The 43,879-nt window shown below is 68.6% G+C and carries 57 protein-coding genes and 1 pseudogene; 27 read left to right on the top strand and 31 right to left on the bottom strand.

Translation table 11 applies throughout. The annotated features are described in order from the left end of the window. From ABT336_RS13365 to ABT336_RS13245, 25 genes are all read left to right on the top strand, one after another. Positions 1–687, top strand: a 687-nt coding sequence (locus ABT336_RS13365) for a hypothetical protein (protein ID WP_350896823.1), incomplete at its 5' end; no start/stop codon positions are given. Positions 688–744: 57 nt separating this feature from the next. Continuing rightward, complete coding sequence (locus ABT336_RS13360; protein WP_350896822.1) at positions 745–1,467, top strand: hypothetical protein; 723 nt, start codon at positions 745–747, stop codon at positions 1,465–1,467. Positions 1,468–1,481: 14 nt separating this feature from the next. Further along, positions 1,482–2,513, top strand: coding sequence for a major capsid protein (locus tag ABT336_RS13355; RefSeq protein WP_350896820.1), 1,032 nt, complete (start codon positions 1,482–1,484; stop codon positions 2,511–2,513). A gap of 10 nt (positions 2,514–2,523) precedes the next feature. After that, positions 2,524–3,066 (top strand): hypothetical protein, encoded by a 543-nt coding sequence (locus ABT336_RS13350; protein ID WP_350896819.1) that lies wholly within the window; start codon positions 2,524–2,526, stop codon positions 3,064–3,066. 69 nt (positions 3,067–3,135) lie between these two features. Further along, positions 3,136–3,486, top strand: a complete 351-nt coding sequence (locus tag ABT336_RS13345) for a phage tail fiber protein (protein ID WP_350896818.1) — start codon at positions 3,136–3,138, stop codon at positions 3,484–3,486. A 22-nt stretch (positions 3,487–3,508) separates the two neighbouring features. After that, entirely contained in the window at positions 3,509–5,809 is a 2,301-nt protein-coding gene (locus ABT336_RS13340) for an alkaline phosphatase D family protein (RefSeq protein ID WP_350896817.1), read from the top strand. Then, positions 5,806–6,498 (top strand): hypothetical protein, encoded by a 693-nt coding sequence (locus ABT336_RS13335; RefSeq protein WP_350896816.1) that lies wholly within the window; start codon positions 5,806–5,808, stop codon positions 6,496–6,498. Before ABT336_RS13340 ends, ABT336_RS13335 begins: the two co-directional genes overlap by 4 nt. A gap of 13 nt (positions 6,499–6,511) precedes the next feature. Beyond that, on the top strand, positions 6,512–6,793 hold the full coding sequence (locus ABT336_RS13330; RefSeq protein WP_350896815.1) for a hypothetical protein: 282 nt from the start codon (positions 6,512–6,514) through the stop codon (positions 6,791–6,793). A 15-nt stretch (positions 6,794–6,808) separates the two neighbouring features. Beyond that, a complete protein-coding gene (locus ABT336_RS13325; protein ID WP_350896814.1) occupies positions 6,809–7,207 on the top strand; it encodes a hypothetical protein in 399 nt (132 codons plus the stop codon). 104 nt (positions 7,208–7,311) lie between these two features. Then, positions 7,312–7,608: a hypothetical protein gene (locus ABT336_RS13320; protein ID WP_350896813.1), complete on the top strand. Its 297-nt coding sequence runs from the start codon at positions 7,312–7,314 to the stop codon at positions 7,606–7,608. A gap of 68 nt (positions 7,609–7,676) precedes the next feature. Continuing rightward, on the top strand, positions 7,677–8,336 hold the full coding sequence (locus ABT336_RS13315; protein WP_350896812.1) for a phage tail tube protein: 660 nt from the start codon (positions 7,677–7,679) through the stop codon (positions 8,334–8,336). A gap of 93 nt (positions 8,337–8,429) precedes the next feature. After that, positions 8,430–8,657, top strand: coding sequence for a hypothetical protein (locus ABT336_RS13310; protein ID WP_350896811.1), 228 nt, complete (start codon positions 8,430–8,432; stop codon positions 8,655–8,657). A 20-nt stretch (positions 8,658–8,677) separates the two neighbouring features. Further along, a complete protein-coding gene (locus ABT336_RS13305; RefSeq protein ID WP_350896810.1) occupies positions 8,678–9,064 on the top strand; it encodes a hypothetical protein in 387 nt (128 codons plus the stop codon). A gap of 41 nt (positions 9,065–9,105) precedes the next feature. After that, the gene (locus ABT336_RS13300; protein WP_350896809.1) at positions 9,106–9,513 is read left to right on the top strand and encodes a hypothetical protein; all 408 of its coding nucleotides are present in this window, start codon (positions 9,106–9,108) and stop codon (positions 9,511–9,513) included. A 39-nt stretch (positions 9,514–9,552) separates the two neighbouring features. Beyond that, entirely contained in the window at positions 9,553–14,862 is a 5,310-nt protein-coding gene (locus ABT336_RS13295) for a hypothetical protein (protein WP_350896808.1), read from the top strand. Between the two features lie 174 nt (positions 14,863–15,036). Next, positions 15,037–15,831, top strand: a complete 795-nt coding sequence (locus ABT336_RS13290) for a phage tail family protein (protein ID WP_350896807.1) — start codon at positions 15,037–15,039, stop codon at positions 15,829–15,831. 3 nt (positions 15,832–15,834) lie between these two features. Further along, positions 15,835–16,998 (top strand): siphovirus ReqiPepy6 Gp37-like family protein, encoded by a 1,164-nt coding sequence (locus tag ABT336_RS13285; protein WP_350896806.1) that lies wholly within the window; start codon positions 15,835–15,837, stop codon positions 16,996–16,998. A 10-nt stretch (positions 16,999–17,008) separates the two neighbouring features. Next, positions 17,009–17,971, top strand: coding sequence for a hypothetical protein (locus ABT336_RS13280; RefSeq protein WP_350896805.1), 963 nt, complete (start codon positions 17,009–17,011; stop codon positions 17,969–17,971). Positions 17,972–18,031: 60 nt separating this feature from the next. Then, the gene (locus ABT336_RS13275) at positions 18,032–18,793 is read left to right on the top strand and encodes a hypothetical protein (protein ID WP_350896804.1); all 762 of its coding nucleotides are present in this window, start codon (positions 18,032–18,034) and stop codon (positions 18,791–18,793) included. After that, positions 18,793–20,400 carry a C40 family peptidase gene (locus ABT336_RS13270; RefSeq protein ID WP_350896803.1) on the top strand — a complete coding sequence of 536 codons (1,608 nt, stop codon included), beginning with the start codon at positions 18,793–18,795 and terminating at the stop codon, positions 20,398–20,400. Before ABT336_RS13275 ends, ABT336_RS13270 begins: the two co-directional genes overlap by 1 nt. Positions 20,401–20,427: 27 nt before the next feature. Further along, complete coding sequence (locus ABT336_RS13265; RefSeq protein WP_350896802.1) at positions 20,428–20,724, top strand: hypothetical protein; 297 nt, start codon at positions 20,428–20,430, stop codon at positions 20,722–20,724. Beyond that, positions 20,721–20,972: a hypothetical protein gene (locus ABT336_RS13260; protein WP_350896801.1), complete on the top strand. Its 252-nt coding sequence runs from the start codon at positions 20,721–20,723 to the stop codon at positions 20,970–20,972. The genes ABT336_RS13265 and ABT336_RS13260 overlap by 4 nt, the downstream gene beginning before the upstream one ends. Then, positions 20,959–22,038 carry a hypothetical protein gene (locus ABT336_RS13255; protein WP_350896800.1) on the top strand — a complete coding sequence of 360 codons (1,080 nt, stop codon included), beginning with the start codon at positions 20,959–20,961 and terminating at the stop codon, positions 22,036–22,038. Before ABT336_RS13260 ends, ABT336_RS13255 begins: the two co-directional genes overlap by 14 nt. 29 nt (positions 22,039–22,067) lie before the next feature. Continuing rightward, complete coding sequence (locus tag ABT336_RS13250) at positions 22,068–22,403, top strand: hypothetical protein (RefSeq protein WP_350896799.1); 336 nt, start codon at positions 22,068–22,070, stop codon at positions 22,401–22,403. Positions 22,404–22,638: 235 nt separating this feature from the next. Continuing rightward, entirely contained in the window at positions 22,639–22,977 is a 339-nt protein-coding gene (locus ABT336_RS13245; protein WP_350896798.1) for a hypothetical protein, read from the top strand. On the opposite strand, the gene ABT336_RS13240 is transcribed toward ABT336_RS13245, so the two are convergent. Next, positions 22,974–23,231: a hypothetical protein gene (locus ABT336_RS13240; RefSeq protein WP_350896797.1), complete on the bottom strand. Its 258-nt coding sequence runs from the start codon at positions 23,229–23,231 to the stop codon at positions 22,974–22,976. The two genes, ABT336_RS13245 and ABT336_RS13240, sit on opposite strands and share 4 nt — an antisense overlap. Before the next feature lie 95 nt (positions 23,232–23,326). Here ABT336_RS13240 and ABT336_RS13235 point away from each other — a divergent pair, with 95 nt between their 5' ends. After that, the gene (locus tag ABT336_RS13235) at positions 23,327–23,713 is read left to right on the top strand and encodes a hypothetical protein (RefSeq protein WP_350896796.1); all 387 of its coding nucleotides are present in this window, start codon (positions 23,327–23,329) and stop codon (positions 23,711–23,713) included. A 304-nt stretch (positions 23,714–24,017) separates the two neighbouring features. On the opposite strand, the gene ABT336_RS13230 is transcribed toward ABT336_RS13235, so the two are convergent. The 25 genes and pseudogenes from ABT336_RS13230 to ABT336_RS13115 all read right to left on the bottom strand — a co-directional run bounded on the left by ABT336_RS13230 (position 24,018) and on the right by ABT336_RS13115 (position 39,991). Then, positions 24,018–24,269 (bottom strand): hypothetical protein, encoded by a 252-nt coding sequence (locus ABT336_RS13230; RefSeq protein WP_350896795.1) that lies wholly within the window; start codon positions 24,267–24,269, stop codon positions 24,018–24,020. A 5-nt stretch (positions 24,270–24,274) separates the two neighbouring features. Next, a complete protein-coding gene (locus ABT336_RS13225) occupies positions 24,275–25,498 on the bottom strand; it encodes a helix-turn-helix domain-containing protein (protein ID WP_350896794.1) in 1,224 nt (407 codons plus the stop codon). Next, the gene (locus ABT336_RS13220) at positions 25,485–25,655 is read right to left on the bottom strand and encodes a hypothetical protein (RefSeq protein WP_350896793.1); all 171 of its coding nucleotides are present in this window, start codon (positions 25,653–25,655) and stop codon (positions 25,485–25,487) included. Before ABT336_RS13220 ends, ABT336_RS13225 begins: the two co-directional genes overlap by 14 nt. A gap of 176 nt (positions 25,656–25,831) precedes the next feature. Beyond that, complete coding sequence (locus ABT336_RS13215; protein ID WP_350896791.1) at positions 25,832–27,031, bottom strand: helix-turn-helix domain-containing protein; 1,200 nt, start codon at positions 27,029–27,031, stop codon at positions 25,832–25,834. Between the two features lie 129 nt (positions 27,032–27,160). Beyond that, on the bottom strand, positions 27,161–28,000 hold the full coding sequence (locus ABT336_RS13210; protein WP_350896790.1) for a hypothetical protein: 840 nt from the start codon (positions 27,998–28,000) through the stop codon (positions 27,161–27,163). A gap of 279 nt (positions 28,001–28,279) precedes the next feature. Next, positions 28,280–29,143, bottom strand: a complete 864-nt coding sequence (locus tag ABT336_RS13205; RefSeq protein ID WP_350896789.1) for a hypothetical protein — start codon at positions 29,141–29,143, stop codon at positions 28,280–28,282. Positions 29,144–29,428: 285 nt separating this feature from the next. Beyond that, a complete protein-coding gene (locus ABT336_RS13200) occupies positions 29,429–29,809 on the bottom strand; it encodes a DUF6221 family protein (RefSeq protein ID WP_350896788.1) in 381 nt (126 codons plus the stop codon). A 289-nt stretch (positions 29,810–30,098) separates the two neighbouring features. After that, a complete protein-coding gene (locus ABT336_RS13195) occupies positions 30,099–30,470 on the bottom strand; it encodes a hypothetical protein (RefSeq protein WP_350896787.1) in 372 nt (123 codons plus the stop codon). Continuing rightward, complete coding sequence (locus tag ABT336_RS13190; protein ID WP_350896786.1) at positions 30,463–30,936, bottom strand: DUF6221 family protein; 474 nt, start codon at positions 30,934–30,936, stop codon at positions 30,463–30,465. The genes ABT336_RS13195 and ABT336_RS13190 overlap by 8 nt, the downstream gene beginning before the upstream one ends. Continuing rightward, positions 30,933–31,196 (bottom strand): hypothetical protein, encoded by a 264-nt coding sequence (locus ABT336_RS13185; RefSeq protein ID WP_350896785.1) that lies wholly within the window; start codon positions 31,194–31,196, stop codon positions 30,933–30,935. The genes ABT336_RS13190 and ABT336_RS13185 overlap by 4 nt, the downstream gene beginning before the upstream one ends. 4 nt (positions 31,197–31,200) lie before the next feature. Beyond that, positions 31,201–31,785 (bottom strand): RNA ligase 1 family protein, encoded by a 585-nt coding sequence (locus tag ABT336_RS13180; RefSeq protein ID WP_350896784.1) that lies wholly within the window; start codon positions 31,783–31,785, stop codon positions 31,201–31,203. Positions 31,786–31,812: 27 nt separating this feature from the next. Then, positions 31,813–32,940, bottom strand: a complete 1,128-nt coding sequence (locus ABT336_RS13175) for a hypothetical protein (RefSeq protein ID WP_350896783.1) — start codon at positions 32,938–32,940, stop codon at positions 31,813–31,815. Continuing rightward, on the bottom strand, positions 32,937–33,257 hold the full coding sequence (locus ABT336_RS13170; RefSeq protein WP_350896782.1) for a hypothetical protein: 321 nt from the start codon (positions 33,255–33,257) through the stop codon (positions 32,937–32,939). Before ABT336_RS13170 ends, ABT336_RS13175 begins: the two co-directional genes overlap by 4 nt. Beyond that, positions 33,254–33,490 carry a hypothetical protein gene (locus ABT336_RS13165; protein WP_350896781.1) on the bottom strand — a complete coding sequence of 79 codons (237 nt, stop codon included), beginning with the start codon at positions 33,488–33,490 and terminating at the stop codon, positions 33,254–33,256. The genes ABT336_RS13170 and ABT336_RS13165 overlap by 4 nt, the downstream gene beginning before the upstream one ends. Continuing rightward, positions 33,487–33,960, bottom strand: coding sequence for a hypothetical protein (locus ABT336_RS13160; protein WP_350896780.1), 474 nt, complete (start codon positions 33,958–33,960; stop codon positions 33,487–33,489). Before ABT336_RS13160 ends, ABT336_RS13165 begins: the two co-directional genes overlap by 4 nt. Positions 33,961–33,973: 13 nt before the next feature. After that, positions 33,974–34,579 carry a hypothetical protein gene (locus ABT336_RS13155; protein ID WP_350896779.1) on the bottom strand — a complete coding sequence of 202 codons (606 nt, stop codon included), beginning with the start codon at positions 34,577–34,579 and terminating at the stop codon, positions 33,974–33,976. Continuing rightward, a complete protein-coding gene (locus ABT336_RS13150; protein ID WP_350896778.1) occupies positions 34,576–35,343 on the bottom strand; it encodes a hypothetical protein in 768 nt (255 codons plus the stop codon). Before ABT336_RS13150 ends, ABT336_RS13155 begins: the two co-directional genes overlap by 4 nt. After that, the gene (locus ABT336_RS13145) at positions 35,340–35,612 is read right to left on the bottom strand and encodes a hypothetical protein (protein WP_350896777.1); all 273 of its coding nucleotides are present in this window, start codon (positions 35,610–35,612) and stop codon (positions 35,340–35,342) included. The genes ABT336_RS13150 and ABT336_RS13145 overlap by 4 nt, the downstream gene beginning before the upstream one ends. Positions 35,613–35,785: 173 nt before the next feature. Then, positions 35,786–35,971, bottom strand: coding sequence for a hypothetical protein (locus ABT336_RS13140; RefSeq protein WP_350896776.1), 186 nt, complete (start codon positions 35,969–35,971; stop codon positions 35,786–35,788). Next, the gene (locus ABT336_RS13135) at positions 35,968–36,171 is read right to left on the bottom strand and encodes a hypothetical protein (protein ID WP_350896775.1); all 204 of its coding nucleotides are present in this window, start codon (positions 36,169–36,171) and stop codon (positions 35,968–35,970) included. The genes ABT336_RS13140 and ABT336_RS13135 overlap by 4 nt, the downstream gene beginning before the upstream one ends. Further along, positions 36,168–36,464, bottom strand: a complete 297-nt coding sequence (locus ABT336_RS13130; protein WP_350896774.1) for a hypothetical protein — start codon at positions 36,462–36,464, stop codon at positions 36,168–36,170. Before ABT336_RS13130 ends, ABT336_RS13135 begins: the two co-directional genes overlap by 4 nt. A gap of 14 nt (positions 36,465–36,478) precedes the next feature. After that, positions 36,479–37,384, bottom strand: coding sequence for a replicative DNA helicase (locus tag ABT336_RS13125; protein ID WP_502891173.1), 906 nt, complete (start codon positions 37,382–37,384; stop codon positions 36,479–36,481). 102 nt (positions 37,385–37,486) lie between these two features. Beyond that, positions 37,487–37,822: pseudogene (locus tag ABT336_RS27515) on the bottom strand (DnaB-like helicase N-terminal domain-containing protein); the annotation flags it as partial. Continuing rightward, positions 37,819–39,183: a hypothetical protein gene (locus tag ABT336_RS13120; RefSeq protein ID WP_350896772.1), complete on the bottom strand. Its 1,365-nt coding sequence runs from the start codon at positions 39,181–39,183 to the stop codon at positions 37,819–37,821. The gene ABT336_RS13120 and the pseudogene ABT336_RS27515, both read right to left, overlap by 4 nt. Positions 39,184–39,271: 88 nt before the next feature. Continuing rightward, entirely contained in the window at positions 39,272–39,991 is a 720-nt protein-coding gene (locus ABT336_RS13115; RefSeq protein ID WP_350896771.1) for a hypothetical protein, read from the bottom strand. Positions 39,992–40,164: 173 nt separating this feature from the next. On the opposite strand from ABT336_RS13115, the gene ABT336_RS13110 reads away from it, so the two are divergent. Continuing rightward, complete coding sequence (locus ABT336_RS13110; protein ID WP_350896770.1) at positions 40,165–40,416, top strand: hypothetical protein; 252 nt, start codon at positions 40,165–40,167, stop codon at positions 40,414–40,416. A 476-nt stretch (positions 40,417–40,892) separates the two neighbouring features. On the opposite strand, the gene ssb is transcribed toward ABT336_RS13110, so the two are convergent. The 5 genes from ssb to ABT336_RS13085 all read right to left on the bottom strand — a co-directional run. After that, positions 40,893–41,375, bottom strand: a complete 483-nt coding sequence (gene ssb / locus ABT336_RS13105) for a single-stranded DNA-binding protein (RefSeq protein ID WP_350896769.1) — start codon at positions 41,373–41,375, stop codon at positions 40,893–40,895. Next, positions 41,372–41,926, bottom strand: a complete 555-nt coding sequence (locus tag ABT336_RS13100; protein ID WP_350896768.1) for a hypothetical protein — start codon at positions 41,924–41,926, stop codon at positions 41,372–41,374. The genes ssb and ABT336_RS13100 overlap by 4 nt, the downstream gene beginning before the upstream one ends. Beyond that, positions 41,926–43,077, bottom strand: a complete 1,152-nt coding sequence (dnaN, locus tag ABT336_RS13095; protein WP_350896767.1) for a DNA polymerase III subunit beta — start codon at positions 43,075–43,077, stop codon at positions 41,926–41,928. The genes ABT336_RS13100 and dnaN overlap by 1 nt, the downstream gene beginning before the upstream one ends. Continuing rightward, complete coding sequence (gene dcd / locus ABT336_RS13090) at positions 43,074–43,667, bottom strand: dCTP deaminase (protein ID WP_350896766.1); 594 nt, start codon at positions 43,665–43,667, stop codon at positions 43,074–43,076. The genes dnaN and dcd overlap by 4 nt, the downstream gene beginning before the upstream one ends. Next, positions 43,667–43,879, bottom strand: a 213-nt coding sequence (locus ABT336_RS13085; RefSeq protein ID WP_350896765.1) for an FAD-dependent thymidylate synthase, incomplete at its 5' end; no start/stop codon positions are given. The genes ABT336_RS13085 and dcd, both read right to left, overlap by 1 nt.

Raw genomic sequence — 43,879 nt, 5'->3', positions numbered from 1 at the left:
GCCCCAGCGCCGGCTCCGGTGCCGACCCCGTCGCAGGTGTTCCCCCCGCCGCAGCAGCCGCCCACCAGCGGCGGCGCGCAGGACGGGCCGAACGGGTTCCCGGAGAACACGCCGCTGGCGGAGATGACCGACCGGCAGCAAGCGAACTACCACAAGCATCACTCCCGCCGGTGGCAGGCCCGCGCCGAGGAGCGCTCCGACTACGACGACCTCAAGGCGAAGGCTGCGCGGTTGGCGGAACTCGAAGCGCAGAGCATGACCGACACGCAGAAGGCCGTCGCCGACGCCGAGCAGCGGGGGCGCGTCGCCGCTCTCGCCGAGGCCGGGGGCCGCCTGGCCACGTCGGCGCTGCACACCAGTCTCACCCTCACCCAGCGGCTGACCGCAGAGCAGATCGACGCGCTGCTCGCCCCGCTGGACCCGAAAGCGTTCCTCACCGCAGACGGCATGGCCGTGGACACCGGCAAGGTGGCCGCGTACGTGAACGTGGTTGCGGCTCAGCCGGCATCCCCGGCAGCTCCTCCGGCCGCTCCGGCGGTCGTCACGCCCCCCGCCCTCCAGCCCGTCACGGGTCAGGGGCAGGTCGTACCCGACATGGGTCAGGGCACCCGCACCGCACCTAAGGCTGGCGGCCTGGAGGCCGGTCGGCTCATGGCCCAGCAGATGTTCGGCAAGCGAACCGCGTAAGCGGTCGTCTGCGGCCGGCTGGGCTTCGCCACTTTCCCGAAGGGATCACGTCCGATCATGGACATTTCGCTCCGTACGACGGAGTTCCACGTCGAGAACCGTTCGTGGCTTGCCAGCCGCGACGGCACCGACGTCACCAGGGGCATGACTCTGTACCTGCCCGCGTTCACGAAGAACATCCACTACCCGGACGGGTTCATCCCCTCCGGCATCCTCGTCGCCCGGATCACCTCCGGTGAGGGCGCGGACATGTACGGCCCGTACGCCGGTTCGGCGTCGGAGGTGCAGACGGTCACCATCACCGGCGGTCCGACGGGCGGCACGTTCACCCTGACCCTGTCGGGTGAGACCACCTCCGGGATCGCCTACAACGCGACCGCTTCCGCCGTGCGTGACGCGCTCGCGGCGCTGCCGTCGGTGTCCGGCAACGACATCGCCGTGTCCGGTGGCCCCGGACCTGCCACCCCGTTCACGGTGGCGTTCAAGGGCCGGTTCGCCGGCCAGAACGTGGCGCAGATGACCGCTTCGGCGGCGTCCCTCACCGGCGGCACCAGCCCGGCGGTGAACGTGGCCACCACCACCGGTGGCGGCTCGACCAATCTGACCGGCCTGGACGTGCCGGAGGGGTTCCTGTTCAGCAGCAAGGAGGTGGGCACCGCGAACATCGGTGCGCCGCTGCACTGGCGTGGGGCGATCATGGTCAGCCGGCTGCCCGCCGCCAGCGGTTTCGACGACAACGCCCGGCAGGTGCTGGGTGCCAAGTTCCGGTTCGAGAGCTGAGGGAGGGCTGAATCATGATCGTTGACGACTACATCGAGCCCGCCACGCTCACCGGATTCGTGCGGGAGGTTCCCGCCCCGGCGTTTCTCTCCCTGAACCGGTGGCTGCCGGACGTGTACATCGCCGACATCGAAGCGGCGATCACGCAGATGGAGCAGACCAACCGGGTCGCCAAGTTCCGGGCGTTCGACGCCGAGACCGAGGTCGGAGAGCGGGACACGTGGCGCAAGAGTGCCATCCGCATCCCCCCGGTCGGTCTGAAGCTTCCCATCGGGGAAGAGGAGCGGCTGAAGTTGGAGAGGTCTCGCACCGGCGGCAACAACTATGACGCCTACGTGCAGGCCATCTACAACGACGGCGCGAACATCACCCGGTACGTGTACAACCGGCTGGAGATGGCCCGGGGTGACGTGCTCACCGACTGGAAGTTCACCCTCGCCGGTGAGGGCAACCTGAAGCTCGAAGCGGACTTCGGGATGCCGTCCGGGCACAACAAGGCCCCGGGTGTGCTGTGGTCCAACCACGCCAACGCCACCCCGCTGGCGGACCTGGCGGCCTGGACGCAGGACTACGTGGACGCCAACGGGTTCCGGCCCGGGTACATGCAGGCTTCCAGCACTGTCGTGTTCAACATGCTGATGTCGGCCGAGGTGCGGCAGCTGGCCGGGAACATGAACGGTGTGCCGTCGGTGGTCACCGAGGACCAGCTCAACCAGATCCTGCGGGCCCGGCGCCTGCCGGAGCTGGTCGAGTACGACACCCGGCTGTCCGTCGACAACGTGGACACCCGGGTCATCCCCGAGGACAAGGTGCTGCTGCTGCCGCCGGAGTCGGCCCCCCTGGGCCGGACCGTGTGGGGTATCACCGCCGAGGCGCTGGAGCTGACGCAGGGCCAAAACCCGTCGCTGGAGTTCTCCGAACTGCCCGGCCTGGTCGGGGTCGTCATGAAGGAAGGCGACCCGGTCCGCACGTGGACGAAGGTCGGCGCGACCGCCATGCCGCTGCTCGACTGGCCGAAGCGGCTCATGGTCGCGGACGTCCTGTGAGGTGGCGGCGGTGAGCGAGAAGGCACGCCGCCTCGCCACGTACGTGCACGTGGGCGGCAGACGGTACGGCCCGGACGACGACATTCCCGACGAGGTGGCCGAGAAGATCACCAACCCGAACGTGTGGGCGGTCGACGGCGACGAGCCGCCGGCCGGCACCCGGGCCGGTACTCCCGGCGGCGATTCGGGGGTGCGGCTGGCCGCCTACGTGCATGTGGGTGGACGCCGGTACGGCCCGGGTGATGTGGTTCCCGACGAGGTGGCCGCGCAGATCACCAACCCGAAGGCGTGGGAGGGCGGCGAACTGCCCACCTTCGTCAAGGACGGGGCGGACGCGGACGACGACTCCGACCCGCCGGAGGGCGAGGACCACGAGACGGGTGACGAGGGTGACGGCAAGCCGCCCCCGCCGCCCCGTTCCGGCCCCGGGTCGTCCGAGAAAGCCTGGCGGGAGTGGGCTTCCCACTACCCCGAACTGGGTGTCGACGGTGACGCCCGCAGGGACGACATCTGGGACGCCGCCGAGAACGCCGGGCTGATCGACCCGAAGTGAGGGGCATCGACGCCCCCACCAGCCGTACCGGTTGGGGGCGTCGCCTTCCTGTCCTAGTGGAGGAGGACCGTGGCTCTCACAGACGCCACCAAGAACGCGATGCTGGACTTGCTGTCCACGAGGGCCGCGTTCCTGTCGCTGCACACCGCCGACCCCGGTTCCACCGGCATGTCGGAGGCGACCGGCGGATCACCCGCCTACGCCCGCAAGTCGGCCACCTGGTCGTCGGCGTCGGGCGGCAGCAAAGCCCTGTCGTCGGCGGTCACGTTCGATGTGCCTGCCGGGACGTACACGCATGTCGGCTACTGGTCGGCGGGCTCGGGTGGCACGTACAGCGGGTCTCGTGCGTTGACGGCGTCGACCACGTTCGGTGGTCAGGCGCAGTTGACGATCAGTGCGGTGACCGAGTCGCTGACCTGACCGGCGTGGGGGGTGGTCGGCTGTGGCGGTGTTGGTCAACTCGTTCGACGGGGGCGCCGCCGGCACGACGGTCACCACCGGCAACTCGGGTGGGACGTCGGGTGACTCGTTCACGCTGACCCAGTCCGTGTCGGGTGGCATCTGCACGTACAGCAGCACCGGGGCGGCGCACGGGCCGCTGTGCATGCAGGTGACCACCGGCGGGACGGGTGGGGCGGAGCGGCGCGGCTGGTCGGTCAACTCGTCGGATTCGACGTCCACCCAGTGGTTCCGCTTCTATTTTGACCGGGCGTCGGTGACGGGCACGGTGTCGCCGCTGCGGGGCATGAACGTCGGCTCGGGCGGTCAGCGGTTCCGCGTCCAGGTGTCCGCCGCCGGTGTCGTCCAGTTGTTGAACTCGTCCAATACCAGCGTGTGGTCGAGTGCCGCTGTGGCGTCCGGGGTGCAGTGGCGTGTCGAGGTGGCGGCCGGGGGGACTACATCCGCGTCGGCGCGGATCAGCATCTTCGAGGGTGATGCGACGGTCGCCTCCCAGGATTCGGGTGCCCTGTCGGGTGTCAACCTGGGTGGTCCGATCCGTGAGGTGTGGTTCGGGCAGACCAACGCGGCCACGAACGTGGCGGTCCGGTTGGATGAGTGCGGCTGGTCGGACACCGCCCCGCTGGGTCCGGCCGCGACGGTGGCTCCGGCGGAGGTGGTGTGCGGGCCGTGGGCGGGTGCTGTCACCGACGGTGGGTTCACCGTCGGATACGTGCTGTCGGGTGTGGAGTCGGGTGTGGAGTCGGCGCGGCTGGCCGTGTCCGCATCATCGGATCTGTCGACGCCGACCTGGTCGACGGCGGTGGCCCCGGACGGTGACGGGTTCGTGCACCTGCCGGTCTCCGGACTGGCCGCCGACACCGTCTACTACTACGGGCTGGAGGCCGACGGTCTGCTGCTGGCTGACGGCCGTGGTCGGGTCCGAACGGACCCGCCGGCAGGCATGCCGGCGTCGTTCGCGGTGGCGTTCGGGTCCTGCCAGTACGACACCCCCACCACCGGATCGTTCACCGCCGTAGCCGCCCGCTCCGGGCCGCACGGCGGGGCGCGGCGGCTCATCCACATGGGGGACCTCAACTACCGGGACTGGGCGTCGGGCACCACCGCCGGGCAGGTCCGGGCGCAGCATGTGACCTCGCTGGGATCGACGGCAATGGCGCCGATGCTGACGTCGGTGCCGTTGACGTACTGCTGGGACAACCACGACTGGGGTGGCAGCGACTCGGACCGCAACAGTCCGGCCGGGCCGGTGGTGGCGCAGGTGCACCGGCAGGTGTTCCCGTCGTACCTGCTGCCTGCCACGGACGGGCGCGGGGTGTGGCAGTCGTGGGTGATCGGCCGGGTCCGGTTTATCCAACTGGACACACGCTCGCAGCGGGACAACCGGACAGCGGTCAACGGGCCGTCGAAGACGCTGCTGGGGGCGGAGCAGAAGGCGTGGCTGTTCGACCGCCTGACTGATCCGGAGCCGGTGAAGGTGATCTGCTCCAACCAGTATTGGCGGCAGGACGGGGCCAACGGCGACCGGTGGGGTTCGTTCCCGCACGAGTTCGCCGAGGTCAACGACTTCATTGACGCCCACGCGTCGGGGCGCGTGTATGCGATTTTCGGTGACCGGCATGCGTTGTGCGCCGACGACGGCACCTCGGCGGGAACGCGGGGTGTTCCGCAGGCCGGCGGTGCCCCATTCCAGCAGGGTTCGACCGGCTCGTTCGAGACGTGGTCGGCGGGCTACTACGACACCGCCGGTACGACGATGACCGCCTACGGGTGGTTGGACGTCTCCGACACCGGGTCTGCGGTGACGGTCGCGTACAGCGGGTTCACGGCCGACGGGACGCTGCGGGTGTCCCAGTCGACGGTGTTCGTGCTGGAGGATGCCGCCTCGTTGACGGGTGTGACGTCCTCGGCCGGCTCTGTCGGTCATGCAGCCGGCGCAACCTCGGCCGGTGCGGGCACGTCGGCGGGTGTGGTGTCGGTGCGGGCCGGTGCGTTCACCGCAGGATCAACCCCGGCGTCGGCGGCCCTGACTTCGGCAGCCCGAACGCCGGGCACGGCGGCCGTCACCGCCGCCACCGCGTTCGTGGGTGTGGGTGCGGTGGCGGCGGCGGCCGGCGGCGCAGCCGGATCCGGCGCAGCCTCGATCATGGCCCGCACCCGCACGGCCGGAAGCCTCGACTCTTCGGCGGCGGTCGAACACCACGGCAGCAGCGGGCCGCTGAGGGCGGCACCACACCGGGTGCGTGACACCACCCCGGCGGCGACGGTGAGGAGAACCCGATGAGCACGGAGGTCGGCGACGCCATCGAAGTGACGTTCACCAGCCTGCCCGGCGCCACGGTAACCGCCCAGGTGACCTTCCCTTCCGGGGCGGTCGGCCCGCCGCAGCCGGTGGACGAAGACGACGACGGCGAGTACCCGTTCACGTTCCAGCTCACCGAGCCGGGCATGTGGCGGGTCCAGTTCACCGCCACCGGTGCGGTGACCGCCACCGAACCGTTCTGGATCTGGGCGGAGCAGCCCGTTCCGCCGCTGGCCACTGCCGGGCAGGTCGCCGCCGTGTTCCGCCCCCTCAACGCGGAGGAGGAACGGCTGGTGTCGGCGTGGCTGGCGCAGGCGTCACGGCTGCTGCGGCACCGCTTCCCCGACCTCGATGATCGGATCGCCGCCGGCACCCTTCACGCCCGGACCGCCGCCGACGCTGCGGTGTCGATGGTGCTGCGGGTTGCCCGCCGGCCGGGTGCTCTCACCGGTGTGGGCGGCCTGCGGTCGGAGTCAACAGGCCCGTTCCGCCGCGACTACTACGACAGCGCCGCCGACGACACTGACCTGGTGGTCACCGACGTCGAGGTCGCCCTTCTCAACCCGAAGGTCACACGCGCCGGACGCCGGGGTGCCGGCACCATCATGATGCAGCCCGGCATGGCGACCACACCGGTCAGGAGGGGCAGTGTTCAGGTCTGGGGACACTGAAACCGCCGTCCTGGTGCGGCCTCCGCAGCGGGACCGGTGGGGGGATCCGATCCCCGGCAGCGACACCCGCACCCCGATCGGCGGGTGCCTGTTCGCGCCCGGCCCGTCGGCGGAGAACCTGCAAGGCGCCAACCAGACCGAAGCCGACGGCACCCTGTACCTGCCGGCCGGCACACCCCTGCCCAGCCCCGCCGACAAGATCGAGATACGGGGCGACACCTACGAGGTGATCGGCCGTCCCCGCGTGTGGGGCCGGGCTGGTGTGGAGATCGTGCTGCAAATGGTCACCGGCTGAACAGGGGGTGCCCGCATGGTTCAGGTGGTGTTCACCCGGTTCAAGCTGAACAGGTCGGCACGCGGTTTCGCCGGCATCGCCCTGTCCCCGAAGATCCGCGACGCCGTCCACGACGTGGTGGAGAGAACCGCCCGACCGTACGCGGTCGGCATCTCCCCGAGCGCGACAGGAACCTACCGCCGGTCGTGGCAGGTCGACGACGTCATCGTCCCCGGTGCCGAACTGAACCAGAAGTGGCCGTTGACGAGGGTCGGCACCCGTCTGGTCAACAAGGATCCGTCCGCCAAGTTCATTGAAATTGGCGGCGCGGTCCGGGTCGGCGGGCAGGTGAAACCCACCCCGGCGCGGCACGTGCTGGGCCGCACCCTCGACCACCTGGACGCACTGTCCGGGCGGGTACGGGGTGCCATGTGACCGGCCCGCTGTGGGTGTTCCCCGACATGGAGGAAACCCTCGCCGTCCTGTGCGAAGCCCTCGCGGGCGGACCCGAACGCACAGGCACCGAAACACCGGCCGACTTGGATCGGCGGCTGCCGTTCATCCGAGTACAGCGGCGCGGCGGCTACAGCGACACCATCCACGACTACGCCACCGTCGACATCGACTGCTTCCACACCACCTACCGGACCGGGGTGAAACCCCTCGCCGAGCAGGTACGGCAGCACCTGACCACGGTCAAGCATCGGCTCGGACCTGTGGTGATCGACCGCATCGACTGCATTGCCGCCCCCACCGAACAGCCGTGGGCGCCCGGCATCCGCCGGATGCTCGCCACCTACCAGGCCGTGACCCGACGGTACCGGCCCGGCAGCTAAGCCCACCCACCCCTTCCGCCCCGCCTGTCGGGGCTTTTTTCATGCCTCGACCCAGAAAGGGCACACGCATGCCGTACTCCGCTGTGCGGGACAAGCAGAACCAGCTCATCCGCAAGGCCCGCGACCTGTCCGTGTTCATCGCCCCCGAATCGTCGGACCCGATCGAGGACCTGACCACCGGCGCCGGGGCCGACCTGGCGACCCTGCCGACCGGCTACGAAGACCTCGGGTTCACCTCAACCGAAGGTGTGTCCGTCTCCCGGGAGACGGAGTCGTCGCAGGTCCGGTCGTTCGGGTCGACGGAGCCGACCCGTGAGGACGTCACCAACGACACCGTCACCCTGACGGTCACCGCCCAGGAGACGAAGCTCCTGACGATCGGTCTGTTCACGGGCGTCGACATCACCAACCTGCGGGCCGCCGCCGTCACCGGCGAACTGTCCATCGAGAAGCCGAACCTGCCCAACCCGAGGTACTACCGGCTGCTGGCCCTCGCAGTCGACGAATCCAGCTACGGAGAGATCTACCTCGGTCAGTTCATGCCCCGGGCGCGGATCACCGACTTCGGCGAGCAGTCCTACGGCGAGGGAGACGACCCGATCTCGTATCCCCTGACCCTGACGGCCTTCCGAGCGTCCGACCTGGGGTACAGCCATCGATGGATCTTCGGCGGGCCGGGGTGGCTCGCGATGCTCGCCGACATGGGGATCACGCAGGCAACCTCCTGACCGCACGTCACTGACTGGCCGGGGTGGCTCCTTTGGGTGGGCTCGCCACCCCGGCCTACCACCCAGCCCACCCACCCCGTGAGGAGACCCCCTATGGCTGTCGAGCCGATCGCCACGTTCACCCGCAACCACCCCGTGTCGGGGGAGAAGCAGACCCGCCTGGCGTACTCCCCCGACGAGCGGGTGCATCTGCGCGCCGACGGCTGGCTGGAGCAGCCGCGCCGCAAGCAGACCAGCACCGATCAGAACGCAGACGACGCGAGCAGCCGTACGGCGAAGAAGTCCACGGCGTCCGGTAGCACCACGTCCACCAGTTCCTGACCGATTCGAGGAGCCCACCCATGAGCACCGCCAGTACCCGTAAGCCCCGTGCAGCCGCTCCAAGGTCGGCGCCCGCTAAGGCCACGGACACCAAGCCGGCACCCGTCGCCGAGGACGTGGCCCTGAACCTAGACGATCTGGAGCGGGAGGGCGCGGTCAAGCCGTTCACGTTCCTGCATCAGGGCCGGGTGTACACGATCCCGGATCCGCAGGAGATGGACTGGCAGAAGCAGCTGCGGGCGATGGGCGACCCCGTCTACTTCCTTCAGCACTCACTGTCCCCGGAGGACGCGGAGGCGTTCTTCAACGCGGAAATGCCGTCCTGGAAGTTGGATGCGGTTATGTCGGGCTTCCAGAAGCATTTCGGGCTGCCGAGCCTGGGGGAACTCAACGGCTCGCTCACCTGATTTCCAGGTATGGGCGGGCCATCGAACGTGACCTGCTGCGTGTGTATCGCCTCGACCTGGGGGAGGAATGGCGTGCCCGCCGGTGGCGGCGCCTCCTCAACCTGATCGACGGCCTGCCTCGTGACTCGGCGTTTGTCGAGGCGTTGACCTCCGATGACGAGTGGGCTGCCGCTGTGGTGGCGAACCCGCCGGAGGAACGTCCGCCGTCGAGGCGGATGGCCGAGTGGTCGCCGCAGGTGGAGCTGCTGACGAATCTGCTGGATGCGGTTCGGGAGAACACGCGGGTGGCGTTGGCGTCGGCGGGCGGGAAGCCGGGCCAGTTTGCGCCAGCGCCGCGTCCGGTGACCGCGTTGGAGCGGGTTCGCGCCCGCCGACGGGTGTCGAAGCATGAGTCGCTTGTGGCGCGGGTGTTGCCACACGGCGTCCACCGCAGGGCAGAGGCACGGTAGTCGCGGCTGCCGCATCGATCCGGTGTCGAGGGGGTTGGTGTGGCGGTCGCGGCTGCGTACGAGGCAGGCACTGCATGGTTGCAGGTGGTGCCGTCGTTCGACGGTGTTGAGCGGCAGATGAAAAAGCAACTCCAGAAGACGGTCGACAACCTGAACGAGTCCCTGTCGGATGCCATGCCGGACGGGGTGAAGGCGGGTGCTCGGGCAGCGCAGCGGGAGGCCGAGAAGGCGGGCGACAAGGCTGGGGCCGGGTTCGCCGGGCATTTCGCGGCGTCGCTGGACCGGCGCATGCGTGATGCGTTCCGTGCGCTGCCCGATGTGAAGGTCGACGCCGACTCCAGCGACTTCGACAAGGCTGTGGCGAAGGTCCGCGAGGACATTGAGGCGTTGCGGAAGCAGCGTGTCGGGATCGACATTGATGCGCGGACGGCGATCGAGTCGGCTGGCAACATCAGTAAGCGGCTGCGAGGACTGAACGCTCAGGCGCCGGACAACCGTATGCGTGTTGACCTGTCGCAGGCCGCTGATGAGGTTGAGGCGTGGGTGCAGGTAGCCCGTGCCGGCGGCGAGCGGATGGCGGCGGAAGCGAAACGTGCCGCCGACGAGTCGGCACGTATCCACCAGCAGGGCCTGGACGAGAACCTGCGCCGCGAGCGTAAGGCGGTCGAGGAACGGAACCGGCTGCATCAGCACGCCCTGGACGAGGATCTTCGGCGTACCTGGCTGATCGGTCAGGAGCGGGGGCGGATCCACCAGCAGGCGCTGGACGAGGACCTGCGCCGGGACTGGCTGGCTCAGCAGGAGCGCGGCAAGCTGTACGACGAGGCTGTTGCCGAGGACTACAAGCGGGACTTGAAGGCCCGGCAGAACATGGCCCGCCTGTACGAGCAGGCGCTGGCGGAGGACCACGCCCGTACTCGTCGTGCTGCCAAGGAGTCGGCGAAGATCGCCGAGGAAGAGTTCGGGAAGACGTGGGCGGGGCGGATCCAAAGCGAGATCGGTAGGGCGTTCCAAGCCCTCCCGGACGTCGGGTTGCGGCCGGCGCGCACCGCCGCCGAGCAACTGGTCAAGGACATCCGGGGCCGGCTCGAAACGCTGCGTGGGCAGCGCATCGGCATAGATGTGGACGCCGACACAGCGTTGGCTGAGGTGGCGGAGCTGCGCCGTCTGCTGGCGGACCTTGCGCGGAGCCGCGTCAGCGTTGATGTGCAGGCCGATGCGATCGACGCCGCTGCGAAGTTGACGTTGGTTGAGCGGATGGCGGAGCGCCTGTCCGGGCGCAAGGTGGACCTGCGGATCGAGGCGGACGCGTCGGCGCTCGACGACGTGGGTAGAGCGGCGAACTTTTCGCTGTCTCGGCTGGAGTCGTTGACGGCCGTCGGCCTGTCGATGGGGACCATGCTGATCCCTGTCGCGGGTGCGGTGGCGGCGTCGATCGGGTTCATCGGTGCGTCTGCCGTGTCGGCGACGGCCGGTATCGGGGTGATGATCCTCGGGTTCTCCGGTGTCGGCGGTGCGGTGCAGGCGTTGAACAAGCACCAGCAGGACTCGGAGAAGTCGGCGGTGTCGTTGGCTGCCGCCCAGGATCGGGTGGCGTCTGCGCAGGACCGGTTGGTGTCGGCTCAGCGGTCGCTGGCGAACGCTCGGGCGCAGGCCGACGATGGGGCGCAGCGTGCGGCCCGGCAGGTCGCGGATGCGGAGCGCGGTGTGGCTGATGCCCGCCGCGCCGCCGGTCAGGCTGCCCAGCAGGCGGCCCGGCAGGTCGCGGATGCGCAGCGGCAGGTGACTGACGCACGCCGTGAGGCCGCTGAGGCGGTGAAGGCTGCGGTTGTTCGGGTGGCGGACGCGGAGGCCGACTACACGCGGGCTCAGGTGGATGCCCGGGAAGCCCGTGAGGGGTTGACCCGCGCGTACCGGGATGCGGCTCAGGCGTTGGCGGACCTCGATTCGCAGGTGCGCCGTAACGCGTTGGATCAGCGGCAGGCAACCCTGGATGTGGCGGAGGCGAAGCGGGAGCTGGATCGGCTGCTGGCGAACCCTCGGGCGTCGGAGGAGGAGCGGGAGCAGGCGCGTATCACCTACGAGCGTCGCCTCCAGCAGATCGACGACTTGAAGCGCAAGTCCCGGGAGCTTGCTGTCGAGCAGGCCGAGGCGAACAAGAAGGGTGTCGCCGGATCCGCCCAGGTGGTGGCGGCGCAGAAGCGGATCACCGACGCCGACCGGCGGGTGGTGGACGCCCAGAAGGCGTTGACGGCTGCCCGTGAGGCGGTGGTCCGCGCCCAGGTCGACGGTGCCCGTCGGATCTCGGATGCGGAGCGCCGCCTGTCGGATGCCCGGCAGGGCATGGTGCGGGCGCAGGAGGACGGGTCTCGGCGTGTCGCCGACGCGCAGCAGCGGGTGACGGACACGCAGCGGGCTCAGGCGCAGCAGCAGCGTCAGGCCGCGTACTCGATCGCGCAGGCGCAGCAGCAGGTGATCTCGGCGCAGCGGCAACTCCGGCAGGCATACCAGAAGACGGGTGTGGCCGGTGGTGATGCCCTGGATAACCTGAACGAGGCGATGGAGGTGCTGACCCCGACCGGGCAGCGGTTCGCCCGATTCATCTTCGGGTTGAAGGACGAGTTCCTGACGTTGCGGGCTGCCGCGTCGGACAACCTGCTGCCAGGGGTGCAGTCGTCGATCGAGACGCTGTTGCCGTTTCTGCCGCGTCTGCGGTCGTTCATCGGCCGGGTCGCCGGGTCGGTTGGTGGCTTGTTCGAGGAGACGTCCAGGTTCTTGACGGTGGATCCGACGTGGCGTCGGTTCTTCGGCTATGTGGACGGCAGTACGGTTCCGACTTTGGAGCGGCTGTACCGGATCACCCGGAACGCCGCCACTGGTGTCATCGGCCTGTTCTTGGCATTCACCCCGTTCAACGACGATGTGGGTGGCGGTTTGGAGCGGCTGACGGAACGGTTCGCCACCTGGTCGGCGACGTTGGACCAGAACCAGGGCTTCCAGCGGATGCTCGCCTACATTCGGGAGAACGGCCCGATGGTGATGGATCTGCTGGGTGAGATGACCCACTTCGTGGTCCGGTTCGTGCAGGCTGCAGCGCCGGTGGGCACGGTGGTGGTGCATCTGTTCGAGCGGCTGTTCGCCGCGATCAATTCGGTCCCGATGCCTGTGCTCCAGACGCTGGTCGTGGGGTTGGCTGGGGTGGCTGCGGCGATCCTGGCGGTGAACACGGCGACGCGGCTGACGGCGTTGACGGTGGGCACGTGGAAGAAGATGTCCGGCGCGTACGGGTCGGTCACGTCGGCGGCCCGCAGCATGGCCGACGGTGTGGGTGGGGCGATGGACCGGGCGAGGGACCGGTCTGAGCGGTTCGCCCAGTCCATGGACCGGACTCGGCTGGCGGGTCTGCGCATGCGGGGCGGTCTCGCGTCGGTGGGTGCGTTCCTCGGCGGCCCGTGGGGTGTTGCTCTCGCGAGCGCCGCTTTGGCCGCCGGGTACTTCGGTGAGAAGACGGCGGAGCAGAAGGCGCGGGTCGCCGATCTGGCTGAGGCGTTGATGCTCCTCGGCCGGGCTTACAGGGAGACCCGGGACATCACGTCGGCTGTGGTGCAGGACGTGGTGGCCACGTCGCGGGAGTTGCAGCAACTCATCAACGACTCAAAGGCGTACGGCCTGTCGGTGGAGGACATCGCGAGGGCGGCGGCCGGGGAGAAAGCAGCACAACAGGGTGTGCTGGAGGTGTTGCAGCAGCGCCTGGACGTGATGCGGGAGCAGCGGAAGCTGGAGGCGAACAACGTCAAGGACTTCTACTTGTCCTCGGATGAGGAGAAGAACCTGGAGGCGTACATCGCGTCGCTGCGATCGCAGTTCGCGGCGACGGATTCGGCGGCGCGGGCGCAGGAGGCGCTGAACACGGCGCAGCGTAACGCCCCGGCTGCGGCCACCCCGGCGCAGATCGCCCAGCAGAAGGTCGCTGACGCGATGACGGTTCTCGCCGACAAGACGGCGACGGCGGCGGAGAAGGCCAACGCGTTGCGGACCGCGCAGGACGCGCTGGCCGGTTCGGCGAAGTCTCAGATCGAGGCGGAGGAGCAGTACGAGGCTGCCGTCGACAACGTGGCGGCGGCGCTGACGAAGAAGAACAACTCCCTGGATAAGGGGACGGTGGCGGGCCGGGCGAACCGGGACGCGGTGGAAGCTCTGCTGGAGTCTTCGGTGGAGATGTACAACGCCGACGTCGCTGCCGGGGTGAGTGTCGCGGAGGCCACCCGCCGGCATGAGGCGCGGATCGCGGCGTTGCGTGAAGAGACGACGCGGGTGGGGGCCAACAAGACCGAAACCGAACGGTTGATCGATGCGTATGGCAGGGTGCCCACCGATGTGGAGACGCTGCTGAGCATCGTCGGCTATCCGGGCGTTGACAAGCAGTTGAAAGAGCTGGCCATCCAGCAGAAGGCCCTCGACAAGAACATCAGTTTGCAAGAGTCGAGGCGGCTGTACGAGAAGGATGAGCGGCTGGCGAAGCTGGCCACGGGTGGTCCGGTTCGGGGTCCTGGCACGGGCACGTCGGATGACGTGCTGTTGTGGGGGTCGAACGGCGAGTTCATGCAGCCCACCGCCTCGGTGAAGTATTACGGGCAGGGGTTCATGGAGGCGATCCGGCGGCGTCGGATCCCGAAGGAAGCTTTGCCGGGGTTCGCCAAGGGTGGTCTGGTGCAGTGGCCGTTCCCGGTGAACGTGTCGAAGACGAAGATCCCCGACATTGATCCGGTGCCGGCCCGTTCGTCGGGTGGTATCGGCTCGGACGACATGATGCGGATCCTGCGGCGGGTGTTCCCCGGGCTGGCCCTGCATTCGGGTTACCGGCCGGGCTCACGCACAAGCTCGGGGTCCCTGTCGTATCACGGCAGGATCGCCGCCGACGGGGACAAGGGCCGGGCTGTCGACGTGCCTCCGCGTATGGACGTGTTCAACTGGCTGACCCGGAACTACCCGGACAGCCGGGAGATCATTTTCACGCCGGGCGGCGGGCGGCAGGTGTGGAACGGCCGCAAGCATGTCTTCCAGGACCCGTTCGTCCGCCGTACGCACCACGATCACGTCCACTGGGCGTACGACGAGGGCGGCTATCTGCCGCCGGGTGTGTCGACTGTGTTCAACGGGACAGGGAAGCCGGAGCCGGTGTTCACCGACGGCCAGTGGAACGACATCTCCCGGGCGGCCCGCAACAGCCATGCGGAGGCACGCGAGGTGCACCACTGGCATTTCAAGGAAGCGGCGTTGGATCACGGCCGGTTGCAGGCGTGGGCTGACCGGCGGGACGCGATGGCCAGGCCGGGACGCAGACCGTAGGACGGGGGTGGCGGGATGCCGCTTGCAGTTGGTGCCGTCACCCCACCCGCCGACGACTTGGTGGTGGAGCCGTTCCTGTCGGCGCAACCGCAGGTCGGGTCGATCGGGGCGACGTGGACGGACCCGACGGGCAGGGTGTGGGAGTTGACCGGCCCGCACGAGGTGCACGGATGGTTGACCACTCAGCAGGTCGCCGGGTGGGGTGCCGCGCCCCGCACGTTTGTGACGGATCCGCTGGCGCGGGGTGGGGTGACGGTGCGGCACATCCGCGCCGAACCGCGCCGGATCACGTGGCCGTTGCACGTGTACGGGGACACCCATCAGGAGTTCGTTGGCCGGTATCGGTCGCTGATGCGGGCGTTCATGTTGACCGCCCAGATGGGTCGCCCCGGGGTGCTGCGGGTGTCCCGCCCGGACGGCACCGCCAGGGAGATCGAAGCGTTCTGCGAGGACGGCTGGTCGGGCGCGGGCGGAGAGAACTGGGTGTACGCGAACCCGGTGCTCACCCTGATGTGCCCGGACGGGTTTTGGCGTGACACGGAACCGCGTGCGGTGCGCCGCGAGTACCAGTCCGGCGGCAGCCCGTTCCTGAGCCCGTATCTGACGGTGTCACCGGGTCAGGTGCTCGGCGCCACGGAGGTTGTGAACCCGGGGGATGTGGACGGCTGGCCAATCTGGACGATCACTGGCCCATCAACCTTGATCACCGCTGCCAACCACACCACCGGCCAGCAGTTCGGGTTGTCTTACAACCTGCCCGCCGGGGAGGCCATCGTCGTTGACACGTCCACACACCGGCCGACCGTGCGCGGACCTGCCGGGCAGAACCTGGTGGGTGCGTTGAACTGGCCGGGCGCCGACCTGTGGTCGTTCACGGCGGGGGTGAACAGTGTCGAGTTCACCGTTGACGGGTCAGGTGCGGGAACAAGCCTCGAAGTGCTGTTCTTCCCCCGGTACGAAGCGGCGTAGCCGGTGATCACCGTGCTGTTCACCGACCGGCATCTGAACGTGGTCGGTGACCCTGTCACCTGCTGGACGACGGTCAACTGCACTGCCCGGTTCAACGAGGTCGGTTCCGGGCAGATCACCGTCCCCGCCTACCCGTGGATCCGTGAGCAGATCGATCACGGACGGCGGGCCGTGGTGGTGCGTGACGGCGACGTGTTCCTGGCCGGTCCGGTGGAGTCGTACTTGGTTGAGCAGTCCGACGACGGCGAGAACTCGGGTGTCGGGAAGCTGACCGTCGACTTCGCCGATGACCTGTCGAATTGCGCAAACCGGATCACCTTCCCGAATCCGGCGCAAACCCCGGAGGGTCAGACCGTCGACCAGTGGACGTTCGCCGGGAACGGGGAGCAGGCGCTGCGGCAGTTGGTGACCCTGAACGCCGGCCCCGACGCGAGGGCGGAGCGGCAGGTGCCGCAACTGGTGCTCGGTTCAACGGCGGGGGTCGGCGGGACAGTGAGTGTGTCCACCCGGCTGGAACCGTTGACGGACGTGCTTCGGAGGGTGGCACTCGACGCTGGCGGGTTGGGGTTCCGCACCCGGCAGGACGGCACCCAGATCCTGTTCGAGGTGTTCCAGCCTCGTGACCTGACGGGCAGTGTCCGGTTCGGGTTCGGTCTCGGGAACCTTCGATATTTGGGGTATTCGCGGGCTGCGCCGACCGCCACCACCGCCGTCGTGGGAGGTCAGGGCGAAGGGTCGGATCGGTATCTGATCGCCCGCAGCAACACGTCGGCAGAGTCGGCGTGGGGTCGTGTCGAAACACATGTGGCCCGCCCCGGTAGCGATCCGGTGGCCGACTTGCAGGCCGAGGGTGACCGGGAGTTGGCGGAGAAGGGCGAGACGGCGCGGCTGCAAACGTCGGCGTGGGACACCCCCGACCAGCGCTTCGGTGAGCATTACCGGCTCGGCGACAGGGTGTCCGTTCAGGTCGGCCCCGGCGAGCAGGTGTCGGATCTGGTGCGGCTTGTCAGCTTGCAGGCGTGGGACACGGCAGGGGAGTTGGTGTCGGCGATGGTCGGCACCCAGGAGGCGTCGTCGGATCCGGCGTGGGTGCGGCAGATGCGTGGCATCGACCGGCGTGTCGGCTACCTGGAGCGTCGCGCGCTTCCGTCGACCTCAGGGATGTGAGAGGAGCACCGTGGCATCCAACAGCTACCCGCGCCCTGGGTTCAACGACGGTGAGGTCATCGAAGCGCTCTATGAGCGGCTGGTGGCACCGCAGGCACCAGACGGTCTCATCGGGGCGCCCACCGATCAGCCGCTGGTGTACGCCGACGGGGTCGGCACGAGGGCGGTGCGGATCCGAGCCGGGCGTTTCGCTCTGGTGCGCGGATTCCAGTTCGACTCGGGTGACGCCGACATCACGATCACCTTGCCTGCGAACACGTCCGGTGCGAGCCGGGTGGATCTGATTGTGCTGCGGCTGGATCGGTCGACGTGGCGGGTGCAAGAGACGTTCATTCAGGGCACTGCCGGTCAGGGCGCACCGAGCCCGGTGGCGTCTCCGCTGTTCTGGGACCTGCCGGTGGCTGCGGTGACTGTCGCCCACAACGCGGGGACATTGTCGCCGACGACGGTCCAACCGCGCGCTTGGTACATCGGTGATGACGGCCAACTCCGGTGCACCTCGACGACGAGGCCACCTCATCAGTCGGGCCGGCGGATCTGGGAGCACGACACCAACCAAGAGATGCAGTCGACGGGCAGCCGGTGGATTGTCACCGCAGCGAACGTCACCGAGGTCCGCATCGACTCGACGTTGAACAACTTCACGATCACCACCGAGTCGATCGTGCAGCAGCGTGGTGTGGGACCTGGCGGTTCAGTGAAACTGCGGTTCGGGTCGTTCATCCGGTCTGGCGGGTCGTCCCTTCCGTCAAGCGGCGACATTCGGCTACCGGCGACGGTTCCGGCAGCGGCTCGCCACCCTGATCGTGACCAGCGATGCTCCGTCTACCTGCCGGGCGGACGGTCCGGTCAGGTGACCATTTTCTCGGCCGGTGCGGGGACGAAGGCCGGGCAGATCTGGCTCACCAGCCATCCGGGGCTTTCGGTAGGCGACACGATCCTCGGCACCAACGTGGGATGGGACATCCCGTAAGCGGCTCCCGGCTCGCTGGCTTCGGCAATCAACTACCAGAACGCGATGTGGGGAGTGGACTTGCGATACCTGTATGGCGGTGGAATCGCCGACTGGGCGCTACGAACCCTGACGGTGGCGGAGGTCCCGGATGTGGTGCAGGCAGTCGGCGGGGCGGTGATCACCTGCTGGGCGTCTGAGGCGGGATCGGACCCGTCCGATCAGTACACCGATCTGGTGACTCTGACAGGGGATCCGGTCGCGGAGCTGGCCACCTCGATGGGGGAGGACGGGCGGGCGCGGGGTGTGATCCCCCCGTTTCGGGGGCCGGATGGTGTACGGCTGATGTGGCTGTCGGCCGACGGTGGACCACGTCAGCTGGTGGAGGGCGTCGACGAATCTGCGGGTGACGGCACGTCAACGAGCAGTCTGAGTGTGACGGGCGACGCCGTCGTCGGCGGTGACATGCAGGTCGCCGGATCGCTGACGGTGTCGGGGCCAATCGACTTGGACGACAGCCGCTACACCCGGTTCTCCAGGACGGTGGTGGTGGCCCCGGCGGTGACTGGGCTGTGGCCTGTATGGCGCGCTGCGAGAACGTGCCGGGTGACAGGTGTGCATGCGATCCGGTCGGGTGGCACGGGGGCGACGGTCGCGGCGGTGGTGAACGGCACGCCGGTCCTCGGCGTGAACCTGTCGGTGCCGCTGGCGGACGTGTGGACGTCGGACGCCCCTGCGTCGCCGGTGGCAGTGGTGGAGGGGGACTCGGTGCAGGTGCAGGTGGTGTCCCTGGCCGGTACGCCGACCGTCGTGACGATCCAGCTCGATTTCGAGGTGGGCTGATGCCGCCAGTGATGGTCGCGTCAGATGATGCGCCGTTCGCGCCGGTTGAGCCGGCACGCGGGCTGACCGTGGACGAGGTGTCGATGCCCGGCCGGGTGCGGGTGACGGCCGACAACGGGCGTGCGGCGACGTTCACGCCGGGCGCGAAGACTGTGGCGGTGACCGGCCCGACGCGGACGTTCACCGAGGCGAAACGCGTCGGTCCTGGTACGGCGGACACGTTCGATCGGACCCGGACCTCCCGGTGGGGAATGTCTCCGTACTACGGGGCGTGGTCGACGCCGGTCGGCGGCAATGATGCCGACTACACGGTTAGCGGCGGCGCAGCCCGAGTGCTGGTCAACACGGCCAATGTGTCTCGCTACACCAGCTTGCGGGATCACGACGTGGTGGACTACGACGCCCGCATCTCGGTGGCCACCTCCACGATGCCAGCCGGTGCTGGTAACTCGTTCGCCTTGACCGGCAACTACACGGACACCAGCAACCACTACCGGTACCGGGTTACGTTCAATACCAACGGCACCGTGCAGCTTGCGATCGACCGGGTGGTGGCCGGCACCTCGACCGTGGTGGCCGCCAGCGTGCAGGTGGGCACCGGGTATGTGGCCGGGCAGGTGTGGTGGATTCGCGCGCAGAGCATCGGCGGGGAGGTGCGCTGCCGGGCGTGGGCGGACGGCAGCGCTGAGCCGGGCACGTGGCAGCGGACGTTCACGGACACGTCGCCGCTCGGTGCCGGCCGGATCGGCATCCGGGCTTTCACCAGCACTGGAGCTATCAACAATCCAGTTTTCATCGTCGGCGAACTGGAGATCACGTCCGGCCGGTGGGCGAACCCTCCGGTGGTCACCCACAACCAGTGGGTGCGGCTGCTCCCGGCTCCGTTCGCCACCTGGACGTTGGAGACCGAGCAGTGGCTACGGGGCGCGCTCACCGACACGACCCCGGACATGCTGGCGCGGGCGATGTCGTACGTGACTGGGCAGCCCTTCGTCTTCGATGCCCGCTTCGGCTCCGGGCGCAGGGTGCTGGGGCAGGCTGACTACGGGCCGACCCTGGACAGCGGCAGCCGTGAAGAGGGCTCCGACTGGAACGACTACATCCGCACCATGGGCCGGTATCCGCACCTCGCCGTGCCCACCGAGGACATCAACGAAATCCGCCAGCAGGACTGCCTGGACTGCTCGGGCTACCTGCGGATGGTGTTCGGCTACTGGGGTGGCATCCCGATGAGCCTGAACGACCCGGCCGACTTGAACGGCCTGAACCTGCCGCGCCGCAGCGTGCAGATCGGCCCCTCCGGTCCGGGGGTGCTCGTGGCTGCTGGCAGCACGGAGCCGCCGCCGCTGGACGACATCCAGGTCGGCGACGTCGTCGCTTTCAACGCTGACGCGGCCGACGATGTGGCTGGTGATGAGTCGGGGGACATCGAGCAGACCGACGACCACGTCGGCATCTACCTCGGCCAAGACAGCAGCAACAACTACTTGTTCCTGTCGAGCCGCAAGACCGTCAACGGGCCGACGTTCAGCGCCCTCGGTGGGAACTCGTTCCTCAACGGCACCGGCACGTGGGCTGTGAGCCTGCGCCACATCCGCCGCATCTGACGCGGCACTGATCTCGGGGAGTTTCTTGTGCCTCTATCGGTAGGCGGGTCGCTGGCCGCCCGCATCGAGTTCGACCGTGGCCTGTGGTCACCCGACGAGCCGATCACCTGGCGGGTGGTCGTGGACGGGGTGCCCCAGGCACGGCAGGTGACGGTGGTCGGGTCGGTGACCGTTGGCCCGGCAGTAGTACAGGTGGCCGGGGACACGACGGTCGCGGGGCGTCAGGTGGAGTACGGGCCGATGCTGCTGGACGGCTACGAGGTGACGCAGGACGCCACCGACCCGTCCCGGTACTCGGCTGCACCGGTGGGGGTGTGGTCGTGATCGAGGGTGTATGTCACGGCGGCCCGCTCGACGGGCAGACCGTGATCAGTCGGGGTGACGCGGGTCTGCTGGTGGCGGACAAGCCGTCGCTGCGGGCGTGGGTCTACGACTGGCGTGACGGCGGCTTCCACCTGCGGGACGGCGGGCGGGACCTGGACATGGGCCGCGCCGTCGAGGCGGCGATGGCGGAGGGCTGGGACGTCATGGCCCTGCCCGAGTCGGAGGAGGTGCACGGTGGCGGCGCGTAACCCCAACCCGACCAACATCAGCAACGCGCTGTGGGCGGTGTGGACTGGCTTCGGCGCGGCCGAACCGACGGCCCTGCTCGGGGGGATCCTGGCCAACAAGCCCGGCTATCACAACCGGCGCAACGCGGTGAAGACCACGGACTACTCGTCCGGCCGGGACGTGGTGGCGGACAAGCAGGGGTCGGGTGAGCTGTCGGCGGGTCTGGACCTGACCATGTCCACCGCCGCGATGATCAAGCACACGAGGCGGCTCGACGTGGCCGCTCGTGCCCGTGACTCGCGCCTGTACACCGCGCGCGGGCCAATCATCCGCGAGTTCATCGGAACGCTCGACGGACGGGTCGTGTACTGCTACGTCCTGACCGGCGGCAAGGCGCTCGGTGTCGGCGCGGATGCCGGCCCGGACCCGGGCCGTGACAAGTCGCACCTGTGGCATCTGCACATCAGCATCATCCGGGCGTTCGCGGCCGACGCCGCCGCCCTGGACGGGCTGCTGTCGGTGCTGCTGGGCGAGCCCCTGGCTGCCTACCAGAAGCGCACCCAGCCTGCGCCCACCCCTGCCCCGAAGCCGACCCCCGTGAAGGAGGACGACATGCCCACCGCAGCCGATGTAGCGAAGTACCTGATGGAGCAGTACCGGACCCCGGACGGGCGGACCCTCGCCGGGTCGCTGGACGCCCTGCTGCGCCCGAGAGGCGACAACGCGCTCGGCCGGCAGGTCACCCGGTCGGACTCCGTGCCAGCGGCTCGACCGCCTTGGCAGAACGGCGACTACGGCGACCCGGCCAAGCCCGACGAGGGCAACAAGGAATGGACCGTCGGCTACACGTTGCAAACGATCACCGAGCGGGGTCGAGCAAACGGAGTGCAGATCTCCGAGATCCTGGCGATGGTGGCGCAGATCGCTGGCCGTGACCCGGTCGACGAGCCGGCGATCATCAGTGGTGTGCTCTCCGGGCTGACGCCGGAGAAGATCGCGGCGGCCATCCCCACCGACATGGCCCGGCAGGTCGCCGACGAACTCGGACGCCGCTTCAACACCAGCCCATCGCAGACGCAGGGCTAACCACACCAACATTCAATGGGGGACGGCAGATGCTGATCCGCTGGGCCGCCACATTGGCCACCGAGGCGGCAGCCGACACACCCAACGTGCTCGGGGCGATCCTCCAATGGGGGGTGCCAGGTGTGGTGTTGTTGCTGATCCTCATGGGTTGGCTGGTCCCGAAGGGGGCATACGAGCAGATGCGAACCGACAGGGACACGTGGCGTCAGTCGTACGAGAAGGAGCGCGACGCCCACCAGGCCACCCGTGACGCGTTCATCGACGCATCGAGGTCGGCGAACGCGGCGGTGGAAACTGCCCGCACGGCTACGGGGCTGCTCGACAAGCTCGGGCACCCGACAGTGCCAGGGGGGCACGTGTCATGAGGTGGTGGCGGCGCATGCGGACGACTCTGTGGCCGTTCGGCTGGGGGCGCCAGCCATCACTTGATGCGCGTGAGGCGGTTGCCTCCGCTGACCGGTCGGCGTCCAGGGCTGAGCGGGACCGTGAGGCCGCTGCTAGGCGTCGGGCGGAGGCAGAGCGGCTGACCGAACAGATTCGGGCGCACAACACTGCCAACCGGTACGACGACTGGTTGAGGCGGGTAGTAGGGGGGCAGTGATGGTGGCGGGGGGCAATGTGCTCGGCTATCAGGTGGCGGTGCTGGTGCTGCTGATCATCGGGTTGGTGGCGGCGCTGGCGTTCTTGTCGCAGCATCGACCGAAGCAATGGCGGAGGCTGGCAGCATGGGACGCCTCCGGGTGGGTGCTGTTGGTGGCTCTGATTTTCGTGCGGCAGATCGGCTTGCTGGTCTCGCGGTGGCCTGGCCCCTCTTCGGTGGGTGTATGGGATGCCGTGTTCGGCCTGGGGCTGCTGGTGCTGATTGATGTGCTGCTGTTGGTGCGGCTGGCGTCGTATCGGTCGTTTGTGGAACAGGACCGGCGCAGCGCCAGCGGCTAGGTGGCTGGGTGGTCGGTGACACGCCACTGGCCGCGTTCTTGGCCTGCCTTGTAGATGCGGTCGAGCAGTGTGCGTGCTTCGGTTTCGGTGTCGAGGTGGGTGCTCATGCTGGGCGCGGTGGCCGGGTCGGCTACGTGGACGTCCCAGCCGGCACCGTCGGCGTGTTCCTCCAAGCGAACGTGCGCGATGGGCGCGAAGTCGTCGTCGGGGGCATACAGCCACCCGGATTCTCGAACCTGCGGCTGACCTGGCATGACGCCACGGTAGTGCAGGTTTCCTTGCATTTCCCCGGCCCGATTTCAAGTTTCGGGCCGTTTCCTTGGAAACCAAGATCACCCCTGGAGGGGTCATGGACTCTGTCATTCTTCCCGAGCTACCCACCTACCTGTTCGCCCCCACCCTGGCGGGCCTGCTGTCGCTGCTGCTGACGTTCGGCCTGCCGCTGCTGGCGGCCCTGTTCATACGGACGTCGTGGTCGGCGTTCCGCAAGGGCCTCGTGCTGCTGGCGGTGGCGGCGATCAAGACGTTCCTGGAGGCGTGGCTGATCGCGGTCGAGGCGTCGGTGGCGTTCAACTTCGTCGAGGTCGGCTACGCGGTGCTGGTGAACTTCGGCGTGGCCGTCGTCTTCTACGTCGGTCTGCTCCGGGACACCGGTGTGCAGCGGGCGGCGATCTCGGGGGGTGTGGTGAAGGACCGGGTGATCGACGGCGAGTACCGCGAGCGTCCGGCTTCCTGATTCCTCCCCGGAGGCGGGTGCCGTTTTCTGCCGCCACTCCCCAGGCGGACGGCACCCATGTGGGCGCCCCACCTCATCGGCCTTCGGGCTGGTGGGGTGGGGCGCTTCTTCTCGTGCTGGCCCGGCATCTACTGCTGACGTAGTGCGGCGACCGCCCAGTCGAGTTGGGGGCACCCGCTTGGGGTGCACTGCCGGCATGTGCCTGGCGCCCAGCCGGGACCCGACTCCGACGGGCGGTGCTGATTCACTGTCAGTTCGGCGGCGGTGTCCACGATCTCCGGGCTCACCGGCTGGTCCATGCGCGTCACCGCCCACCGTCCACGGCCGCCCGTAGCGCCACTTCGGACGCCAGGAACTCCAGACACCACGGGACCGCGCAGTCCGCCTCCGGCCACGCGCATGTCACGTCGTGGGCGTACACCCACATCCAGCCGGTGGTCAGCGACTCGTGGACTTTCACCACCCGAACGTGGTGAATCACGTCGCCGACCGAACCGGGTCGCAACTGCCACTTGCCCGGACGTAACTCGACGACCGTCCCGGCGGGCAACTCCACCGCAGTCACCGCGCACCCGTCACGCCAGCCGCATCAGCCAACGCCACCACGAGGGGATCGGGCTGCGTGGACCGGCGTAGCACGGTCTCCAGCATCTCGCGGGCTGCCGGCCGGACCCGAACCTCCGCCGGGGCAATTCGGTCCGCCTCCAGCAGCGCACGCCCGGCTGCCTTCAGGTCACCGGTATGCGCGTATCCCCGGGCTGCGTCAACGAGGTGATCTGCTCGGGTCCCGGGCGGCAATTGCTGATACCCGGGGTGGGCTCGTGCCTTCTCGTGCACGGCGACCGCTTGGCCGCTTTCGCCCAGCTCGACGGCTGTGGCGACCCGCACCCCATCTACTAGTGCCGGGCCGAAAACCGTCCAGTAGTCGTTGCGGCCTTCACCGACCCGGTCGGCAGCATCGGCGGCCTGCTCGGTCAGTTCGCTGACGGCCTGGTCGTCGCCGAGGGTGGCAGCGGCCATCGCGGCTTGGAGGAGGAGGCTGCCGTACACGGACAGGTGCTCTGGGTTGGCGTTCAGTGGGTCCGGCGGCGCCAACCTGTGGGCGACGGTGACGCACAGTTCGAAGCCCCGGCGCGGCTGGCCCATCTCGCGGACCACCCCGCCGAGCGGGACGGCTGCGCGTGCGGCGAGCAGCGGATCGTCGGTGGCGGCGCTGACCGCTATGGCCCGGTCGGCTGCCACCCACGCCAAGTGCGGTTCGCCCACCTTCCGCAGCAGTGCGGCGGTGATCTGGTATGCCTGGCTCATCAGCAGGGCGGACTCGCCGGCGTTGACCATGCACCGGTGCCGCTGCGTGTCTACGATCAGCCGTGGCAGGTCGGTTAGCAGCCGGTCGAGCTGCCCGTGTTGAAGGGCCAGCCAGGCGTGTGCGGTTGCCTTGCGGAGGTCGCCCGTTGTCGTTGGGCGGTGGGCGGTGGTGTCCACGTCGTCGTACCGGGTGAGAACGTCGCGGATCTGCTCCACCTCGGGCGGCGCTTCGGCGGTCGTCTGCGAAACGCCTTGGGCGGCGGTGACGAGCTGCCCGACGTCGATGCGGAGAGCGTCAGCGATGTCGGCCAGGACCGACCATTTGTCGAGCCGGCGTACCCCGCGTTCGACCTTGTCGACCCACGATTTCGACTTGCCGATGCGGTCGGCGAACAGTTGCTGCGACAGATTCCGTCGGGCACGCCAGTACGCGACCCGTCGCCCGATCGGCACCGAGTTGTGGTCAGGGCCGGTCACGTCGCTGCCAGACGGGTACAGCCTGGGTGGGGTCGTCGAGCGGAGTCCGTTCGGCTTCGGCCAGGTCGAGGATCCGCTGCTTCGCTGCCTCGTGTTCGGCGGCCTGGGCCTCGGCCCCGGTTGGCCGGTCGGGTTCCTTGCGGGTGCGTCTGATCATCGCTGTCCCCCTGCAACTCTGGTGGCCGGGGACGGCTACTCAGGCGCGTGCCCCGGAGGTTGGGGGCGACGGTGGCTGCACACATCGCTGGATTCGGATGGACCACCGCCGCCCGTGATCAGCACGTTACGGCTGGTCACGGGCGGCGATAGGGACGGTTTGTACCCGAGGGGGAGCTACCCGAGGTCGATCGCTAGCGCGAGTTCACGAGCGTCCTCGCCGACGGTGCCCCGCCGGTCGACCAACTCCATGATCGCCATCCGCGCGTGCGGGCGGTGCCGCACCGTGTCCAGGGACTCCCGCACCGCCCGGCCCAGCAGGTGCACCACGGCGACGTCCTCGCCGCGCAGAAGGTGTGCCCGCGCCGCGTCTACCAGGTGCGTCGCCCGGCGGGTGCGCGACGGCAGCGACGAGTAGTCGGTGTTCGTTGCCCGCCGGATCGCCTCACCGGGCCGGACAAGGTCAATTTCGACGGTCACCCCGTATGCGGCGACCACCGTCGGCCCGAACATCAGCCACGGATGGGCGTAGCCACTACCGAGGCGGGTCGCGGCGTCGTCGGCGGCGTCCCATGCCCGCCACGCCTTCCCGTCCCGGCCCCGCTTGCTGTGCGTCAACGCGATGCCGAGCTGAGCCTGCCCCCACCGCGCCAACTGCTCGCCGCCAGCCGACGGATCGAGCATCCCGGCGGCGTCGACCAGCACCTGCTCGGCGGCGTCCGTCCGGTTCGACGACCGGAAAACGTGGGCGTAGTACCAGGCGGCGGCGGACATCGCAGCCGGGTTGTCGGCGTCCTGCGCGGCGGCCATCGCTCGGTCAGCGGCCAGCCACACCAGTTCGGAGTACGGCTGGTTGGCGGCGAACAACTGGACGAGGTGGTACACCCGGGCCAGCTCGACGAGGGCGGCCCGCCGGTCGGTGCCGTCGAGGCGGCGGGCGGACGTCCGGGCGTCGTCGAGCAACTGCGGCAGGACGGCGGCAACCGCCCCGCGTTCGGTGCTGGACTGGTGCCATAACGTCCACGCCTGGTCGACGAGGCCACGCAGCACGACAGCAGGGACAGGATCACCGGCCGGGGCGGTGGTGCGCTGCATGGCGGCGGCCACCTGGTCGACGTCGGGATGCCCAGCGCGGGTCACCGAAGCGACGGGCAGCGGATGGGCGCCGGTCAGGTCGGCGAGGTCGGTGATGTCGAGGACTTCGGCGAGACGCAGCATCATCGGCAGACGGGGCGGCAGTAGCCGGCCCCCTTCGATGGCTTTGACCCATTCGGCGCTGCGGCCGACGAGTCCGCCGAGGACAGGGCGGGTGAGGCCGGTGCGTTCCCGGTGGGCGCGGAGACGTTGGCCGAAGGTGCTGCTGGCTGGTTCGGTCATGGTCGGCTCCCAGGTAGAGGTCTGGGGCGCCCGCCGGCCTCTACTCCGGCGGGCCGCCACTTCGACGGTACGCCGTATCAACGCGATGAGGGCCACCCTGGTGCGGGGTGGCCCTCATCGCGTCTGCGGTTAGGCAGTGGCGACAGCCCGTGTGGCCGCCGCTTGTTTGGTCACGAACTCGGTCATCTGGTCGCCGGTGTACATGCGCCCGCATTCGGCGCATTCGGCGTACTCGTCGCCTGCCGTCTGCTGGATCTGTGACACCTCGTTGCAGGTGGGGCAGGTGACGCCGATCCACCGTCGGGGTTGGGGTTCGGTGTCGCCGAGCTGGGCGCGGAGGATGCGGCGGAGGTCGTGGAGTTCGGCGGCGGTGTCGCCGATGCCGGGGTGGCGGGTGCATGCGTGGTCGGTGCGGTCGCCTGCGTAGCCGTCGGTGGCTCCGGCGCGCATCCATGCGACGAGTTCGTCCATGGTGGGGACGGGGAGGTGCTGGTCGGGCCAGAGGGTGTCCCGCCAGTCGCGGACGATCTCGTACAACCTGGTGGCGACGGACAGGTGGCCGATCTGGTCCCAGGGGTCGCGGCGGCCGGCGGCGGTGGGGTTGGGCACGCGGGCCGGTGAGGTGAGGTCCACCTGGTCGAGGTTCGCGGGGGTGGACCTGCCGGGTGTGCCGGAGACGTGTGGCTGGTTGGTTTTGCCGGGGATGGTTCCGGCACCGCCGATGGGGGCGAGGGGGTCCGCCCACCGGTGCTCCCCGGTGCGCTTGCCCTGCTGGTCGCGGCGTGCGTACCGGCGCTGGTCGACCTCAGCGGGGTCCGGGTTGACCAACCGGTCGTGGAGCAGCCACAGGTCGTAGACGAGCGTGTCGAAGCGCAGGCGGCATACTTCGCACACCTGGGGGCGGTCGGGACGCCGGGGGGCGAAGCCACGGCGGAAGGTGGGACAGCAGACGCAGGTGTTCGTGCTCAAGGGGTGGCCTCCCGTGGTGCGGCGGTACGCTGGTGGTGGCCTTTGCGGGGCTTGCGGTTGATGCGGTCACGGTGGCGGCCTGGTCCGGGGAGGAATCAGGCCGCTGTCTTCTACTCGGTCATGGACACAGCCAGTCCCACCCGTCGTAGAGGCCCTGCATGATGTCGTCGAACCTGTCACTCAACCAGTCAAAAATCCTCATGCTGGCCTCCATGTCTCCTGATAGCCGGGCAGGATCTGCGTGTTCACGACGACTCCATGATCCTTCGCGGGATGGAATCAGCGACTGCGGCGGCGTCGGCCGTCCAGCCGGTCTTGTGTTGGACCGGTGTTGCGACGTTTCCGCAGCCACAACGCCCGCTCCATCGGGTCGGCTGGGGGCTGCTCGCCGAGCATTGGCTCCAGATGCCGTGCCGCCTCCTGTATTGATAGCCAGACCGTCGCCACCTGGTCGGCAGCGTGTTGCACCGAGCTGCGGAGCGCCTGCCACATCGCGTCCATGGTCTCGTTGACTCGCTGCTGCATCTGCTCCAGGGCGATCGCCTGTGCTACCGACTGCTCGTAGGTGAGGAAGTGGGTTCCCTCCCGCAGGCCCGCGTGTCGAAGAATCTCCGCATCCCGATCGTTCACCATCACCACTTCGTCGTGCCACGTCCGCGTTGCGGAAGCGCCACGGGTGTCGGGTTCGAGGTGGCGACTGTTGCCGAGTTCCTGTTCGAGTCGCTGCCATGTGTCGTGGATGCGTGCGGTCTGCTCGACGCTGATGGTCCCGTCGGGTGTGCCCATGTCGGTGAGGTCGCAGCCGACGTAGCGGTGTCCGTCGTTGAGGCGGAGGTGCCAGACGGTGGGTTCGGATGCCCGGTGGTAGATGCTGGCGTTGTGGCGGCCTTCGCGGATGGCGACGGTTTCGGCGGCGTAGGGCGCCTCAACCGGGATCAGGTTGGTGTCGTCGGCTGCCGTCACAAGGTCGGGTCGCCAGCGCATCGGGGTGGCGTACCAGCCGGATTCGCTGGTGTCGGTGTCTCGGGAGATGTGGGTGGGTTCGCAGTCGGCCGAGCAGTAGACCGAGCCAGGACGCGGGTCAGCCCCGCATGGACAGAGGTTGTTCACGGCGGCGTTGATGCGGGACAGAATGTCGGTCATGCTGTCGTCTCACTTCGGCGGATCGGGTGTTCGGCGGCTGCGTCAATGGCCTCTTGCTGCCTACCTGCGGAGCATCGCTTACCGGTCACCGTCCCTCCCGGTAGTCAGGTGCGGTCAGTTCATCAATCTCGGTGCGCCACTGCGCCTCACCGCAGCGCAGGCAAGGCGGGATAAACCTGAGGGCCGCGCATTCGATGGCGCTGAACAGCAGTTGCGCCCCGCAGAACCCGCACCAGTGTGGGTGGATGCTGCGAGGGTCCGTGCAGCCATCGCCGGGTTGCCCGCTCATTGCGGCCCCCATTCAGTTCGGTAGCCGGGCTCGGCCGAGAACGCGGCGGCCAGCAGACGCACTGTTGGGCACGGATAGTCGTACCAGGTTGCGTCGTAGTAGGGCTCCTCCGCGCATACCGAGCAGACGGTTCGGGTTCCTGCGGTGTTTGGCGAGTGCTCGGCGAGGATGGCGCGCATGGCGGCGATTTCAGCGAGCCGGGCCTGACATGTCCGCTCGACTTCGGGCCATCCGTGCCAGCCTGGGATGTACCTCCCGAGCAGTTTCGGGTCTCGCAAGGTGAGCGAGGTCCGTTGGGCTTCCACGAGCAGTTCGCGGGTGCGGGTTTCGGCGGCGTCGATCTGCTGGCTGAGCCAGTAGGGGAGTTCGCCGGTCACGAGCGTTCACCGCCCATCGCCCCGATGACAGATGTCGGCTCCGGTACCTCTTCCGATTCGCGGATGGTGCCGCAGCCAATCCAGTCGTACTCCATGCCGTCCGGTGGCGGCCCGGGGCAAGCCTGCTGCCAGCCCTCCGGCCAGCAGTGCTCGCAGAAGGTGAATCCGCATACGAGACAGCGGGGACCGTTGTGGGTTCGTCCGTTTGCGTCACCCGAGTCCATGACGAAGTTGTCGGGTCGCCCGCTGGCGTCGGCCTGCCATCGGTGGGTCACGGCGAGGCTAGCCCTTACTTCTCGGCGCGGAGACGGGCCGCATGATCCTGGGCGGCTTTCAACACGCGATCCTTGTCCACCCCACGGAAGGCGGGGTAGCCGGGTCGCCACGACCAATCCTCGAAATCGGGGTGCCGCTCGAAATCCCAGCCGTCCCGCGTGTAGTGGTAGGGCTCGCCCGTGCGCGTGTTGATGTCAACGTGGTGCACGGCTACCCGCTTCGGAAGTTCTCCTGGGCTGAGAACGGGCAGCTCGGTGTAGTCGTCGCCGACACCGGCCTCTACCGCCGCTTTGGCGTCTTCTTCCCGGTCGTAGGCGATGAGTACCCGATATGACGAGTAGGCGCCATCGGTGACGATGTAGATGGTGCGCCGCCCGTCAGTCACTGCTGCCCCACATCTCCTGATAGCCGGGACGTGCGGCGTACGGCAGTGCCTCGACTCGCAGCAGTCCGTACGCCACCAGCGCGTCGCCCTTGTATGCCTCTGCCGCCCACGGGCCGTCGACCCTCGTTGGCGGGTTTTCGAGCATGCTCTCGATGAGGCGGAGCCGGCGCCGCTTGGCCTCCACCTCGCGTAGCGCGCGGTCCGGGTCGTTCAGCGCCATGTGTGCCCCGATGGCGTCCGGGTTGATGTAGCCCGGGTTCCGGAACGCCGGCATCCGTTCGCTGTAGTTGTACTGCTCGGTGTCGTAGAGGGTCATGCTGGCGATCGACCAGTGTTCGTCGTGGAGCGTCCACGCGCCTACGGTTTCGCCTCCGCTATAGCGCCAGCGTCCACCGTGGGCGGCGGCCTTCGCGATCCGCTCGTCTTCGTCGATCTGTTGGTGGAGCCATTTCACGCGGTCGGTCATTCGGCTCTCCTCCCGTTGCTCAGTGGCAATTCTGCCTGATCAGGATTCGTTTTCTCGTTGAGGTGTTCCCAGGTGTCGAACAGTGACAGCCCGTCCTGCGGTTCGCTGCGCGGCCGGGGGATGCGGGGCGGTGTGAGGCCGTGTTTCCGGGCGCACCCGGACCCCCAGCCCTCGGTCAGGTGACCGGTGGGGACGGGTTTGCCGCACAGGCAGAAGCGGCGTGGGGTCTCGGGTGCGCCCGGAAACAGCGGCAGGGTCATCGGGTCAGGCGGTCGGAAAGTCTCGGCGCTTGAGCTTCGCGTGCCTGCCGTCCGGGTGGTGCCACACGATGCCTTCCCACTCGGGGTGGGCGTGCAGCCAGTCGCGCAGGCTGTCGAAGTCGAGCTTGAGGTTCGCCAGTTCGTCGCTGTCGGCCTCAGCCCGGTAGCCGTGCCGCACCAGCAGGTGTTCCGACACGTTCTCCGGGTTGCCGTTGACGCGCGGCCCAACCAGTTCGTAGGTGGCGTCCACCTGCGGGATTCTGCCGATCGAGTGGTCCACGATATCGCGGGTGAGGGCGTCGGCGTGGAACTTGGCGAACGAGGACTGTTCGATCGGTTCCCAGCCGACGGTCTTCCCGGTGGCATCGTCGGTCATTACGGGGCGGTAGCCGTTGGGGGTCTTCTTGCCGGGCTTCACCTCGCGGCGAGCCCACCAGCGGATGCCGTCGAAGAGCACGCAGGTGCCGTCGTACTTGCGGGTTGGGGTGCCCTCGCCGTCGAGCACCCACCGGCAGTCGGGGTGCACTTCGGGGGTGACGTGCCGCAGGTCGTTCGGGTTGCGGCGGAAAAGGGTGGGGATCTTTCGCATGACCTTTCCTTTCGATTCGGGTGGCGATCAGTCGGCGGTTGCCGTGTCTGGCACTGGCTCGATCTCGTGCTCGGGCACACCGAGCATCGCGGCGATGCCTTCCCCGGCGGATTCGATGCCTCGTGCGAACGCCCTGTGCATCGCGGCGTGCCTGCTGTCGCGTTCGTTGCCGGTTCGACCGCGTTCCTGCGTCCGCTGGTAGGCCTTAGCGGCCTGGAATTCGTTGGCGCGGCGGCGGATCTGCCAGTGCAGGTGGGTGAGGGTTGCGGTCCAGGCGGCGTCGGCTGCCGCGTTGAAGGCCGCGCCGGTGCCGAGTCTTTCGTGGTCGGTGTAGGCGCGGGTGAGGGCTTCCCGGACAGCGTCAGGGGCGGCGGAACCGGCTGAGTTCCCCTGTGCCGGGTTGGGGGATGCAGGGATGCCCGGTGGGGCCGGTTCGGCGCTGTGCGAGCCGCACAGCGGGCCGGGCGGGGTGTCTCTTCTCGACGCCAGCCACCTGTTGTGGAGTTCGGTGATGTGCCGGGCGACCGCGCCGTCGCGCACCATGTCCGCGACCATCAGCCCACCGTCGGCCGGACCACGCCCGTCTGCGGTGATCGCGTCCCCACCGACCTCGTCGTTGCGGATCCACTCCCACGGCCGGTTCAGGACGACAGCCGTGTTGGGGGTGTCGGTCTGGTCGAGGCGGCAGCCGTCCCCGGCGAGGGGCAGGCAGATGGCGTGCATGCAACCTGCTGGTGAGGGTTGTTCCTCGGTGGTGAGGTCGTAGGTGCCGAGGTCGAGGGATTCGCGGGTCATCCCGGCGATCAGGTCGCGGCGTTGGGCGTGGTCCGGATCGGCCTGGTTGACGGCGGTGACCGTCGGGCAGGGCCAGGTGGCGTCGCAGCGGCACCACACGGTGCCCTCAGTCGCCGGGTCACCCGTCGGGTAGTGGATGGCCCGCAGCTCGGCGGTCAGGGTTTCGAGGCGGGAGTTAGGCACGTCAGGCTGCGGCTGGTCGGCGTCTACCGCGTTGAGGACGGCGGTGGTGATGTACTGCCGTTCGGTGAGAGACACGAACCGGCCGACCGTGCCGAGTGCCTTACTGAGGGCGTTGAACGCGACCGCGTAGCGGCGCTGCACGCCCGCGTACGGAGGGAGCCTGGGTGTCGCAGTCACGGCTTCACCTCGCCGCCCGTGTCGAACGTGACCACCGACCACTCCGGTGTCTCGTCGCACTCCACGGCGGTGACGATCGGGAAGCCGTGGTGCATGCCGATCAGCTCCAACTGCCCGACCAGCGTGGTGAGCACCGTGTACCGCGCCGAGGTCGCCCCGACGGCTGAGGCGGCGGCGAGGGCCATGTCGATGCGTCCGGCCTGGTATCCGGCGGTGAATGCGTCGTCGTCGTAGGGGCCACCGTTGGAGGTGCAGGCGACGAACGGGAACACGAGTTCCATGCCGTCGCGTTCGGGCTGGTCCATGGAGTCGGTCACGGAGTCTCCTTGATGGGTTGGTCGTGGCAGGCGCACAGGCAGGTGGTGCCGTCGTTGCGGCATCCGTCCTCGTGACTGGAATGGCGGGGCACGGCCAGTTCGTTGTCGTAGCCACGGCATTTGGCGGAGAGGCCGTGGAGGCGGGCTTCCTGTTCGGCTTGGGCGAGAATCCGCCGCCGGTGGTCTGCTCGCAGCCGTGCGCGGGTGCTCGCGGCGAGCGGATGGCCGGTCACGAGCCGTCCTCCACGAGCCGCCACGGGGTGGTGTGCTGGTGTCGGTGGACCAGTTCTGCGGTGCCGCGCCATCCGGGGTTCTCGGCGCGCTTGCGGGTGTGCCAGTCAACGCGGGCCTGCGCGCGTTCGCGGCTGACTGGCGGGTCGGATTCGTCCGCGAGTTGCCCGTCCTGGTAGAGGCGGACCCCCCACTGCTCCACCGTGTCGGTGCCAGCGGGCAGCAGGGCGGCGAGCTGGTCCCGTTCGGCTTTGACGGCGTCGAGGTGTGGAGTGCGCCGTCCCTGGGTGCGGATAGCGGGGGCGGCGGCGACCAGAATCTGGGCGACGTAGTTGTCGAGGAACGGGCTGGGTGTCGGGTCGGTCGTCTCCGTGTGTCGTATGGCATCCCAGCCGGCGTTGATGGCGGCCCGTGCCGCCGCCTCGCCGATCAGGTGGGCGAGCTGCTGGGCGGGGGTGAGCGTGTCGGTCATGGCGGGTGCCTCCTCAGGCGTTGATCAGGGGTTCGGATGAGGTCGGATGCAGTAGGGCGGCGAGACGCACCCGGGACGGCATCGTCACGGTCTGCGCCTCAGGGTTGACGTGGATGACGGGCAGCCCCCGCAGGTTGGCCTTGACGAGGGCGGAGTGGGTGCCGCCCCTGAGCTTCGACGGACGCCACACCGCCACCACCGCGCCCCCGGCGTCTTCGGTCGCGGCCAGCATCCCGTCGTTGCGCCGGTGCAGCAGCTTCACGGCCACCCGCTTCCGGACGCCCTCAGCCAGGCCGGCAAGCGTCCCGTACACCACCTCGGCGTCCGCCAGGGCCCGCAGCCGCTGCCACTCGGCCACCACCTGCGGGTTGTGCCGCCACGGGTCGGGCTGCTCCAGCATCGGAATGTGCGCCACGTAGGGCACCTCGGCGAGGTGCAGGGACTGCGCCCACCACATGTCGGCGCCCAACGCCATGCCGGTGATGCCGGCGGTTGTGCCGTGGTGGTCGCGGACCTTCGCGGCGATGCGGTCGAGTTCGGTACGCACCCAGTCGGCGTCGGGGATGTCCTTCGGGCGGTGGCCGGTGACCATCACCGTCGGCCACACCGGGGCGGTCACGACAGCGTCCCGTTGATCAGCGCGAACCGAGGGCGGGCAGCCGTACTCGACGTTCGCTGCACAGAAAACGAACTACCTGTGTCGCCCAAAACCACGCGCAACTTGGGACGCGCCGACCCCATCTGCTCCGGTGGGGCAGTCCACGACTCGTCCAGCTTGACCCACAGGGCTGGCCAGTCGATGTCGAGGAAGTGTCGAGCCAGCCGACCCCCTGCATTGGCGGGAGGTGGGGGAGCCTCGGTCGCAGCTACGACAGCAGCGTTGACCTTTCGCTCCTGCTGAAACCAGTCGTGGTGCTTTCGGCACGCTCCAACCAGCCGCTTCCGGCCCGTCTCAACGTCGGTCAAGTAACCCCACGTGTAGCTACCCTTCCCACACGATGCCCTGCGGACCATCGGCCCGGAGCATCGGGGACGCGCCCATGCAGGCAGTTGCTGATCAACCTTCGGGTCGTAGCGGCGAATGTCGTTCTTCAACACCTCAAACACTCGACGCCAGTCCGGCTCGGCAGATGGCGCTTCCACCATCTGGCCGTTGAAGGCCAAGCCACGGTCCATGTTGAGCGGGAACAGGTCTCGGGCGATGTCTGGTAGCTGCCAGGTGGAGGTGCCGTCGTTTACGGCGGGCTTGGGCAGGTGTAGGTGGATTGCGCGGGCCAGCCACATGCCGACCAGCAGAAGATCCCCGGTTACCTCAGGATCCGCTACCAATGCTTCGACGCATCGGTGGTGGGCGCGCAGAGCGGGGTAGCTCATCTCGGTCACGACGGCACTTCCCCGGCGTGCAGGTCCAGGGCGCGCTGAGCTGCCTCACCCCGGCGGGCCGCGTACTCCAGCTCGGCGCGCACCTCGGCCAGCAGATCCGTGTAGTCGGCGTACTCGTCGCCCACCGGCACCTTCAACGTGCTGTCCCGCTGGTCACGGCCGGGCCAGGCGAGGCGCACGTACTGGCCTGAGCGTTGGCCGACCACCGTGAACCCGGCGGAGCAGAGAGCAGACACCATGCGGGTGCCGTCATTCTCCACCGCGCTCACGCCGCGTTCCGCCTGCACGACGGGCCCGTCCGCATACCATTCGAGACGCCGCACCACGGGATCGACACACGTCGCGCGGTGGTGGTAGACCTTGCCATCGACCTGCGGGCAACTACACGGGGCCGGCGTTGTATCCGGCTTACACGAGCGGACTGAGTCCGGGGTGTGCTCGTTCACGCTTCCACCTCCGGCTTCTGCTCGGTGGGCTTGTCGAACTTGCACACGGTTACGGTCGGGGCACCCCGCCAGTAGGTGTGGGACGCCGGGCACAACTGGCAGGCCAGGATGTGACCGGCAACCCCCGGCCTGGTCGGGAACGCGCACGTGACCGCCTGGTTCTCGGTGACTTGCCCGCTCATGCGGCAACCTCCATGCGCTCATCGTGCTTCGATGTCTCGGCTGGCGGCGGGCAGTCGGCCGGGGCGTGCCCGCACGCACCGGGCAGCAGGTGAGTCACCTCGTCGCGGGACGCCGTCACCCGGCCGTCCGGGCGGAAGACGACCTGGAAGCCGTGGCGGGTCAGGAACTCGGCGGACAGCCACACGCCGCAACCGGTCACGCCGACCGCCTCGGGGCGGGCAGGGCGCGAAGCTCACCACGACCGCCCAACGCAGGGGTGTCAGCCGGGCCGATCCGCTGCCACGTCCAGTCCCACGCCGCACCCCACGACGTGAACCATCGGCGGCCACACCGGGCGTGGTGGTAGAACGCCATCAACGTGTCCCCCTGCGTCACCGTGGCGTGCGGAACCACCGTGCCCGTGAAACCGGAACGCAGGCACACCTCGCATCCGTCGGCGAACGGAGGCCACTTGTCCCTGTGCTCACCAGAAATCTCGAAGGAAACAGTCATGTTGGTTCGCCTCCTCAGACGACGGCCATGTCAACGAAGCGGGAAAGGTGCAGCTGGGCGGCCATCGTGATGACCTTGGTTTCGCTGTTACGGCTCTTGGCGACCACGAAGTCCACCTCGCCGCGACGGGGCGAGTCCTTGTCGTAGTAGTCGGGCCGGTTCAGCAGGATCACCACGTTGGAGTCCTGCTCGATCGACGACGCACCCTTCAAGTCGGTCAGCTCAGGGGTCTTGTCGGCGCGCATGCTCGGGTTCCGGTTCAGCTGCGCGGCGGCCACCACCGGCACGTCCAACTCCATGGACAGCCGCTTCAAGTCGGGGCTGACGTTCTCCATGATCGCCGTCCGCTCGACGATCCGGTCGTTGGACGGCGACACCAAGTGCATGTGGTCGACCATCACGACGTCGAGTCCGGGGCCGCGCTGCTGCTGCCGGCAGTGGTAGGCGATGTCTTTCACCCGCATCGGCGCCTTGTCCATCAGGAACAGGGGGGCGTTGGCCATCGGGCCGATGGTGGACATGACGCGACTCCAGTCGCGGTCTTCGAGTTTCCCGTCGCGGATGAGGTGGTGCGGAACCTTCGACTCGGCGGACAGGATCCGGTCGAAGATTTCCTCCTTGGACATCTCGAAGGAGAAGAACGCCACGTTGAGGCGCTGCCTGATGGCAATGTGCCGAGCGATGTCGACGAGTGCAATCGACTTGCCCATGCCGGTCGCCCCACCGATGGTGATCAGCTGCTTGCGGCGCAGCCCGCCGATGAGTTCGTCGAGGTCGGTGAAACCGGTGGGGATACCTGGCGGCCGGTTGGCGCGCTGTTCGATGTCGTCGAGGCCGGGGTTGATGAGTGACCCGAGGTCGGTCATCTCCAGGACGCGCCGCCGGGGTTGCGCCTTCTCGATGAGGGACTGGGCGAGCACGGCGAGATCTTCAACCTCGCGGCTGGGGGAGGTTGCCGCCTGCACCAGCTTGATGCCGGTCTCCTCGAATGTGCGGCGTTCCGCACAGTCCGTGATCCGACGTGCGTACCAGCTGAGCTGGGGGGCGAGCGGGGCATTGGACACGCATTCGCTGAGGTAGGGGCCGCCGCCGAGTCGCTGGAGGTCGCCCCGGTCGGCGAGGATTCCGGCGATCGCGATCGGTTCGGTGGGGTGCCCGTCGGCGGCGGCCTGCATGATCGTGCGGAAGATCTCGGCGTTCTTCGGGCTGTAGAAGTCCTCGCCGCCGAGAAGATCCGCCACCTTCTCGGGGGCTTTCGGGTCGGACAGCATGATTCCGAGGACGGCCTGTTCGGCACCCAGGTCGTAGGAGGGTGCCCGGTCTCCGCGCTGCTGCGCGGTGTTGATGTCGGTGGTCACTGGGCGTCCTTCCGGTATGACGCGGCGGAGATGAGGCCGACGCCGGTTTTCGCTGCGGTGGCGGCGAGGGTTTCCAGCTGTTGCTGGCTGGCTCCTTCGGCGTGGAATGCCGCCGCCTGCTGGGTGATGGTGATCAGGTCGAAGGTGCTGAGGTGCCCGTTGTGGTGGCGTCGGTAGGCGTCGAGGGCTGCGGACACGGCTGCCGGGGTGGTGGTCGCTTCGGGTTCGGCGGGGACGCCGGCCCGGCATTGGGGGCAGAGCATGGTGCCGTGGGTGGGGTGGAGTTCGAGGCCGGCGAGGGTGCCGTGTTCGCACGCTGGTGTGGTGCGTTCGAGGTGGCGGATCTGGTCGTCGACCTTTTTGGCGCGTTCTTTGCGCATCTGGTCGTACAGGTTGGTGAAGCCGGTGTTGGCGGCGACGCCGCGCAGGTAGCCGATGTTCTTGCCGGGCCACACTTTGCGGGCCAGCTTGTCGATGGCTTTGGCGTCTGCGTGGGTGGCGTCGAGGTAGTCGTTCTCGCGCAGCCAGGTGAGGATCACCTGTTCCCGGTCGGTGATCTTGACGTTGGTGGTGGCGAACAGTCCGCCTTGATGCCCAACGTGAGGGGTGTTGGAGGGGATGAGTTTCTTCCCCGGCTCTTGCCCGTTGTTCAACCAGCCGGGGGCGACGATGGTGCCGCGCTGCGCCGGGATGGCGGGGGTTGAGGGTTGAGGGTTGTGGGTTGAGGTACGTACTACTTCTACTTCAGTAACCACAACCCTGTCAGAAGTGCCTTCTTCCGGCATGGGCCTTGCCGGATTCCGGTATGGCCTATCCACCTGCGGAAACAGGTTTTCCACAACTTTGTCCACAGGGGTGCTGTCGGGCTGGTTCGGGACGCTCGGGAAGGCAGTCTCCACTCTGGCAGCCACCCCGAGGAACGCCTCGTCGGGAAGCTCCACCGGATCCTCCCGAGTCCAATCGGCAGGCAGGCCCAACCGCACGAACTCGACCGCCAACACCTGACGCAGCGTCCGAGACTCGATCTCCCCGGCCGCCGCCTCGATCACCATCCGGCGCTTCTTGTTGTTGTAGCCGTTGTCGTGCCGCACGAACGAGCGGACCAGTAACTCCTCATGCTCGGCATCCATGGCCACGAACCGGTCGGCGGCGAGCTGCCGCAGCCCGGCCCGGATCGACTCGGGCGTGCTGTCCTTCGCCATGCCCGCCCACCGGCCGATCGTGATGGGCAGCACGCCGGCGGCGGTGATGTTCTTCTGCGTGGCCAGCAGCAGGTAGAGGCGCTGGCTGCGTTCGTCGAGGGCCCGCCATTCGGGGTCGCCCCAGATGGCGGTGACGATGTTGGCGTAGTTGCGGGACATCAGGCGGGTTGCTCCAGTTCACGCCGGGTGCTGGTAGGGGTGTTGGGTGCCGGGGCGTCGGACGGGACCGCCCCGGCACCAGATGTCGTCATCGTCCGGGCGTATCCACACCGTCGCGGGCGGACGTGAGCGCCAGATCCATCAGCCGGTGCTGCTCGACGGCGTCGTAGAGGTCGGCGGTGGCGCGGATCGTCGCCTCGTGGTTGCTCTCCTCGTGCGCCTCGGCCCACGTGTGCGCGGCCCCGACGACGGGCTTCTGCGCGAACACCTGCTCGCGGAGCTGCTGGTTCTCGGCCCGTAGCTGGCGGATCTCGGCGGCCATCTTCGGCACGTCGGTCCGGGCGTGGGCGATGAACTCGGCGTCGGCCTCGCGCCCGATGTCGGTTCGCAGCCCCTCGGGCAGTTCGCGGGCGGGCCGCTCGTCCTGGTTGATGTCGCCGGGCTGGCCGACGGCGATGACGTAGCCGACTCCCCGGTTCCATGCCCACCACGGCCCGTCAGTGGCAGCGTTGGCGCGGGCCTCTGCGGCGTCTAGGTCCAGCACGTCGGGGCTGGCGGTGGGCTTGGGCGGCTCAGGGATCAGCTCGTCCTCGCTGATCACCTCGACGTGGGTGAGGTTGATGCACCCGGAGACGCCGTGGAGCCAGACGACGGCGGTGTGGCCGCTCAACACCTGGGCGGGGGTGCGGGTACGGCCGGTCCTTCCCGCCCCCTCCCGGACGCCCGTCCAGTAGCGGACGGGGGTCTCGACGGGGTGAATGGAGTTGAAAGCGTTGGCGGTGGCCTGAGGGTCGGAATCAATGGTCATGAGGCGCCTCCCTCTGATTGGGGCTGGCTGAAAGTGGGTGGGCGAACACGGAGGCTCCGCCCGACTCGGGTACAGTATGGCACATGCATGTTCCAACACAAGGATCGCGATCGGAGGTTGCCATGAAGGTGAGAGGTGAGGATCGCGACACGCTCATCTGCGACACTTGGACCGTGGACGACCCCGTACTGCGAGCCCGCGCAGCCCTGGACCGGGCGGAGGCGACCTTCAAGCGGCGGCGTGACGAGCTGGCGACCGAGGTCGCCGAAGCGGTCCGACGTGGCGAGAAGCTGTCCCACGTCGGCGCGAAGGCCAGGTACACGCCGGAGCACGTACGCCGGATCGCCCGAGCCCATGGCATTGAGGACTCGACGGGGCGGGAGCCGCCGCCGCCTCGCCGTTCCCGCGCCACGTCTGAGGACTAGGCCACCTGCTCGATCGAGCCCGGCGCCTCCGCAGCGTCGGGCTTTCGTGCTGCCCATCAACGGGCACCCCCACGCCGTTTCGCCACCGTCCGGGTATGCCAGTGACCGGCGCACGGGTACGGCTCCATCAGGTCGAACTGGTGACGGCAGTTGCCGACCTTCCCTGCGGCCAGGGCGGCGTCGATGCGGTCCCGGTAGCGGAGCTTGCAAGGTGTCGCCCCGGTAGGCGATCTCGTCCACGCCTTGCGCCGCCCACCGTGTTCGGACGCGTTCGCGTGCGCTGAGGGGGAGTTGGTGGAGGGACATGATGTGGAGGGGGACGGCGGCTTCGAGGGCGGTGGCGAGTAGCGGGTTGGTGTTGAGGGGGCTGACGCTCATTCGGCGATCTCCGTCTATGGGTGGGGTGGAATGGGGTGGGGCGCGGCCTGCCGTGACAGCAGAACCGCGCCCCGTCTCAGCAGGTCAGGCAGGGTGGATCAAAACGGGGGATCCTCGGCGAAGTTGCCGCCACCGGTGCGGGCCGGCGAGGGACTGCCGGTCGACCACGGGTCATCACCCGACGCTCCACCGGACCCCTGACCGCTGCCGCCGCCGGACCGCTGCATCTTGGACACCTTCGCGGTGGCGAACTTGAGGGACGGCCCGATGCCGTCGATCATCAGCTTCGTCGCGGACCGCTTCTCACCCTCGCGGGTCTCGTACCGCTCGGTCTTGAGCCGGCCGTAGACGACGACCTCCATGCCCCGAGTCAGGGACTCGGCGACGTGCTCGGCTTCCTGCTTGAAGACGGTGCCGTCCACGAACAGGGTGTCCGAGTCTTCCCACTGACCCGTTTCCTGGTTCTTACGGCGGCTGTTGAAGGCGAGACGTACCCGGCACACGGCAACCCCGGACGGGGCGAAGCGCAGCTCCGGGTCGTCGAGGAGTCGTGCGGTTCCGAAGATCGGGGGAAGGCTCATGCTGCGTTCCTTTCGTTCGTGGCTGTGCAGCGGTTGGCGGCTGCTTGGATGCGTTCTGCTTTGGCTCGGCTGATGCCGAACTGGCTGGCGAACCGCTTCGGTCCTGCCGGAAGACCTGCACGCTGCCGCCGCCACGCCTGCCACACCTCGACCTGCTCCCGTTCGCTGAGCTGCCCGAGTGGGCGGCGCCGGTTGAGGGCGCGGTCGACGGCTGCGAAGTCGACTACCTGGGCGGGTGCGACGGTGAGGATTCGCGCGACGGTAGTGGGGTAGGCGCGGGTTTGGGTGCCAGCGGCGATGCCTGTGACTGCGTCTCGGCGGACTTCGGCGGCGTAGGCGATGTGCCGGTAGCTCATGCCGTACCGGTCGTGGAGGACGGTGATGTGGTGGCGTGCTGGGGTTGTGTCGGCGTAGCCGGGGTTGAGCTGCCCGTAGGCGATCTGCCGATAGCGGGTGCTGCGGCGGGTGCGGGATCGCTCCCGGCACGGTTCGCAGCCGGCGACGTAGGTGCGGTGGTTGTCGCAGGTGCCGCGAAGAGTTGTGGTGTGCATCAGCGGGACACCCGGATCGGCATGATCAGGTACCGGTAGCTGCTGGTCGGCTCGCCGTCTTCCCCAGCAGGGCTGATCACAGCCGGCTTGAACGCATCCACGAACTCGATGCGGGCGTCGGCGCTGGCGAGGTGGGCGAGGCCGTCCAGCAGGTAGGCCGGGTTGTAGGCGACCGTCAACGCCTCACCGCCGCTGTACGACCCGATGGGCAGTGACTCGGAGGCGCGGGCTTCTTCGGCGCCGCCGGCCTCGACGGTGAGGACGCTCTCGCCGGGGGTAAACGTGAGTAGGACGGGGGTGGTGCGTTCGGCGACCAGGGCGACCCGCTTCACCACCTCCATGAGGGGCGCGACGGGCAGCACCGCGTGTGCGGTCACCTTGTCGGCGTCGGGGAACAGGGATCGGACGGGCGGGTAGTTGGCGCCGTCGAGCAGCCGGGTGGTCATGCGCCTGCCGCCAGCCTCGAAGCCAACCATGCCTTCACCGGCGGTCTCACCGCCGATGGCGATGGTGATCGGGTCGACCCCGACGGCGAGGGTCTTCGCCACCTCCGTCAGCGTCTTGGCGGGGATGAGGATCTGGCCGGTGTGGTCAGCAGCGGCTGGCTGCCAGGTGAGTTCGCGGACGGCGAGCCGGTACCGGTCGGTGGCCAGCAGCGCCATGGAGCTGCCCGAGAGTTCGAGCCGGACGCCGGTCATCATGGGCAGGGTGTCGTCGCGGCCCGCAGCGACGGCGGTCTGGGTGACGGCGGCGGCGAACGTAGCGGTGTCAACAGTGCCGACCGCCGTGGGCATGACTGGCAGGCTGGGGTAGTCCTCCACCGGCATCGTGGGGAGGGTGAAGCGGGCGGAACCGCACACCAACTCCAGGTGTGTGCCGGCCGTGGTCAGGTCGACCGGCTTGTTCGGCAGGGACTTGGTGATCTCCGCAAGGAGTCGACCGGACACCAGCACAGTGCCCGGGTCGCCGCCGACAGCGGACAGGTCGGCCTGCGTGGACACCTCGTAGTCGAAACCCTCAGCCGTCAGGCTGGTGCCGTCGGCGGTGAGCTTCACACCGGCGAGTACCGGCACCGATGGGCGTTGGGGGATGCTGCGGGCGACCCAGCCGGCGATGTCGGCGAGGTCGTTCTTCTCGACGCGAACCTTCATGCGGTGACCTCCCGGTCGGTGTGGTTGGTGGGCCAGGTGCGCCAGCCGATGTGGCTGCGCGAGGCGGTCGGACCGCGCTGGCCTTGGTAGTGGGAGCCGACGCCGCTGCTGCCGTACGGCCAGCGGGCGGGTCCGGTGAGCTGGAACAGGCAGAGTTGCCCGATGCGCATGCCCGCGTGCAGCAGGATCGGCCGGGGGGCGTGATTCACCAGCTCTAGGGTGATGTGCCCAGAGAAGCCGGGGTCGATGAAGCCGGCGGTGATGTGCGTCGCCAGCCCGAGGCGGCCGAGGCTGCTCTTGCCCTCTACCCGCCCGGCGAGGGTGGCGTCGAGGGTGACGCGCTCCACCGTCGATGCGAGGACCATCCGTCCGGGCATGAGGGCGTAGGCACCCCCGTCCAGGATCTCAACGGGTTCCATCCGCTGCTCGACCGCCGGGTCAATGAACCCGCCCTGGTCGGGCCACACGAGCAGGTGCTGGTCGAGGCGCACGTCGATGGACGACGGCTGGAGCAGGGCGGGCTCGTTCGGTTCGATGATGATCCTGCGGGAGCCGATGGCGCGGGCAATGTCGGTGTCGCAGAGCAGCATCACGAAACCTCCGCGTGGGGACTGCTAGCGACCTCGGTCCCGTCGGGCAGGGTGGAGAGGGCGAAGTCGTCGAAGACGTTCGGGGCGACCCGCTGCAACTGCCGCAGGCACTCCACAGCCAGCTCACGGATCTCCACGTCGGCGTGCTCGGTGGCCCGCATCGCGATGAAGTGCCGCCAGGCCCGGTAGTTGCCGGTGACCACGATCCGGGT

The organism is Micromonospora sp. NPDC000207, from assembly GCF_040300925.1.
Taxonomy (GTDB): domain Bacteria; phylum Actinomycetota; class Actinomycetes; order Mycobacteriales; family Micromonosporaceae; genus Micromonospora.
The sequence above is the reverse complement of the archived record's forward strand: the minus strand, read 5'-3'. Positions and strand labels throughout refer to the sequence as shown.

What these genes read in the sequence shown, in the direction of transcription:
- dcd (WP_350896766.1), bottom strand. Translation starts at nt 43,667, where the DNA reads ATGCTGCTCTGCGACACCGACATTGCCCGCGCCATCGGCTCCCGCAGG.
- ABT336_RS13190 (WP_350896786.1), bottom strand. Translation starts at nt 30,936, where the DNA reads ATGACCGACCGCGTGAAATGGCTCCACCAACAGATCGACGAAGACGAG.
- ABT336_RS13130 (WP_350896774.1), bottom strand. Translation starts at nt 36,464, where the DNA reads ATGACTGTTTCCTTCGAGATTTCTGGTGAGCACAGGGACAAGTGGCCT.
- ABT336_RS13205 (WP_350896789.1), bottom strand. Translation starts at nt 29,143, where the DNA reads ATGACCGACATTCTGTCCCGCATCAACGCCGCCGTGAACAACCTCTGT.
- ABT336_RS13335 (WP_350896816.1), top strand. Translation starts at nt 5,806, where the DNA reads ATGAGCACGGAGGTCGGCGACGCCATCGAAGTGACGTTCACCAGCCTG.
- ABT336_RS13305 (WP_350896810.1), top strand. Translation starts at nt 8,678, where the DNA reads ATGAGCACCGCCAGTACCCGTAAGCCCCGTGCAGCCGCTCCAAGGTCG.
- ABT336_RS13325 (WP_350896814.1), top strand. Translation starts at nt 6,809, where the DNA reads ATGGTTCAGGTGGTGTTCACCCGGTTCAAGCTGAACAGGTCGGCACGC.
- ABT336_RS13245 (WP_350896798.1), top strand. Translation starts at nt 22,639, where the DNA reads ATGGTGGCGGGGGGCAATGTGCTCGGCTATCAGGTGGCGGTGCTGGTG.
- ABT336_RS13270 (WP_350896803.1), top strand. Translation starts at nt 18,793, where the DNA reads ATGCCGCCAGTGATGGTCGCGTCAGATGATGCGCCGTTCGCGCCGGTT.
- dnaN (WP_350896767.1), bottom strand. Translation starts at nt 43,077, where the DNA reads ATGAAGGTTCGCGTCGAGAAGAACGACCTCGCCGACATCGCCGGCTGG.
- ABT336_RS13315 (WP_350896812.1), top strand. Translation starts at nt 7,677, where the DNA reads ATGCCGTACTCCGCTGTGCGGGACAAGCAGAACCAGCTCATCCGCAAG.
- ABT336_RS13240 (WP_350896797.1), bottom strand. Translation starts at nt 23,231, where the DNA reads ATGCCAGGTCAGCCGCAGGTTCGAGAATCCGGGTGGCTGTATGCCCCC.
- ABT336_RS13355 (WP_350896820.1), top strand. Translation starts at nt 1,482, where the DNA reads ATGATCGTTGACGACTACATCGAGCCCGCCACGCTCACCGGATTCGTG.
- ABT336_RS13180 (WP_350896784.1), bottom strand. Translation starts at nt 31,785, where the DNA reads ATGCGAAAGATCCCCACCCTTTTCCGCCGCAACCCGAACGACCTGCGG.
- ssb (WP_350896769.1), bottom strand. Translation starts at nt 41,375, where the DNA reads ATGAGCCTTCCCCCGATCTTCGGAACCGCACGACTCCTCGACGACCCG.
- ABT336_RS13360 (WP_350896822.1), top strand. Translation starts at nt 745, where the DNA reads ATGGACATTTCGCTCCGTACGACGGAGTTCCACGTCGAGAACCGTTCG.
- ABT336_RS13250 (WP_350896799.1), top strand. Translation starts at nt 22,068, where the DNA reads ATGCTGATCCGCTGGGCCGCCACATTGGCCACCGAGGCGGCAGCCGAC.
- ABT336_RS13160 (WP_350896780.1), bottom strand. Translation starts at nt 33,960, where the DNA reads ATGACCGACACGCTCACCCCCGCCCAGCAGCTCGCCCACCTGATCGGC.
- ABT336_RS13100 (WP_350896768.1), bottom strand. Translation starts at nt 41,926, where the DNA reads ATGCACACCACAACTCTTCGCGGCACCTGCGACAACCACCGCACCTAC.
- ABT336_RS13115 (WP_350896771.1), bottom strand. Translation starts at nt 39,991, where the DNA reads ATGACCATTGATTCCGACCCTCAGGCCACCGCCAACGCTTTCAACTCC.
- ABT336_RS13215 (WP_350896791.1), bottom strand. Translation starts at nt 27,031, where the DNA reads ATGACCGAACCAGCCAGCAGCACCTTCGGCCAACGTCTCCGCGCCCAC.
- ABT336_RS13140 (WP_350896776.1), bottom strand. Translation starts at nt 35,971, where the DNA reads ATGAGCGGGCAAGTCACCGAGAACCAGGCGGTCACGTGCGCGTTCCCG.
- ABT336_RS13235 (WP_350896796.1), top strand. Translation starts at nt 23,327, where the DNA reads ATGGACTCTGTCATTCTTCCCGAGCTACCCACCTACCTGTTCGCCCCC.
- ABT336_RS13220 (WP_350896793.1), bottom strand. Translation starts at nt 25,655, where the DNA reads ATGATCAGACGCACCCGCAAGGAACCCGACCGGCCAACCGGGGCCGAG.
- ABT336_RS13310 (WP_350896811.1), top strand. Translation starts at nt 8,430, where the DNA reads ATGGCTGTCGAGCCGATCGCCACGTTCACCCGCAACCACCCCGTGTCG.
- ABT336_RS13185 (WP_350896785.1), bottom strand. Translation starts at nt 31,196, where the DNA reads ATGACCCTGCCGCTGTTTCCGGGCGCACCCGAGACCCCACGCCGCTTC.
- ABT336_RS13120 (WP_350896772.1), bottom strand. Translation starts at nt 39,183, where the DNA reads ATGTCCCGCAACTACGCCAACATCGTCACCGCCATCTGGGGCGACCCC.